Raw genomic sequence first — 57,120 nt, 5'->3', positions numbered from 1 at the left:
GAGCAAGTTTTGCGCAGGCTGCCCGGTGCATATACATCCGAATAGGCATGGCGCGAATATACACAAACCGCGGGTGCCGGACGCGGACCATGCTTTCTGCCTAGCCTTGGAGGGGTATAGCCCGGATTCTATTGCTCTGTCAGGCGCTGAATGTCGGCCGCATCGGGTACCTGTCCCACCCATTTCTCCACTACTACGCCATCCTTCAGCAGCAGGGCTCCCTTGTTGTTCCGAATAATGGTCTTGAGTACATCGCCGCCATTGCGTGCTATGCAGTAGGCAGGTTTGTGCTGTTCCTTCCAGGGTTTCAGCACGCTGCTCAGGCTGGCGGTGGTGAGGAAGAAGCTCACTTTCTGGCTGTCCAGGCTGGCATGGGTATCTTTCAGCTGGGCATACAGCCCCGGCTCTTCATCTTCCAGCTGCTTTACTACCACCAGCACGCTCCAGCCCTGCATGCCGTTCTGCGCACACTCGCTGTCCAGGGGTATCCATTCCTTGATGCCCTTGGGGCCGTTGGGGTTTTCTGTGTGCGCTTTGAAGTCGCAGCCCACACAGGCCCCCAGCAGGTCTACTACAGGCCCACTGTTCAGGGTGGATAGCACGATTATGGGGAAACTGGCACACAGCACCACACTCAGCAGGGCATTTGTTTTTTTATTGCCCAAAAGCGGACGTATGCGACTGGGATACAAGAACAGGTAGCTAATCAGCACCAGCAGCACTACGTCCTTGATAAAGGACTGATAGGGCGTGAGGTGCAGAAAATCGCCGAAGCAGCCACAGTCCTGTACCTTGTTGAAATACCAGCTGTAAAAGGTGAGGGCCGTAAAGAAAACAATCAGCCCGAAAATGGACAGTGTAGTGAAGCGCCGCAGCCAGCCTGTGAGCAGTAGCATACCCAGTACACACTCGAATACGGCTATAAGGGCGGCTAGCCCGAAGGCCGATTCAATGAAAAAGGCTGCCGGAAAGCTGAAATCCTGCTGAAAGACCTCGAAATACTCGATCAGCTTATAGGCAAAACCATGCGGGTCATTCACCTTGATTAGCCCGGAAAAAACAAAAAGCAGTCCAACGAGTATACGTATGGTTTGGGTAGTCCAATTGCGAAACATCTAAAGTGGGATTATGTGTACCAGTTTGTAGTGCAAAAATCGAAGAAAAACAATTGTCGCAAAAACTATATTTCCTGCGTATCCGGCGGACTGTGTTCCCAGCCGGCCGACGGGTTTTTTTCGCCGCTATGGCGCCGTATCGTGCCATTCAGATAAAATATCGTTTCTTCCGCAATACTCACTCCTAGCCGGGCCATGCGCCGCAGGTGCTGGATAATCAGCACGAGCTGCACCAGGCTTTCGGCTAGCTCCGGTTTTTCGCCTATGCGCTGCACCAGTCGTTTGAAGCACTTATCATACTGCTCCAGCACAGGTACTTCCCGATCGAATACGGCTTGACTTAGGGCTATATCTTCATTGAAATAGCTCATGAGCGCATCGGTTACTATTTCCTTGGTAGCATTTATCAGCCCTTCTAGGCCCAGGTTCTTCATCAGCTTCTGGTCGTGCAGCTCTTTCAGGGCCGGTACGGTACTGGCCATGCTGTAAATGCCGTCTCCTATCTGCTCCAGGTAGCCATTAATCTTCAGTACCGAAAACACGAAGCGCAGGTCATTCGCTACGGGCTGGTGCAGGGCTATTATTCGCTCGCAGCGCTTGTCTATCTTGGTGTCATACTGGTCTATCTTCTTTTCCTTTTTCCGTATTCTCCGTGCCAGGTCGTAGTCCAGATTTACCAGGGCCTGGGCAATATGGTCCAGCTGAAACTGCACCAGCTCGGCCATATCCAGGATTTTGAATTTAAGCTGCTGTATCTCCGCCTCTATCAGCCTCATCTCCGGTTTTGTGTTTTGTTTTGTTGTGTATGGGTTCGATCGTGCTTTCACATAGCCGTTCTCTCCGGGGGGGGGAGCGGCTATGTGCGGGGGCAGCTTAGCCAAAGCGGCCAGTTATGTAGTTCTGGGTTTGTGCCTGCTGGGGGTTTGTGAATATCTGCTTGGTGTTGCCAAACTCTACCACCCTGCCCAGGTTGAAGAAGGCTGTTTTATCACTTACGCGGGCGGCCTGCTGCATGTTGTGTGTAACGATCACAATGGTGAATTCATTCTTTAGTTGATCGATTAGTTGCTCAATCTTGGCAGTGCTGATGGGGTCTAGCGCACTAGTCGGTTCGTCCATTAGCAGCACCGATGGCTCTACGGCCAGGGCACGGGCTATGCAGAGGCGCTGCTGCTGCCCGCCCGATAGCTCGAGGGCGCTTTTTTTCAGGTTATCCTTTACCTCGTCCCACAGGGCTGCCAGGTGCAGCGCTTTTTCCACCTGTTCCTGGATGTAGTTCTTGTTCCGGATATCATTGATGCGCAGGCCATAGGCTACATTTTCGAAGATAGATTTCGGGAAGGGGTTTGGCTTCTGAAACACCATGCCTACCCGTTTGCGCAGCACCACGGGGTCTACCTCTTTGCCATAGATGCTCTGGCCATCCAGCAGGATGTCTCCCTCCATGCGGGCACCGTCTATCAGGTCGTTCATCCGGTTCAGTAGCCGGATGAAGGTGCTTTTTCCGCAGCCCGAGGGGCCTATGAGCGCGGTTACGCTATTGCGGTCTATCCCCATGTTCACGCCATACAGGGCTTGGGTCTCGCCATAGTAGGCGTTTACGCTTTTGGCTTCCAGCTTCAGCATTATTGTGGGCTTTACAGCTTGAATTTCTTTTTGTAGTGACTCCGGATGGCATTGGCCACCAGGTTTAGGCCCAGTACCAGCAGCAGCAGTACCAGCGCCGTGCCAAAGGCCATGGGCAGACTTTTATCGGGTTCCGGGCTACTCACACTCAGGATATACAGGTGGTAGGGCAGGGCCATCACCTGGTCTAGCAGGCTGTGGGGCAGGCGGGGCAGGTACAGGGCCGCTACGGTGAAGAGAATGGGTGCTGTTTCGCCCGCTACGCGCCCTACGCTGAGGATGATACCGGTAATGATGCGGGGCAAGGCTACGGGCAGGGTGATTTTATAGATCGTCTGGAAACGAGTGGCCCCCAGGGCAATGCTGGCCTGCCGCAGGTCGTGGGGCACGCCTACCACCGCCTGCTCGGTGGTGCGGATGATGACCGGCAGGGCCATAATAGCCAGGGTGAGGCTGCCGGCCAGCAACGAGTCGCCCATACCCAGGCCTACCACAAAGAACGTCATGCCAAACAGACCAAAAATGATGCTGGGGATCCCCGCCAGGTTGTTCGTCATGATGTCCACGCTGGACTTCAGCCAGCCCTTCGGCGCATACTCGGCCATGTAGATGCCTGCCGGGATGGCAATGAGGCAGGCAAATAGGATGCTGAGCAGTGTGAGCGCCAGGGTGCCCACAATGGCCGGGAAAATCCCCCCCTCGGTAAGGCCTTCGCGGGGTACATCGGCCCAGAAAGACCACGAAAGCACCGACCCAATGCCGCGTATAAGCACATAGAGCAGGATGAACGCAAGTATGCCCACCACGATCAGGGTAAGCACACGCATAACACCGAAGGCAATCTTCTGTTTCAGGTAGCTGGCTTTCACCGGGATTTACGACGCTTGAAGATGAGGAGTTGGCCGATCAGATTCAGCAGGAAGGTAAGCAGAAACAGCAGGCAGCCCACAGCAAACAGGCTTTTGTAATGCAGGCCCCCCTGTGGGGCCTCGCCCATTTCGGCAGCTATGGCCGCACTCATGGTGCGCACGCTGGCCAAAAAATCCAGCCCGGCCATTTGGGGCGTATTGCCTGTTACCATCAGCACAGCCATGGTTTCGCCCACTATGCGCCCTACGCCCAGCAGTACTGCTGCCAGTATGCCGGGCAGGCTGTGGGGCACCAGCACCCGCATCATCGTTTGCCAGTGGGTGGCCCCCATGCCCATGCTGGCTTCTTTCAGGCTACGCGGTACGGCACGCAGCGCGTCTTCGCTAACCGATATGATGGTGGGTAGTGCAATGACGGCCAGTAAAACACAGCCAGCCAGCACGGTGCTGCCGCTACTTAGGCCAAAGACCTCGCGTATGTTGGGCACCAGCACCACCAGGCCAATGAAGCCGAACACCACCGAGGGGATGCCCGCCAGCAGCTCGATGGCAGGCTTTAGCCAGCGGTATAGCGCTGCTGGGGCTAGCTCGGCCATGTAGAGGGCCACGGCCGGGCCCAGCAGCAGGGCCAGCAGCAGCGCCCCGAGTGTAACCAGTACCGTACCCCACAGCAGGGGTAGTGCCCCAAACAGCGGGGCCGGGCTGCGCGTGGGCTCCCAGCTGCGCCCCGCCAGAAAGCCCCCGAGGCTAAGGGTACCCACCTCCACACGCCTGGCACTACTGGGTATAAACCGTGGCTGAACGATGAGCAGCAGGCCTGGGTGCCGCTCCAGCAGGCTATCCAGCACAGGGGCCAGGCCCTCATAGCGCGCGCCCAGCACCGCCTCGGGTTTGGCCTTGGCGGGCAGCACCCCATACTGGGTTAGCTGCTTCTCCAGGTTGTTGATGTGCAGCAGCTCCACGGCTACATCGGGGCCCCCCAGCTCGCTCCAGCGGCTAATCTTCTGCTGGAGTAGGGCGTGCAGGTCCGCCTCTGATAGGCGTGAGACCGGATTGGACGGATGTACGGCTGCCACCAGGTTCTTCTCAATAGCCGGGCTGCTAAACAGGCCCGCTCCCTCGCGGAACAAAAAAATGACAATGATAAGCACCAGCACGCTGCTGGCGTAGCCACAGGCCTTGATAAACGCCTGCCAAAAAAGGGCCGCGGGTTTTTGTTCTGCGCGTTTTGCCATCAGGGTGCGGTGTAATACCTGGGGTTGGGCGGATAGCCTACGCTGAGCACCAGCTCTTGGCCCGCCTGGGTTTTCAGGAAAGCCAGCACCGGGCGCAGGCGCGCTTCGTCCTGCCGCAGGTAGTAGAAGTAGAGGGGGCGTACCAGCGGGTAGGTCTTGTCTAGCGAATGTGCTACCGTGGGGCTTACACTGCGGCCCAGTGCCGGCTGGTACAGCCGGATCGCCTTTACATTCGGGTTCAGGTAGGCTATGCCCACGTAGCCGATGGTCAGCACATTTTCGGCCACTTTTTCTATCAGCTCGCCATTGGCCCCTACGGTTTGCAGCGCACCGAAGTCTTCTTTCTCCAGCACCACTTTCTTGAAAAACTCATAGGTGCCCGAGCTGCTCTCGCGGTTGAAGGCCACGATGGGCGCATCCTGGCCCCCTAGCTCTTTCCAGTTGGTAATGCGGCCCTGATAGATGGCCTTTACCTGCTCCAGGCTCAGGCTGTCCAGGGGGTTTTCCTTGTGTACCACCAGCGCCAGGGCATCCAGCCCTACCACCAGTTCCTCAAAGGGCACCCCCCGCTCGGCAAAGCTCACCCGCTCCTCAAACTTGATGGCCCGGCTGGACATGGCAATGTCTGTATTCGCCTCCAGCAGGGCGGCTATGCCCACCCCGCTGCCCCCTGCCGTTACCGATACGTCGGGCAGGCCAGGGTCTGCCGTATACTTCTCGGCCAGCTTCAGCGCTATGGGTAGCACCGTCTCGCTCCCTTTTATCTTGATGTAGCCGGGCTGCTGTGCACAGCCTGCCAGCCCGGCAGCCAGCCCCGCTACCAGGCATATAGCCAGCCCCCACAGGGTGCCGGCCCACCGGTTTGCAAATACAGACCTAGGTGCCATAAGCCGCGCAAGTTAAGCCCCCGCTGCCTATGCAGCCCCGTGCCAGGGGTTACCAAATCATTAATAATGTATATCCCCCCCGCCCTGTTGGCTGGCAGCATGCAGCGTATGGCCCACACGGGGCCCCAACATCATTTTCGACTATTCGCCATTTCAGGCGTATCTGTCCACACGGGGCCGCTATCTTTGCTTTGCGTGGCTTTTCAACATTGTCTTTTTCTGATGAAAAGGCTATTTTACTTCTTGCTGCTCCTGCTGCTGTCGGCACAGCTGGCCGCCGCCCAGTGCGAGATCACCTTCTTTACCACAGAGCAAACGCTGTGTGCAGATGCGGCAAGCCAGGAAGCCGTCTTTGGTTTTTCTACCAGCGTGATCCCCAAGGTAGAATACCGGATTTCGGGCGAAAGCAGCTGGCAAACAGCCGCCGTTACCACCACGGGCACCCTGCAATACGCGTTCATCTTGCCTGTGCGTGCCGACCGCGTGGGCCTGCTTACCCAGTATGACGTGCGTATCAGCGATCAGAACATCAACAACTCGGGCTGTGGCCCGCAGGAGTTTGCGCAGAACTACACCATCAACTATGGCGCAGAAGGGCTCTACGACATTGCCTTCTTAGGCGCAGTGCGAAGGCTGTGTACAGATGCGGCCAGCCAGGTAGCCAACTTTAATTTCGTGACCTACGAGCACCTGAGTAAGGTAGAATACCGGATTTCGGGCGAAAGCAGCTGGCAAACGGCCACCTTTACGGCCAATGGGGCCACCATCAATAGAGCCCATCAATACGAGTTTATCTTGCCCGTGCGTGCCGACCGGGTGGGCCTGGTTACCCAGTATGATGCGCGTATCAGCCTTAACAACTGTAGCGCGGAGGAGTTTCCGCAGCAGTTTACCGTAGACTATGGCAACCTGAAGGTGCAAGAGCCTGGCGCGGCAACCACCTGTAGCGATGCTGCCACCTTTACCCTTATCGATCTCGGTGGCTTTGGCCCCAATCAGACACAAGTGGCCCAGGAGACCACGCCCGGCTCGGGCACGTACGGCGCTTACCAGCCCCTGACGGTAAGTGAGACCTCTGCCACCTTCAGCCTGGCCGCCGGCCAGCCCTACCAGGTAATCCGCTACCGCATCCGCGGCTTTAATCCGGGCGGCGATCCTGTTTTCCCAGATCTTTTCCCGCCCTGCACCGGTGGTGTGCTGGAGCTGAGCGTAACCAAATCGGACTAGGCCACTGCACAGGGCACCGCAGCGTTTGCCTACACCGGTGCTGACCTGGCAGACGGCCACCGCTGCTGCTGCGCCCGCAGCCAGCCTCGTCACCAGGCATATAGCCAGTCCCACAGGGTGTCGGCGCACCGGTTTGTAAATCCAGACCTCCGTGCCATAAGCCGCGCAGGTTAAGCCCCAGCCGCCTATGCAGCCCCGCGCCAGGGGTTACCAAATCATTAATATTCAGCCTAGCCCGCCACCGCCCCGTGTAATGTTGGATTGTATACAAGCCTGGCACCCGGCATTCGGATCCTTTTACGTAATTTGGCCCGGTAAAACCTTTGTCTCCGTACAAAACCATGGACTGGAAAAGCTATCAGAAGGTGCTGCTGCCGGACATACCGGACTACCACAAAATAGACGTGTACACCCGGCACGGGGGCTACACACAGCTGAAGCGCGTGGTAAAAGAGGAAAGCTGGGAGCCTAAAAAGCTGATAGACCTGGTAAAGGCCGCCAACATACGCGGCCGCGGCGGAGCCGGCTTCAACGCCGGCCTTAAGTGGAGCTTTATGCCCCCCAAGCAGGAGGGGGTGCCCCGCTACCTGGCCTGCAATGGCGACGAAAGTGAGCCCGGCACCTTCAAAGACCGCCGCCTCTTCGAGTTCAACCCCCACCTGTTCATAGAGGGCGCCATACTGGCCTGCTACGCCATGCAGATGGACGCGGCCTATGTGTACATCCGCGGTGAGTATGCCGACTGGATAGACATCCTGCAAACAGCAGTAGACGAGGCCTATGCCAAGGGCTATGCGGGCAAGAACCTGTTTGGCACCCAGTTTAGCTGCGACGTATTCGTGCACAAGGGTGCCGGTGCCTACATATGTGGCGAAGAGACCAGCCTGATGGAGAGCCTGGAGGGCAAGCGGGCCTACCCGCGCAGCAAGCCGCCGTTCCCGGCCCAGTACGGCCTGTGGGGCAAGCCTACCACCATCAACAACATAGAGACCCTGGCCAACGTACCCCTGGTGCTGAAAAACGGCGCCCAGTGGTTTAGCAGCCTGGGTGCGCCCGATCATCCCGGCCCCGTGCTCTACGGCATCAGCGGCCATGTAAACAAGCCCGGCGTGTACGAGTACCCCACCGGCATGCTGCTTACCGACCTGATCTACGATGTAGCTGGCGGCATCCGCGGCGGCAAAAAGATAAAGGCCGTGGTGCCCGGTGGTGTATCGGTACCCGTGCTGCGGGCCGACGGCAGCACACCCGGCTGGGTACCCACCGACCAGTACAAAGACATGATGGGCGGTCGCATCAACGTGGATGCCCACGGCAAACCCTTCAGCATAGAGGGCGTAACCATGAACGCTGACAGCCTGGGCAAGGCCGGATCGGCCATGGGTACGGCCGGCATCCTGGTGCTGGATGAAACGGTAGACATGGTGCGCTATGCCTACCGCGCCGCCGCCTTTTACGACCACGAGAGCTGTGGCCAGTGCACCCCCTGCCGCGAGGGCACCGGCTGGCTGAAGAGCCTGCTGGCCAAGTTTGTACACCGCCAGGCCGGCACCCGCGACCTGGACCTGCTGCTAGACCTGTGCTACAACATGGAGGGCCGCACCATCTGCGCCCTGGCCGATGCCGCCGCCTGGCCCGTACGCGGTGCTATCCTGCGCTTTCAGGACGAGTTTGAGGCCCGGGTGCAGGCTGCGCCAGCCGTGCTGGTGTAGTGGCAGTAGCCCTGCCTCCCCTCCCCGGTGTGTTTTGTCGGGGGTCGACAGGTGCCAGCTGGTGTGCCTGATCCCTGCCCCCGCTAGCCCTGTGCTATTAGTGCGATTTCATCTGTGCTAAGCCCGTACAGCTGGTATACGATAGCGTCTATCTGCGCCTCCAGGCTTTCGGTATTTTCGCCCTGCGCCTTGGCGGTCATTACCTGCTGGGCCAGCTTTTCCAGGTTCTTCTGCTGCGCCTTGGTGGCTTTGGGGATGGGGATAGTCTCAACATGTTGTGTTTTCATCTCAAATATCTGCCCCTAATTGAAGGGCATGTAGAGCTCAAATAGTATGTACAACTAATAGATTTAGGAGGACGAGATAATGACTGCCCTGCAATAGGCAATGCGATTCTACTATGGTGTCCCCCTTACTCAATTGCTGAAAAGTGCCTGGTGCTCTACCCAATGGTTATATGCTATTTGTACATACTCTTCCTTAAACAAGCGCTCTTTGCGCCGGTTCCACCGGCGTATAGCTTCCATTACCTGTTTTTGGTTGTATTCAGGGTTACGGGCCAGTATAAAGTCTACTGTAGCTAGAAGCTCAAGTGATAGTTCGCTCTCAAACCCGGTAAGCAATTGTATTAGTCGCTGAAGGCGGTCTTGCTCTGCCTCATTCAGCTGCTCTGCCACATAGGTGCTCACCTCTTTCCATTTGCTGTAGTCTAGTAGTAGGGGCTCAAAAGATTTGGCCTGTTTCTGCTCCAACCCCTTTAGATATTGCCCATTTAATGCATAAAGCACATGTGTTACTTTCTCATCGTAGGGGCCATAAATGTAAGGCTTGAACTCCAATTTCATAGGCTCTCCTAGTCTTTGCAGAAAGTAAGCCAGTTTATTGGCCGAAAAAGGGCTGCTCTGTTCACCCAGCTGCTCATAGTGAAACAAGGCATAGAGTAGCATAGCCCTGGCCCGGGTCAGCTTAACAGGCTTTTTATGCATAGGCTGGGCTTGTAATGTAGCCTTGATTTCGCTATTGGGTTCATATACGTCGATTACTGTTTCCAGGCCCTGCAGATGCTCTAGTATCATCAGCTTTACACGGGCCCAATCCAGCCCACCTTGGCCACAGCCCAGTGGCGGAATGGCAATGCTCTGTATCTCACCCTTTAGCAGTAGCTTACGTAGTGCTACCAGCCCGCTCTCTATATACTCATATTTGGAGGCACCTTTCCAGTGCGTTTTGGTAGGGAAGTTGATGATGATCTTCTCCCCATACTGTAGATTTTTATCGCGTAGTACTAGCAGTTTACCAGGCGCCAGCTCATTGTGCTTGCTGGCTTCGCGATAAGCCTTGAAGTTAGCAGGGAAGGCTTCCTTGAATTGCAAAGCAATACCTTTACCCATTACCCCGACAGTATTAACGGTGTTAACCAAGGCCTCAGCCTCAGACTGTAATAGATTGCCCTGTGTGAACCGTATAGCCATCAGAAGTAATACTTTGTGTCTTCCTGTACGGGAATGGAAAGCCCATTCTTATTTACTTCCCTCTCTACAAAAGTAGTGGTTTCTGTGTCGTAAGCAACGATCTTATGGATGCAGCTAACGGGTACGCACCCATGTACATGAAATTCGGCCTGGTATCTTCGGTGCTTATCCATGTCCTGCGGCTCGTTTTTAAAATCACGTTTACGTATCAACGGCCAATCGATTTTATCCAGATCCGTTGGGTTGGCTAAGTGTTTAGTGATGCGAGCATTGCCTTGGCCATCGGTGAAGAAGAAGCGCTGTCCACTCGCAATAACACACATAATAGAAGCCTGTAATATCACTATCTCATTCTGGGGCCGTTGCTCAACATTCCCATAGCCGGTTTTGATGTTGTACAACATTACCGAGTGTGGGGTAAAATAAAAGGACACATAGTCGTGCAATACACCATACCCATCTATTCTTACTGGCGTAGCATTCCGTTTTTCGATCACCTCCTTATGGCCAATATTCACATAACTTGGTGAAACATTAAGACTATTGGACGAACAAATACCTTTTTCCAGTAGATAGGGTATATTGTCCCTATGGGTAATACGGTAGATGAATAGCTGTGTGTAGTCTGTATTAGCTGTACTGCTAGCCATTGGCGGGTGTGTACGTTAGTGGGGCAGTCTTGTTTTTCTCGTCGGTAGCGCCTGTACCATGTGTGCTGCTAGCCCTGTTCTATTAGTGCGATTTCATCTGTGCTGAGGCTGTACAGCTCGTACACCAGGGTGTCTATCTGCGCCTCCAGGTTTGCGGTATCTGCGCCCTGCGCCTTGGCATCCATTACCTGCTGGGCCAGCTTTTCCAGGTTCTTCTGCTGCGCTTTGCTGGCTTTGGGGATGGGAATCCTGGCGAGATAGACGGGCTTGTACTCATAATAATCATTTTGGCGAGTAGGCGAGATACACTTCATAAAGAACTCTGCCGCCCTGCTGTTCAATAGGGGTAATACTAGCAATACTTTTTCACCCGTTATGATGGTGGTTTTGTCATTCGAAAAAGCCCCCTGTGTGTCTAGCGTACAGCTACTGCGCGAGACAATGGCGGGCACTTCAATTTTGGGCTTCAGAAATTCGGGATAATAGCTACAAGCTCCCAGTTCCCACCAGAAGTCGCCCTGGTTTGCGCGTGCTTCCGCCTTCTCCCTAAAGGGCAACAGCCATTTGTATATAGCGGGATAGCTTCCCTTTAGCCACTCCTCCGCTTCTTCGTAGGCGATGGTGCCATAGCGGGCGGGTGCCTCTTCCACCACCGTTCCCTGTAAAAAAGCAGGAAGGGGTTCGCCGTCGCGCGCGCTTTTGATGGTAATGCCTTTGGGTAGCAGGATCAGCCAGGTCTCTGCCACCGGCTTTTCGTACCGCTTGATGTCCCTACCCCGCAGGAAGGGCTTCAGCACCTCGATGCTGCGGGGGTCTTCGGCTATCAGACGGTCTTTGGTGGCGGCATCCACCACAAAGGCTTCGTTCAGGCCGGTCTTGATGCCGTAAAATATCTTGCCGCTCACATACTCGCCCAGGGGGGTGCCGGCACGGCGCATCTTGTCTAGCAGGCGGCTCACCTGCGGGTCTTCCAGCCGCCAGGCGGTGGGCTCCAGCTGCTGCTGGGCCAGCCGCAGGGCCTGGGTGTCGTACAGCTGGGCAAAGGTTTTCATCTCGGCCTTGTCTGTCACGGTGAGGGCCAGCAGGCCGCTGCCCTCGGGTTCGGGCTGTCGTTTTTCGCCTACGTAGATAGCGGGGTAGGCTATGGCCTCGTCAAACACTGGCAGGTCGCCAAAGTCGACCAGCGTGCGGATGGCCATGTGCTGCTGTAGGTAGGCGCGCAGCTTTTCGCCATAGCCCGCGCGCATAAACTTGTTGCTGGTAATGTAGGCCAGGGTGCCACCGGGCCGCAGCAGCTGGTAGCCCAGCTCGAAGAAGAAGACATATATATCAGCCCTGCCGGTGTAGGTGTCGTAGTTCTGCTCCAGCACACGCTTCAGGTGCTGTATCTGCTCCTGGCGTATGTAGGGCGGGTTGCCGATCACGAGGTCGAAGCCCGCAAAGTCGCCCCGCTCGTCCAGCACCTCCGGGTACTCGAACCGCCATTCAAAAGCATTTCTCCAGAGGATGCCCGTTTCCTTTTTCTTTATCTCCTGCTCTATCTCTTGGATTTGGCTGGTTATTTTTTCAATCTTCTTTTTTCTGGACTCATCGGACCATACTTCCATAATACTTAACAGAAGTCTTTCCATCCCCAGGCCTGTCAGTTCCATCAGCTGGGATTCAAGCTGAGTTCTCTTTACTTCAAGCGGGTCGTTTTTTTGTACCCGGAATGATTTTGTGAAGTGTTTTTTTACCTTATCGATATACGCAGTAAGCCGCCCTTTTTCTTCTATATCTTTTTCGTGCTTATAGGCATGCACACTGCTTAAGTACAGTGCCAGCGAGATTTCTTCGTTTCGGGTTTCAACAAACGGTAGGTGCAATCGGAACTTGCTGGCCAGGCTGTTTCCCGGCTTGATGTTGATATCCAGGTTGGGCAGGGTTTCCATATGCCGATAGTGGGGCGCGGCATAGTAGGCGTGCTTCAGCAGCTCTATCCACAGGCGCAGGCGGCAGATGTATACAGATGCGGGGTTGAGGTCCACGCCAAATAGGCAGTTCTCTATCAGCTCCTGCTTCAGGTGGAAGAGGGTTTCTTGCAGGGCCTGCACCTCGGCGTTGGGCTTTCCGTCTCGGCCCAGGTGGTAGCGCAGGCGGTCTCCATTTTGGTCTGCCAGCAGTAGCTCGTCCTCCACGATGCTGAAGGTGTAGCGTGCGGGCAGCACCAGCTTGTCGCTGTCTTTGCCCCTGGCACTGTCGTGGTAGTACAGCAGCTCCAGCTCCCACAGGGTGTATATCAGCTGGTTCAGCACCGATACCAGGAAGTGGCCGCTGCCCACGGCGGGGTCTACCACCCGCAGCTGGCGGATGAGGCCCGACACCCGGGGTCGTTCCTCCTTCTTCAGGCACTCCACACGGTCGCGCAGGGCGGCATAGTCCGGGCAGTCCCACTTCAGCTCGCGGTTCAGGCTGTTCACCACAGCGCGCTGCACCGCCTCGCGGGCCATAAACATGGTAACAAAGCTGGGGGTGTAGAAGGAGCCGTCTTTGTAGCCATTCAGCTTCTCAAATACCAGGCCCAGCACCCGTGCGTCTATCAGGCCACGGTTGCCCGCCCGCACCTCGCGTACCTCCACGGTGCTAAAGTCGTAGGCATCCAGAAAGTCGAACAGGTAGGGCAGAAAGTCTAGGGGTGTGTCGGGTTTTACCCGCAGCACCGTTTTGCGGTAGGGCAGCAGCCTGCGGTGGGGGTACAGGCTGCTGATTTCTATGCCCGTGGCCTCCTCCAGCGCTGTGCGCTCAAAGAGCGAACTGTTTAGGTACGGCACATGGCCAAAGAGCTCCTTCAGCTCCTGCTCGCGCTGTTCGGGCCGCTCGGCTAGCACCTGGAAGAAGAGATCGCGCAGGGCAAAGAAGTCGGGTATCTTTTTGGTATGGAGAAAAGCCTGCCGGGCATCGCCGGGTTCGCCCTTGTTGTTCACATGGTAGCTTACCAGCTGGCCCTCCAGCAGCTTGAGGAAGAGGATGCGGTTCAGCCAGGTGCTCACCAGCTCAAAGGCCATATTGAACACCTGCTCGTCATAGGTGGTGCCATAGGTGGGCACCATCGACATCAGGGGCTCGCGCTCCAGCAGCTTTTTGCCTTTGGCCACCATGGTGGCCACCACATTCTCCATCAGCGCGCCGGGCTGCCGCTCAGCTTCGGGCAGGCGGGTGATGGGCTTGGGGTTTTTGGTGCCCTCCTCCTGCAGGCCCAGCACATGTAGCAGCTCCTCGTAGAAGGGGCGGTTCAGCGTATTGCCTCGGTTGGGCAGCGGCTTTTTCAGCAGGTGGTGGGGGTGCAGCACCCGGAAGGCCTGTAGCCAGGTGCTATGGTTGCGCAGCTGTGCCAGGCTTTCGGGCAGGGTGCCCAGCTCGCGCAGGTTCAGGTACAGGTAGGGCAGCTCGGCCTCCAGCTGCGCTATGTGGGGGCGGGCTATTTCTTTGTAGAAGTGGTCCGTCTTCTGGCTGGTCAGGTCGCCCTTGGCCCAGCTCTGGTAGGCTTTGCGAAAGGCTGTGTGCTCGTAGAAGTGGCGCTCCACGTCTTGCGCTTGCAGGATATACCACTCCAGCCCGTTGGTGATGATCAGCTGGGTGATGCGGTTGTTGGCGTGCTCTAGGCGTTCGGCCATGTAGTAGCGCACCAGCTCGTGCAGCGCCTTGGTGTTCAGGTCGCCGGGCGTAGGGAAGTCCGCATGCTTGCCGGGTGCCTTGGCCTCTATCAGCACCACGGGCATCCCGTCCTGGTACACGGCCAGGTCTACCCGGCCCTTGGTGTTGGTATCGGCATAGTCGGCAGCAAAGGCTGCCTTCAGGAAGTCGCGCACCAGGTTTTTGTTGTGCTCTTCGGTCTCCTTGTCATTCAGGCCCGCCAGCAGCTGCTGCAGTGCCGCTACAAAGGTTTCCAGCTCACCCAGCTCTACCGTACGGGCGCGCCATTCCAGGGGCAGTGTTTGCAGCAGGGGCTGTTCGGTAAAAAGCATGGCTTAAAAGTACGCACAAAACAGTGGGTGCGTACCCCGTGCTGCTGAGTAGGTACTGGTCCCCTGGCCCTAAGGCTAGCCGAGGAGCAAAAGAAAAGTAGCAAAGGCACTGTGGCCTTGCCCCGCCTGCTGCCCCGCCAGGGCAGGCTGCCAGGGCCGTACCGCGAGAGGCATCTGTTGCTCTCTAAATATACTTATTCGCGAAAATCCCCGCAGGGGTAGTGCCTAGCGGCTGAGGTAGAGGTTGCGTTCGCTGTACACCTGCAGGAAGTATTCGTCCATCAGGTCATCTATGTAGCGGATTTCCTCGCCCGTGCTTTTCATTTCTGGCCCCAGCTCCTTGTTCACGTTGGGAAACTTGCTGAAGCTAAAGACCGGCACCTTGATGGCGTAGCCGGTACGGATGGGGGTTAGGTCAAAGTCGGATACCCGGTGGGTGCCCATCATTACTTTGGTGGCATAGTTCAGGTAGGGCTTCTGGTAGGCCTTGCAGATAAAGGGCATACTACGGCTGGCACGCGGGTTTGCCTCTATCACATACACCTTACCCTTGTGGATGGCAAATTGCACATTGATGAGGCCCTTCACGTTCAGTGCCTTGGCAATCCGTATGGTATAGTCTTCTATTGTTTTCAGGGTCAGGTCGCCCAGGTCGAAGGGGGGCAGCACGGCGGTGCTGTCTCCGCTGTGTATGCCGGCGGGCTCTATGTGCTGCATGATGCCCATTACGTGCACCTGTTCCCCGTCGGCCAGGGCATCGGCCTCGGCCTCGGCAGCGCCTTCCAGAAATCGGTCTATCAGCACCTGGTTTCCGGGCATTTCGCGCAGCACCTTTATTACATGGCTTTCCAGCTCCTCGTCGTTGATGACGATGCGCATGCGCTGGCCTCCCAGCACGTAGCTGGGGCGCACCAGCACGGGGTAGCCAATGTCTTTCACCAGGTCCAGGGCCTCTTGTGCGCTGCGTGCCACGCCAAACACGGGGTAGGGTATCTCCAGGTCGCGCAGCAGGGTGCTGAAGCGGCCACGGTCCTCGGCCAGGTCTATGCTGTCAAAGCTGCTGCCTATGATGGGTATGCCGTATTTGGTCAGTTTTTCGGCCAGCTTCAGGGCTGTTTGGCCGCCCAGTTGTACGATCACGCCCTCGGGCTTTTCGTGCTGGATGATGTCGTACACATGCTCCCAGAATACAGGCTCGAAGTACAGCTTGTCGGCTATGTCAAAGTCGGTACTTACGGTTTCGGGGTTGCAGTTTACCATAATGGCCTCGTAGCCGGCCTCCTTTACGGCCTGGAGGCCATGCACACAGCAGTAGTCAAACTCAATGCCCTGGCCTATCCGGTTGGGCCCGCTACCCAGGATTACGATTTTCTTTTTGTTTGATACCCGGCTTTCGTTTTCGCCCTCGAAGGTGCTGTAGTAGTAGGGCGTCTGGGCTTCAAACTCGGCGGCACAGGTATCCACCATTTTGTACACGCGGTTTATGCCCATCTCGGTGCGCAGCTTGTACACCTGGCTTTCCAGGCAGTCTATCAGGTGGGCTATCTGGCGGTCGGCAAAGCCCATCTGCTTAGCCCGCCGCAGCAGTTCGGTGGGGATGTTGTTCAGCCGGTGCTGGCGCAGCTCCTCCTCCATCCGTACAATGCTGTTTACCTGATCCAGAAACCAGGGGTCTATCCGGGTAGTTTTCTGTATCGTATCTCGGCTGATGCCGGCCTGCATGGCATCGTGCACGTGGAATAAGCGATTGGCGCTGGGGTTGGCCAGGCTCTCCATCAGGCGCTCGGTTTTCCGCAGTTCGCGTCCATCTGCCCCCAGTCCGTTGCGCTTTATCTCCAGGCTCTGGGCGGCTTTTTGTATGCTTTCGGCAAAGGTTCGGCCAATGCCCATCACCTCGCCCACGCTTTTCATGGTGAGGCCCAGGGCCCGGCTGGCACCCTGAAATTTCTCGAAGTTCCAGCGTGGAATTTTGGTTACCACATAGTCTATGCTGGGCTCAAAGCAGGCCGAGGTGGTTTTGGTAATCTGGTTGTGCAGTTCGTCCAGGTTGTAGCCAATGGCTAGCTTGGCAGCAATTTTGGCAATTGGGTAGCCCGTGGCCTTGCTGGCCAGGGCCGAGCTGCGGCTTACACGGGGGTTGATTTCGATCACAATAATGCGGCCAGACTCTGGGTCGAGGGCAAACTGGATGTTGCAGCCGCCGGCAAAGGTGCCTATGCTGTTCATTACCCGTATGGCCTGGTCTCGCATGGCCTGATACTGGGTGTCGGGTAGGGTAAGGGCCGGTGCCACGGTTACCGAGTCGCCCGTGTGGATGCCACAGGGGTCAAAATTCTCGATGGTGCAGATGACAATAAAGTTGCCCGTGCCATCGCGCAGCAATTCCAGCTCGTACTCCTTCCATCCAAAAATGCTTTCTTCCAGCAGTACCTCGTGCACAGGGCTGCTCTCCAGGCCATAGCGTAGGGCTTTGTCCAGGTCCTCCTTTCGGTGCACAAAGCCGCCGCCAGTTCCACCCAGGGTGTAGGAGCTGCGGATAACCAGTGGGAAGCCGATTTCCTGTGCGGCCTCCTTGCCCTCCAGGAAGCTGCGCGCCACGCGGCTTTTGGGTGTTTCCACACCAATATCGGCCATCAGTCGCCGAAACACATCCCGGTCTTCGGCCCGGTGGATGGCATCCAGGTCTACGCCGATGATGCGCACGCCGTATTTGTCCCAAATTCCAGCCTTGCTGCATTCTATGCACAGGTTCAGGGCTGTTTGGCCACCCATGGTGGGCAGTACGGCATCTATCTTGCGCTCCTCCAGTATCCGCACAATGCTCTTGCGGGTGAGTGGCCACAGATACACCTGGTCTGCCATCATGGGGTCGGTCATGATGGTGGCGGGGTTGCTGTTGATCAGGCTAACTGCTATGCCTTCCTCGCGCAGGGCACGCGCGGCCTGTGTGCCGGAATAGTCGAACTCGCACGCCTGACCGATGATGATGGGGCCACTGCCGATGATCAGGACCGATTGGATGGAGGTGTCTCTGGGCATAACAGGGGACAAAGGTAATAGCCTGGCGGCAATGTTAGGGGCTAATCTTGCTTTTGCCGATCTTGCTGCTGCTGTTCTTCCCGGCTTTCGTTCTATCTTACACACGATAAGCGCTTGTTTCCATTGGCTTTGTTTCCTAGCATTTCCTATCCAGCCGCCCGCCTCATCATTGGGGTTACGTATGTGGTGGGTACAGCCGGCATGCTGTGGCCCTACAGCCGCCCCCTGTTTGTGTGGATGACGCCCTACCATCTGCTGCTGGTATCCGCTCTTTTTTTCTTGCAGCACCCGGGCAGGGCCTGGCTGCCAGTGGCGCTGGCTGTGTATGGCCTGGGCTTTGGGGTGGAGGTATTGGGCGTGCAGACGCATTTTCCTTTTGGTGCCTATGCCTATGGCCCGGTGCTGGGCATACAGCTGTGGGGCACGCCCCTGCTTATTGGCCTAAACTGGCTGCTGCTGGTGGCGGCAGCCAATAGCCTGCCTAGGCTGCACCGGCTGGTGCCCCCCCCCTGGCGTGCCCTGCTAGCGGCCCTGCTACTGCTGCTGCTGGATGTGTGTATGGAGCCGGTAGCCATTGCCCTGGATATGTGGCGCTGGCAGGCACCCACCCCCCCGCTACAGAACTACCTGGCCTGGTTTGTGCTGGCCCTGCTCTTCAGCCTACTGTGGCAATACAAGGCGCCCACACGCACAAACCCGCTGGCCCCCTGGGTGCTGGGCATGCAGTTTCTCTTTTTTGCCACGCTGGCACTGTTCCTGGCCTAGCCTGTGGCAGGGTGGGCGCTAGCCTACCTCTGCAGTAAAGTAGGTGTGGCCTTCCGCATCCTGCAGGCTATCTCCTGTAGGTAGCAGTGCGCTCAGGGCTATTTCCCCCTTGCGCTGCAGGGTGTTGCTAAACACAAGTGCATCCCCCACCGTTAGGCGTTGTGTTTCCTGACCGTGGTAGTTTCCTATACTGTAGCGTATGGTATAGGTGCCGGTTTCTTCCACATAAGCTTTCAGGATAATGGGCTCCCACTGTCTATACTTGCCTAGGCTTTTGATTTTGGGTTTAGAGTTCATGTCGCTTGTTATCAAATGAATCATAGTAGTGTTGAGAAAGAAAGAAAGAAAACGGCCCTGCGCGTCAGCCCGGACTTTTGTTCCGAAACCCCCGATTTTCATCCCGAATGCTGCTGCTCGTGTTGTCCCGGTTTTTCAGTTCAGGCCGGGATCGGCAGGAAAGTGTGCCATTAGCCGACTAGGGCCCCCCATCTGCTGCACCACCTGTACCCAGCAGTTGGCTGGTTCCAGCCAGGCTAGCTCGCGGGTGGCGGGTGTAACCAGCCAGCTGCGGTGGCCCTGCTCCTGCTGCAGCTGCCCGGGTGCCCAGCCAGAATAGCCCAAGTAAAAGTGAAAATCCTCTGCCAGCAGCCTGCCGCCCCGGGCCATCTGCACAAGCTGATCGAAGCTGCCCGACCACCACAGCCCCGGGCATATGGTTTCACTCCCGTTAATGCCTGGGCTATAGCGATGCAGAAAGTGCAGCGTATCTGGGGCCACTGGCCCACCCCATAGCAGCGGTGCACGAAAGCCATCCAACTGATCTACCAGCTGGGGTATGTAGGCATCCAGCGGACGGTTGAGCACATAGCCCAAGCTTCCATCCGGCCCATGTTCCACCAGCAGCACCACCATTCGCCGGAAGTTTGGGTCCTGCATAAAGGGGTTGGCCACCAGCAGCATGCCCGCTGCAGGCTCCGGCATGTTTTGCCAGATTTTTCGCTCCCATTGCTCCAGTAGGTTGCTGTGTTCCATTAGGCTCGGGTGGTTTTTACTGCACGAATAAACCAGCCAACCCGGTTGGATCAGAATATACCTGTCAGAAGGTAAAGTTCAGGCTAAAGCGCAACCCCCAGTTCAGGTTGAAGTTTTCCAAACTTTTGGGGGTATCCGGGTTTAGATAGTTTAGTCTACGAACGTAGTCTACGCGCAGTAGTTTGAAAATGTTTTCAATTCCTACGCCGTACTCTATGTACGGCACTTTGTCCGGGGCTTTTATGGTAATCTGCTCGGGGTCCTCTTTGGCTCCGGGCGGGCTGTTCAGCTGGCGGTTTTCCTTGCTTATGCTGCCACTGGCCAGGCGCAGGGTTATCACCTCTTTCCAGTCCAGCTTGTTCAGCACCCAGCGCAGCAGAGGCAGTTTGTTGAAGAGATAGCCCTCCAGGTGGTAGTCAAAACCGGCTACCGTATACTGGTCTGCCACAAACTCGTAGAAGTACATGAGGTTGAAGTTCACACTCTGGTAGAAGGCTGTGCGGTTGGTAACCCCCAGGAAGGAGCGCAGCACATCCTGCTGGCCCCCCAGTACATACATGGCCAGGCTCTGGCTACCCTGGTATACATACAGGCTGGGGTAGGGCAGGTTGCCATAAATGCGTCCGGCAGATAGGGTGTAGCTCAGCCAGCCAAAGCGGCCCATTTCCAGCTTGTCGCTTACTGTTATCTGTGCCTTCTGGTAGTCCCATTCTCCGCCCGCCAGGCCACGGAAGCCCTGGTAGTACTCCAGGTACGTGATGGGATACTTGGATTTTGTGTACACCTTACCCGTTTTCTTTATCACAAAATCTTCTTTGATGCTGATGCGGAAGATGGTGCCCACCTCTGCCACCTGGTAGTCGCTGCGGATAGGTTTTCCTGCTTCCTGGAAAAAAATCGGGAAGGCGGGCTCAATGAACTTCTGCCGGTATTGTAGCTTGGCATTCAGCCCATTGGACACATCGGCCTGGAAGAAGCCCTTGAATTCTCGGTAATAGTTTAGCTGTGTAAGGGGCCGGTACTGCAGCACACTATTCAGCAGGCCGGTGCCATCCAGTTCGTAGTTGGCTATGCCAATCTGTTCGATGTCGTTGTAGTACGAGATGCCCGCCCGGATGTCTGGCAGTCGCTTGAAGCGATACATGACCTCGCCACCGTATTTCCAGCGCTGGTCGTCAAAGCCGTATGCCCCCCGGGTACCAAAGCTGAAGCGATCGCTCAGCCGGTCGTTGCTATACACCCCTAGCTGGGTACGCAGGCCCTCTACCTGGTTGAAGCCCACTACCTTGCTGTAGGGCCCGATGTTTACCACACCCACCCGTTTTTTGCCGGTGGCAAAAAACTCTTGGGTAATCTTGATTATTTTCCAGATGGGCAGGGCCTGGATGTGGTCTACCAGTCCGTAGGCCAGTTGGTCGCTGCGCTCCAGGGGGCTCTGCCGGCTATCTACCCAGTAGGTGGAGTCGCGCGTGGTAGCGCTGTCGGATAGAACGAGCGTAACCCCCTCATAAAAAGCATCTTCCTTGGGCTGGTTCAGCACAAAGTCCTTGTTGAAGGTGATGCTGCGGCCCAGAAAGCCCACTCTGTCTTCGTTGTTCTTAAAGTCTATCTGTATGTCCTTTAGGGTGGGTACCCAGCGGCCGTTTATCTCGGCAAACTCTTGCTTGATGCGGATGTCTTCGATAAAGTTGATGTTCGGGTCTGCGTTCATGCTTACATCTATCCTGCGGATGGCCCAGCTGCCTCCCTGTATGTAGATCCAGCCTTTGAATACCCGGTCATATGGCCGCTTGGGCACAATCTGTATGCCGTACAGGGTATCGGGGCTGTTGGCTTCCACCACCGTATCTGTCCAGTAGAAGCGGTAGTTCATGAAGGCACCGGGTGCAATGGGGCTGAGAAACTCGCGCTCCAGGATGGTAACATAGCTGTTGTAGAAGTCGGCATTTACCAGCAGGGCATTTACCAGGCCGGTTTCAGCACTTTCAAAGCCACTGCCCTTGGTGGCAATGATGTATTCCTTGCGTGGGCGGCCTGCTCGCTCGTATACCCGGCTGATGGTTTCGTTTACGAATACCCCTACCTTGAACCTGCCTGTGGTGTCCAGCATGGCCGTATCCCGCGCGTGTTCGCGTATATATCCCCGCGCCGGGCGCAGTAGCAGGCTGTTCTCAGCCTTTTCCCGGCTTATGTTGTCCAGCGTGAGGGTGGTTTTATTGTAGCTCTCATACTCATACGCCTGCATGCCCTCCAGCCGGTTTTCGTCTCGGTTGCGGGTGGCGTTCTTGATGATTCGGTTGGCCGGGCTTTCCTTGCCCGATACGGTAATGGTCTCCAGGTCCAGTTGGTCTCGGGGTGCCATCCGGATTTCCAGGCCGTTCACGTCTGCAACCTGCACCACTACGGTGATGCTGGCATCCAGGTAGCCCAGCTGTAGGGCCCGCACCTGCCACTGGCCGGGTGGCAGCAGCAGGCTCCATTCGCCGTCCAGGTTGCTGTTTCCGCCTATGCGCAGGCTGTCTACCTGCACAGTGGCCAGCTCCAGCGGGTTGCCAAAGGCGGCATCTACCACCCGGCCTGTAACCCGGTAGCGCGGCTGCGCATCCTGGCCCAGCACGGGCAGGTGGCACAGCAGGGCTGGTGCCAGCAGGAGGTAGTATATGCTTCTACGGAGTTTCAGGGCGGAAATTTGGCAAAAAAGACGTTGCCGCCTTATTGGCGCCGGAAGGAAAAACGCATTATGGGCGCATTAATTGTTTGTAGCCTGCTTCATTTATGCCCACCACCACCAGGCCCAGGCTGGGTTGGGCCTCGCCCACTAGTTCAAAGTGGCTTTGCCAGCCGCACACCAGGTTGCGCTCATCCTGGGCCAGGTAGCGGGCTGCCAGGCCCTTGTTGCAGTATACATCGTGCCGGTAGCTTATCCGCCCCGCATCGTCAGCAAACAGGAGCTTACTCTGTATATAAAAATCGTTTCGACCCGCATAGTGGGCTATGTGAGCTCGCAGTACGTCTTGTATGCTGTCCAGCTTTTCGTCCCAGGTATGGCGGGTGGTTTTCAGCACAAAGCAGCCATCGTAGTGGTAGGGGGTGGTTTCGCTGTAGAAATAATAGTTGGGCTGGGCGGCTATTTTGTCTATCGCCTTGCGCATCAGCTTCAGGTCTGTAAAGCGAATATGGCTCCAGGGTACCCGCACAAAGTGTGCCCGGAACCGCACCAACTGCTCGGGCGCGAAACGGTAACTTAACTGCCCATCGGTTATGTACCCGCAGTCCAGGTTCAGCAGCAGGGTTTTCACCAGCTGCCGGTCTCGGTAAAACTTCAGGGCGTAGTGGTAGTCGCAGTAGTCTTCGTAAAAGGGCTGCTGCTTCCAGGCCACCTGCATCTGGGCCAGCACCTGCGGGTCCTGTACCAGAAAAGTGCCTAGCTCTTCCTGCAGGGGCAGCTGTTTGTAGTTGTGCAGGCGCACCGCTGCCATCTCCCAGTGGCCCTGCGCCAGGTCCAGTGCATTTAGCACACCAGGCTGGCACCAGGCAGGCATGCTTGGCAGCAGTACGCATAGGTATACAGCTATCCACTTCAGCTTCGCACGCATGGCACTAAAGTTAGGGTGCTTTGTGGGTGGGCGGGGTGTTTTTTCGTCGAAATAGTTTTACACAGCACGCCCCGGCAGGTTTTGCACTATGTGCGCTACTACCTCCGCTGCCGACTTGCCCGCTACGGGCACAATCACGTGCGCCTTTTTGTAGTACGGTGCCCGCTTGTGTAGCGTATGCGCCAGGTAGCTTAGCAGGCTTTGTGGGGTCTGTTCGCGCAGCAGCGGGCGTTTGCCGGCGTCATCCTTAAGTCTTTCGGCCAATAGCTCTTCGTTCGCCTGTAGGTAGATCACCGTACCGGCTGCCAACATCTCTGCCGCGTTGCTATAGTAGCAGGGTGTACCCCCTCCACAGCTGATCACCCCCTGGCCCTGCAGCCCTAGTACCCGCCTCAGCTGCGCCTGCTCTATCCTGCGAAAACCCTCCTGGCCCTCAGCATCAAAGATCTCCGCTATGGTTTGCCCTGTTTCTTGCTCTATCTCTGCATCCAGGTCTACAAAGGGCAGGTTTAGCGCACGCGCCAGCAATAAACCCAGCGTGCTCTTCCCGCTGCCCATCATGCCCCAGAGGAATATCTTCATTAAGTAGAAAAAAACAAGTGTCTATCCGGTTCTCGGTTCGTTCTTCCAGGCCAGCCTGATACGCTTGGGTGAAATACCTGGCCACGCTTGGAACCAAGGTAGCATATATACAAAAAAAAGATAGGTTCGGCCCTGGCTGTACGGCTTCAGATGACCGTATTCAGTTTTCGCCCGTCCGTATCCCAAGGCCTTCGCTTTTGCATAGCGGGCTTTCGTAGTTTTGTAGCTGCTAGCCTGTGGCAGGCCAGCCCCAATAAACTAAACTACCCCCTGAACGTAAACGACATGACCCTTTTCAATCGGTCTTTCCGTCTTTATCGCATCGTGCTACTTTCGGCATTTGGCTTGGCTTTTCTGTTGGTCAGCCTCTTTATCGCCAGTGTGCTGGATGAGATGCCAGGCCTGGAGGATCTGGAAAACCCGGATACCAACCTGGCTACCCAGGTTTACGCTGCCGACGGGAAGATGATCGGCTCATACTACCGCCACGAAAATCGCGTATATGCTCGGCTCAGCCAGCTGCCGGGCCACCTGCGCGAGGCACTGGTAGCCACCGAGGACCTGCGCTTCTACAGCCACAGTGGCATCGATTTCATCGGCCTGCTAAGAGCCTTTGGCGTTCAGCTGAGCGGGGGCAGGCAGGGGGGTAGCACCATCACCATGCAGCTGGCCCGAAACCTGTACAACGAACAGGTGGGCCTGGACCGTAGCATGGCGCGCAAGATCAAGGAGATGATTGTAGCTGCCTACCTGGAGCGGCGCTACACAAAGGATGAAATCATCCTGCACTACCTGAACACGGTGCCTTTTGGCAGTGTGCTGTATGGTATCCAGAGTGCCTCCAATGCCTACTTTGCCAAAAGCTGTACAGAGCTGAAACCCGAGGAGAGTGCCCTGCTGGTGGGTATGCTGAAGGGGCCCACGGCCTACGACCCCCTGCGCCACCCCGAGCGGGCCAAGGAGCGCAGAAACACCGTGCTGGCCCTGATGCGAAACCAGGACAACCTGACCGACGAAGAAGCCGAGCGCCTAATGGCCAAGCCCCTGGGCGTGAAGAAAAATGTGCGCTGGGCCCACAATAGCGGCCTGGCTCCCTATTTCCGGGAGTTTATCCGCAAGGAGCTGAAGACCTGGTGCGAAAAATGCGAGGTAACCATTAACCACAATGGCCGAAAGCGATGCCCCAACATGTACACCGATGGACTGCGGGTATACACCACCCTGGATACCCGCCTGCAGGCCCATGCCGAGGCGGCCATGCGCGCCCACATGCGCGCAGAGCAGGAGCGCTTTAACAAGCTGATGAAAGGACAAGAGCAGTGGAAAAAGGACCCGGAAATCATACGCCGGGCCGTGCTGCAGAGTGCACGCTACAATGTGCTGAAAACAAGCGGCCTGGGTCACGATCAGATTATGGCCAGCTTTGCTGAAAAACGGCCTATGCGCGTGTTTGCCTACAATGAAAAAGGGTACATGGATGTGGAATGGACGCCGATGGACAGCATCCGCTACTACAAGCAGTTTCTGGAAACGGGCATGCTGGCCATTAACCCAGAAAACGGCCATGTAAAAGCCTGGGTGGGCGGCCTGGATGCCGAATACTTCAAGGTAGACCACATTGCGCAAACCAAGCGACAGGTAGGCTCTACCTTCAAGCCCTTTGTATACACCGCCGCCTTCGACAACGGCTACACACCCTGCACACGTGTAGACGGCGGGCCGCTAGAGTGGGTAGACCCCAACACCGGAAAAGTGTGGCGGCCCAAGAATGCCGACGGCAAGTACCCCCGCGGCAAGCTCGCCCTGCGCAAGGCCCTGGCCTACTCCGTAAACACCGTTACCGCACGCCTCATCACCGAGAAGGTGAGCCCCGGCGAGGTGGTGCGCTATGCCCAGAAGATGGGCATACAATCTGAAATACAAGCTGTGCCTTCGCTCGCCCTCGGCACCTTCGAGCTGAATATTATGGAGCTGGTAAATGCCTATGCCACCATTGCCAACCAGGGCGTGTGGGTAGCGCCGGTGTACATTACCCGGATAGAAGATAAGTTTGGCAATGTGCTGAAGCGCTTCGTGCCCGAAACGGCCGAAGCCCTGAAACCCGAAGTGGCCTACCAGGTGGTAGAAGCCCTGCGTGCAGTAGTGGACTATGGCACAGCCGGAAACATGAAACCCCAGTACAAAGTACCCTACGAGCTGGACGTGGCGGGCAAAACCGGTACGACCAACAATAATACCGATGCCTGGTTTATGTGCATCACGCCCGACCTGGCAGTGGGTGCCTGGGTGGGCAATGCAGACCAGGCCATACACTACCCCACCTGGAGTGTATACGGCCAGGGTGGGCAGCTGGCTATGCCCGAGGTAGCTACTTTTCTGAAGGCCACCTATGAGGATAAAGTGCTGGCCTATGAAAAACGCCCCTTTCTGCGCCCGAAGGGGCTGGAAACAGACCCAAACTGTACCCAAACAGTGGACCCCGACAGCCAGGTTCGTTTCTTTGAGGAGGAGGGTGGTAGCCGCATGGGCGACGTGTTTGAAGACGAGAAGGAACCGGCCAAAGCACCCTGATGCTGCGTACCCTGCATCTTCTTATCCGGCTAGAGTGGATGCTGGAGCGCCGGAGCCCTACGGCTGTGTACAGCCTGCTTTTCTATGGGCTGCTCCTTGCCTTTACCATTGGGCTGGCCTACCACCAGCCCCTGCCGGCTAATACTTGGGCCGTACTTTACATGATCGCCCAGGCCTTTGTGGCCATTACTGCTGTGGGCAAGAGTTTTTTGGCCGAACCGGCAGGCATAGCCTACTACCGGCACCAGCTGGCCCGGCCCGCCCAGCAGATGCTGGCCCGCCTGCTATACAATGCGCTGCTTATGCTGCTCCTTCAGCTGTTGCTAACCCTGGCATTTCTGCTATTTGTGCCGCGCCAGGGGGGCGTGCCAGCAGCCGTGTGGGCCCTGGCTGGGCTTACGGCCCTGGCATACGCCGCCGCCCTTACGCTGAATGCCGCCCTGGCCAGCGCAGGTAGCCAGAAGAGTATGCTGATGGCTATCCTGAGCCTGCCGGTTCAGCTACCTATCCTGCTAACTGGTATAGGTGCCCTGCAGAAGCTGTTTGTGGCACTACCCTATGGTCGAGACCTACAGGCACTGGCCGCCATGGCCTTGGGTTTCGGCCTGCTAAGCTATATTTTGTATCCCTTTATTGCCCGGGATTAGGAACCCAAATGCGCAAAGGGGCGTATAGCCGGTATATGGCAGAGTTGGCCCATCGTATTCCGCTCGATATTAAGCTTTGGCATACAACCGAGCCACTCGATTTCTTTCTGGATCAGTGCCCGGCACAGGTGCGTGCACAGTTTGACCCAGGCTGGCACCCGCGCAGGCAGTATGAGTATGCTGCGTCGCGCTTTCTGCTTTACCGCATGGTGGATCCCGCCCTGGTGCTCCATAGCACCCCCCGTGGTGCCCCCTTTTTTGCGGATACAGACCTGGCCGTATCCATTAGCCATTGCCAGGGCTATGTAGGGGTGCTCCTGGGCCAGACTGCGGTGGGGCTGGACCTGGAGCAGACCCTGGTGCCGCGTAACTGGAACACGGCCCGTGTGTTTATGAACGAGGAGGAGCTGAGGCACTACGAGTCAGACCGATCTCCGGCTACCTTTCTGGAGGTATGGTGTGCCAAGGAGTGCCTGTACAAGGTACTAAATACAGACTGGCCGGATCTCTCCTTCAAGCGGCAACTGTGGGTACAGCCAAGTCCAACCCCAGGCGCGGTTTTTCCGCGGCAGCTACCAGGCGGCCTAAGGCGGCAGGAAATAGAGCGCAGCTATCTGGTGCACATAGACCAGCCCGTGCCCGATCTTATTGTGGCAGCTACCACCGGCGAGCCCATCCCAACCCCAGTACCTTGATGCAGCCTGTGCAGCGATTCCGCTATCGCGTAGTGGGCCGCGTCCAGCGGGTTTACTTCCGCGCCAGTGCACAGGCCGTAGCCCGAGAGCTGGGCCTGACAGGCTGGGTGCGCAACGAGCCAGACGGCAGCGTGCTGGCCGAGGCAGAGGGCCCAGCGCCAGCCCTCCGGCAGTTTGCACACTGGCTAGCCCAGGGCCCACCCCAGGCGCTTGTGCAGCAGCTACAGCAAACAGAAGTGCCCCCCCTGGCAGATACCGAGGGCGACTTTCTGGTTATTGCCTAGCGCACGGGATTCTACTTGGGTGCGTGGCATCTGTGTGGCATAAGCCCTACCTTTGCGCCATGTCTTCCTTCTCTATCCAGGGCCAGATACACGCCCTAATGCCTACCCAGCAGGTGAGCGCCAGCTTCCGCAAGCGAGAGCTGGTGGTGAGCTATGCCGAAAATCCTCAGTACCCCCAGCTCATCAAGTTTGAGACCATACAAGAGCGCTGCGATCAGCTGGACGCTTTTCAGCCGGGTGATACCGTGCAGGTGCACTTCAACCTGCGCGGGCGCGAGTGGACAAACCCCAAGGGAGAAAAGGTTTATTTCACCACACTGGAGGCCTGGCGGGTAGAGGCCGCCATGGCTGGTGGCCGCTCCACAATGCCCCCCCCGGCCGATCCGGCCCATTTTGCCGATCTGGCCCATCAGGAAGAAGAATCCGACTTACCCTTTTAGCCCCGCAGGAATGAAGCAGATCCTTGCTGTGCTAGCACTAGCCATCCCGGCCCTGGTGGGCTGTGGCCCCGATGCTTATAGAGAAGGGGTGGCCGCAGCCCGGCAGCGCTGCGGCTGTATGCAGCAGTATAAGCAGATAACCCCCCAGGTATATGAGCAGTGCCGGCAGGATGCCGCTCCGTTCTTTCAAGAAAAGGCCACCCCTTTCAAGGAAGACAAAGACGCGCTTATGCAGTTCAACGAGGGCTATGCCGCTACCCTGAAGGAATGCGGTGGCGACCAGCGGCCCGAGTAAATCTCCTACCTCAGGTTTAGGGATAGTCCCAGCCCCGGCACGGGCATGCGTGCGCTAGGCAGAATGCTTGGGTACACGGCCAGGCTCAGGTCGTCTGACACATCGAAGTAGTACATGTGGGCATCCACGTATGCCTCTACGGCCACGAGCGCATAGCCGAGGCCAGTCAGCAGGATGCTCAGATCCCGGTTTCGCCGGAAGAAGTCTCGCTGCTCGCGGTACTGTACCCGCAGTGCGTCCTGCTGGTCTTCCGCCAGGGCGCGGTAGCGGATAAACTGATTGTGGTTAAAAGCAATGGCATAGGCCCCAGCTGCTGCTGCCCCCCAGATGATGGGTAGTTTCCAGTAGTCGCGGTTGTAGAGCTGGCCCAGGCCCGGCAGGATGAGGCTGTACAGAGCTGCCCGGTTGGGCCTGGGCCATTCCAGGCTGTAGGCGCGCTTTTTGTGTTTGTTCCCTTGGCCGGTCGTGTCGGCCTGTGGGAGTGCGTCTGCCGGGTTTGTAGCCTGGCTGTCGGGCAGGTAGGCATCCTTGCTCCGTGGCCGGTCTGTTCTTGCACCGGTGGTGTCGGCCTGCGCCCAGCCCGTGCCGGGCATCAGCAGCAGGCCCAGCAGTATGCAGGCAGCCGCCAGTGGCAGCCTCCGGGGGGTAGCCCTGCTTGCTGCTGTGCATTGGCCACTCATGCCATCAGCTCCAGGAGGCGATTCAGATCGTCCCCGTTGTAAAACTTGATTTTGATTTCGCCGCTCCCATCTTGGCCGGTTTGTATCCGCACCTTGGCATCCAGCTTGCGGCTCAGGTTGCGCTCTACCTCCAGGGCCTGCAGGGCATAGGCAGTGCGTTCCGTTTTGCTGGGTTCTTCGGTTTCTTTTGTGGCCTTGGGGCTGCCTATCTGGCGTACACGCTCTTCGGTGGTGCGTACACTCAGGTCCTTATCCATCACCTCTCGGAAGATCTCCAGCTGGTACACCGGATTGTCTACCGACACCAGGGCGCGTGCGTGGCCCATGCTCAGGCGTTTGTCTCGCAGGGCGGCCTGTATCTCGGGGGGTAGCTTCAGCAGGCGCAGGTAGTTGTTTATGGTAGGTCGCTTTTTACCCACCTTCATGCCCACCTGCTCCAGGGTCAGCTCGCATTCATCCATCAGGCGCTTGTAGCCCAGGGCCTCTTCTATGGGGTTCAGGTTTTCGCGCTGGATGTTTTCGATGAGGGCCATTTCTAGCATCTGCTCATCGTTGGCCGTGCGTATGTAGGCCGGTATCCGGCTCAGGCCAGCCCGCTTACTGGCTTGGTAGCGGCGCTCGCCACTTATCAGCTGGTAGCTATCCTGGCCCATACGCCGTACGGTAATGGGCTGTATAATGCCCTGCTCGCGTATGCTGGCGGCCAGTTCTTCCAGCGCATCTTCATCAAAGTGTGTGCGGGGCTGGTAGGGGTTAGTCTCTATGTGCTCCAGGGCTACTTCGTGAATGGAGCCGGTCTCGCCATAGCCGTGGTTTGCCACGCTACCTGCCACATTGTACTCCGCTTGGGGGATGAGTGCATCCAGCCCACGGCCTAGTACTCGTTTTGTTGGTTTTTTTTCCGCCACTTTTTTCTGTTGCTCTGCCGGCTGTTTGGCCGGTTCGTTTTTTTAGTCTCTGCCTATTGCTGTTTGTTCTCGGGTGGTCATTCGCTTTGTTCCTGCATCAGGGCTGGCTTACAGCCTCGGGTAGCTCGGTACGCATGGGGATGTTGTTTTTCCGCAGAATCTCGGCGGCGAGCGACAGGTAGTTGAGCGAGCCTTTGCTGTTTGCGTCGTGCATAATAACGGGTACGCCAAAGCTGGGCGCCTCGCTCAGCCGGGTGTTGCGCTGTATCACGCTCTCGAACACGATGTCCTGGAAGTGCATCTTTACCTCATCCACCACCTGGTTGCTCAGGCGCAGGCGCTGGTCGTACATGGTTAGCAGGATGCCCTCTATATCCAGGTCGGGGTTCAGGCGCTGCTGCACAATCTTGATGGTATTCAGCAGTTTGCCCAGCCCCTCCAGGGCAAAGTATTCGCATTGTACGGGCACAATCACGCTATCTGCCGCGGTCAGGGCATTCACTGTGATGAGGCCTAGTGAGGGTGAGCAGTCTATGATCACAAAGTCGTAGTCGCCCTTCACCTTGTCTATCACGGCCCGCATCTTCTTTTCCCGGTTGTTCAGGTTGATCATTTCAATCTCGGCCCCCACCAGGTCAATGTGACTGGGCAGGATGCTCAGATTGTTTACGAGCGTCTGCAGGATGATGCCGCGCGGGTCTACGTCGTCGTTTGTAATGCACTCATAGATGGAGGCCTTGATGTTTCGTGGGTCGAAGCCTACCCCGGAGGTGGCATTGGCCTGTGGATCTGTATCTACCATCAATACCTTAAACTCCAGCACCGCCAGGCTGGCAGACAGGTTGATGGCTGTGGTAGTTTTACCCACTCCCCCTTTTTGGTTTGCAATCGAGATAACCTTGCCCATTATAAGCTCCTTATACGTACATTATTTCTTTCCTGGGTTGGCGTGCAGCCGATTAGCCCGCTTATTGCGTGCATTTTGCTAGCTTGTCAGCCCTTGCAGCCAGGTGCAAAGGTAAGCGAAAAAACAGCTTATGTTGATAAGCTCGGCCAAAATTCCACATAGGTTCGACAAGCGGTTGATTCTGCTTGCTCTATGGTTTTTCTGTGGTTGCAGCAGCCCACAGCGTACCGATCGTCAGGTCTTGCGGCTGAATCTGCATGCCGGCCTTACCAGTCTGGATCCTGCTTTTGCCAGCAACCAGAGCAATGTGTGGATGTGTCAGCAGCTATTCAGCACCCTGGTGGGGGTGGATAGCAGTGGCGCCCTGGTGCCGGATGCAGCCCGCAGATGGGCGCGTAGTGCCGACGGGCTGTCCTATCGTTTTGAGCTGCGCACTGATTTGTACTTTCATCCACACCCAATCTTTGGGCTTAGCCGCACCCGCAGGCTTACGGCCCGCGATGTTTCCTACACCCTGCACCGCCTATGCCAGCCCGAAACCGGTAGCCCGGGCCTGTGGATCCTGAATGGCAAGCTGAGGGGCGTAGCAGCCTACCGCACTGGCCAGGCCGATACCCTGGCAGGCGTGGCGGTGGTGAATGACAGCACCCTGGTGCTACACCTGGAGCAGCCCTTCCCGCCCTTTCTGCAGCTGCTCTCCATGCCCTATGCGGGCATTGTGCCACAGGAGGTAGTGGCACACTACGGAAAGGATTTTCGCCAGCACCCCATTGGCACCGGGCCTTTTCGGTTCTACCGCTGGGAGGAGGGGCGGCTGCTGGTGCTACACCGCAATCCACACTACTACCAGCGCGGCCTGCCGCGCCTGGATGCTGTGGCGGTGCATTTCATCCCCTCCAAGCTGGGCGCCTTCAATGCCTTTCTGGAGGGGCGTATAGACCTGATCGATGCCCTGGATCCCAGCTATCAGGACGAGCTGCTGACTGCCACTGGCCAGCTGCGGCCCAGGTATCGTCCTCTCACCTTCTACGCCGGCCCCCAGCTCAGCACCGAGTACCTGGGCATCCGCCTGGACCCCACCAGCCGCCACCCCCTGCAGGATGTGCGGGTGCGGCAGGCCCTCAGCCTGGGTATAGATCGTGCGGGCCTATGCCGCTACCTGCTGCACGGCACAGCCCTGCCGGCCGCGCAGGGCCTGGTGCCCCCGGGCATGCCGGGCTACGCAGGTCCGCCCGCACAGGCATCGGGCTACGACCCTGCCCGTGCGCAGGCCCTGCTGGCTGCAGCGGGCTACCCCGGTGGCACGGGCCTGCCCGTGCTGCAGCTGTACACCAACCCTGGCTATGCCCATGTGGCCCAGTATCTGCAGAAAAACCTGGCTGCCCTGGGCATCCGGCTGCAGCTGGCGCTGGAGGAGGGCAGCACCCTGCGCGAGCGCATCCGTAAGGGCGAGGCCCTGCTGTGGCGTGCCAGCTGGGTGGCAGATTATGCCGATCCCGAGAACTTTCTCTCCCTCCTCTACAGCCCCAATCACCCACCGCAGGGCAGTGCCACCACCCGCTACCGCAGCCCCGCTGCAGATGCAGCCTATGAGGCGGCCCTGCGGGCGCCCGATAGCCTGCGCATGCGCTACTATAGGCAGATGGAGGAACAGATGCTGCAGGATGTGCCCCTCATCCCGCTCTACTACTATAAGACCTTCCGGCTGGCACAGCCCTGGGTGCAGGGTATGCCCACCCAGGCCATGAACCTCTACTTCCCACTCAAGTATACCGCCATCCGGCCTAGGCCTGTGGCCGCCGGTGCAGCCGCAGGGCGGTGAGCAGCAGCAGCAGCCAGCCCAGCATCAGGCACAGGCCGCCTGCAGGTGTTACATACACCAGCCACCGTGGGCCACCAGCCAGGTAGAGATACAGGCTGCCGCTAAACAGCAGCACACCGGCCACCAGCAGCCGGGCTGCCCAGCTGCGCTGGGCCATGCCTGTGGGTATAAGCGAAACACCCACCAGCACCAGGGCGTGGTACAGCTGGTAGCGCACGGCCGTATCAAAAGTAGCCAGCTGGGCCTGGTTCAGCACCCCCTTTAGCCCATGGGCCCCAAAGGCCCCGAGTGCCACCCCACTGAGGCCCAGGGCCGCAGCGATGGCGAGTATCCATGGTTTCATGCCCGCAAAGCTAGCACGAAGCGGCACGCACGGCTAGCCCTGTCGCCACAGCCACTTGCGGAATACGCGTGTTACCGTAGGAATACCCACAAACACCATATAGGGCACCAGGATAAGCGAGAGTACTAGCGAGCGCAGCGGCAGTGGCAGCCCGGCCAGTGCCGGCCCCAGCACCGCCAGCAGTAGGGTAATCATGGGATAAATGGCTAGCCAGATCAGCACAGCCATTTTGTGCTTGGGTGGTTGCATAGGCAGCAAATGGAGTTGATTATTCCCCTACAAGTGGCTGGCCCGAAAGGTTCAACTCGCTGCTGGCGGGGTCGAGCCCCTACGCGCTGGCCTTTCAGCCAGCCATTGCGTACCTTTGCGTTATGAAGAGAGGGCTGATAGCTTTTCTACTCCTTGCCCTGTGTGCGGCCTTTGCCCCTGCGGGGAATGAGGCCATAGGCTGGTATGACCTGGATACCGCCGTGGCAAAGGCCAAGCGGGAGGGCAAAAAGGTATGGATTTATGTGTATACCGATTGGTGCGCCTGGTGCAAGATTATGGAAAAGCAGTCTTTTCAAGATCCCAAGATCATCCGCTACCTGGAGCAGCATTTCGTACCTGTCAAGCTGAATGCCTGGAGCAAGGAGACCGCTAGTTTTCAGGGCAAGCGCTACGGCTGGATGCAAACCGAGAACTGCCATGGCCTGGCCTACCAGCTGCTGGAGGGCAAAATGGAGTATCCCACTACAGTCATTTTGTCAGAAAAGCAGGAAATCCTGTCGCCCGTACGCGGTTATCTGGACCCGGGGATGATGAAAAAACTCCTCGTCTACTTTGGCGAAAATGCCCACACCTATCTGGAATGGGCCTATTTCAAGGAGAAATACAATTACTAGATACCCCCAGGGACCCCGGATGTCGGATTGCGCAGCTGGCTTCGGCAAGGTGTTTGATGGGGAACAAGAGTCGATGAACGTCCTTTATCTGAATTAACGACATCCCGATGAGCGAGAAAGAACTGGAAAAGCAGGCCGAGCAAGAGCCAAATGAGAAGCCCGAGCCCGAAGCCGGGCACGGCCGGGGCGAAGAAGCCACCGACTGGCAAGACCGCTATGTACGCCTGGCTGCCGAGTTTGACAACTTCCGGCGCCGCACCAACCGTGAGAAGGAGGACCTGCTGAAGTATGGAAACACCCAGCTGCTGAAGGCCCTGCTCCCCCTGCTGGACGACCTGGACCGTACCCTGGCCGTGGCCGAAACCAGCGAGCCCGAGGCCCTGATAAAAAGCCTGAAACTGGTGCACAAAAACCTGAACAGCACCCTGGAAAAACAAGGCGTGCAGACCATAGATGCCATGGGCCAAGTGTTTGACACAGAGCTACACGAGGCCATTGCCAGCCTGCCCGCCCAAGAGGCAGAGAAAAAGGGAAAGGTGATAGAGGTAATAGAAAAAGGCTACCGATACCAGGAGCGGGTGATCCGCTACGCCAAGGTGATAACCGGAGAGTAGTAAGCGCCCACCAGCAGGCTCCCTGCAGATCAGTTTAAGGAAAAGACATGACCCGAAGAGATTACTACGAAGTGCTGGGGGTGGCCCGCACAGCCCAGGGCGATGAGATAAAGCGTGCCTACCGCAGGCTGGCTATCCAGTACCACCCGGACAAAAACCCCGGGAATAAGGAGGCGGAAGAAAAATTTAAGGAAGCGAGCCAGGCCTACGAGGTGCTGAGCGATGCCAACAAGAAAGCCCGATACGACCAGTATGGCCATGCCGGCGTAAATGAACAGGGCTCCGCAGGCGGTGCCGCGGACTTTTCCGACATTTTCAACCGATTCTCCGACATATTCGAAGGTACGGGCTTCGAGGGCTTCTTCGGCGGCAACCGCAGTGGCCGCGGCCGCCGCAGACAGGGCCAGCGGGGCAGCGACCTGCGCATAAAGCTACGCCTTAGCCTGGAGGAGATAGCCAAGGGCGTGGAGAAAAAGATCAAGATCCGGCGGCATGTGGGCTGCCCCACCTGCACGGGCACCGGTGCCTATGACAATGGCAGCTTCCAGACCTGCAGTACCTGTAGTGGTGTGGGCGAGGTACGCCAGCAGGTAGGCGGAGGCTTCTTCAGCCAGATTGTTGTATCGGCCTGCCCCGCCTGTGGCGGCGAGGGCAAGATCATTACCAAAGCCTGCATGAACTGTGCGGGCGAGGGCCGCATAGAGCGCGAAGACAGCCTAACTGTAAAGATACCCGCTGGGGTGAGCGATGGCATGCAGCTGAGCATGCGGGGCCAGGGTAATGTGGGCAAGCGCGGCGGAGAGGCAGGAGACTTGCTCGTCCAGTTTGAGGAGATCCCGCACGAAACGCTGGTACGCGATGGCGAAAACGTGATCTACGACCTCTACCTCAACTTTGCCGATGCCGCCCTGGGTACCAGCGTAGAGGTGCCCACCCTGGATGGCAAGGCCCGGTTCCGCGTAGAGGCTGGCACCCAGAGTGGTGAGATCAAACGCCTGAAGGGTAAGGGCATACCCAACATCAATGGCTATGGGGCGGGCGACCAGCTGGTCCACATCAATGTATGGACCCCCCGCAGCCTGAGCTCGGAAGAAAGGAAGCTGCTGGACAAGCTACGGCAGAGCGAAAACTTTGTACCCAACCCGGGCAAGCAAGAAAAAGGCTTCTTCGCCAAGATGAAGGAGTTTTTCGGGGCCGAATAGCTGGCTGCCTGCTGTACGGAGCTACAGAGGTTTCCGTTGCATTTTCGGGCGTGTCTTGCCCGACTCCTGTGCTGTGCGCATCTGTGCTTGCCGATGAACTTTTCTATACGTTTCTGGTTTTGAGCAGGCACATCCTTGTTTCCGCTGGCTACTAACAAGAATAAGAAAGTGCGCTCGCTTACCTCTGTTTTCATTCTGGTCTTTCTTTTTGTGCTGATCGACCTGTACTTCTACCAATCGGTGCGTGCCCTGCTGCCTGCTGCCGGTCGTACCCGCACGGTGGTCCAGTATGGCTACTGGCTATTTAGTACCCTGGTGCTGCTGTGGTTTGTGGGCATCGCGCTCAGCAGTGGCCCCGGCCCCAGTGCCCTGCGTGGGGGCAGCCTGGCTGTGTATGCTTTTTCTTCCATCATCGGCATCTACCTTGCCAAGCTGATAGGCACCCTGCCCCTGCTGCTGGACGATACCCGCCGGCTGATGCTGTGGGGCTACCAGGCCGTGGCTGCTGCCCCGGCACCCGGCGTGCCCATCTCTCGTTCCACCTTTCTCAGCTGGCTGGGCCTGGGCCTGGCCGGCACCCTGTATGGGGTAATGCTGCTGGGCTACCGGAACGCCTATGCCTACCAAACCCGCCGCCATACCCTGCGCCTGCCCGGGCTGCCCCTTGCCTTTGACGGGCTGCGGGTGGTGCAGCTGAGCGACATCCACGCCGGCAGCCTGGGCAACCACCAGGCCGTGAATGCCGGCATAGACCGTGTGCTGGCCGAGCAGCCCGACCTCATCCTGTTTACGGGCGACCTGGTGAATGACCGAGCCGTGGAGATGGGCCCCTGGAAAGATAGCTTTGCCCGCCTGCGGGCACCCTTGGGTGTATACAGCATACTGGGCAACCACGACTATGGCGACTACAGCGAGTGGCCCAGTGCCCAGGCTAAGGCCGAAAACCTGCAGGCCCTGAAAGACCTGCATGCCAGCATGGGCTGGCGCCTGCTGCTGAATGAGCATGTGCGCCTGAAGCGGGGCGAAGATGAAATAGCCCTGGTGGGGGTGGAAAACTGGAGCGCCAGCACCCGCTTCCCTAGCCATGGGCGCCTGGCCCAGGCCATGCAGGGCAGCGAGGACCTGCCCTGCCACCTGCTGATGAGCCACGACCCCAGCCACTGGGATGCCGAGGTGCGGCCCGCCTTTCCACACATAGCCCTCACCCTCAGTGGGCACACACACGGTATGCAGTTCGGTACCGAGAACCCCTGGTTCCGCTTCAGCCCTGTGCAGTGGCTATACAGGCAGTGGGCGGGCCTGTACCAGGCGGATGCCCAGCAGCTGTATGTAAACCGGGGCTTTGGCTTCATTGGCTACCAGGGCCGTGTGGGCATCCTGCCCGAGATAACCGTCCTTACCCTGAAGCGTGCCTAGCCGCGTGCCCACCGGAGGATTTCGCGCAGGCTGGGTTTCTTGCCATACATCAGCATCCCCACGCGGTAAACGCGGGCCGATAGCCAGACGGACCCCCATACACTGGCTAGCATCAGCCCCATGCTGAGCAGTAGCTGCCAGGCAGGTACGTCTGCACCGGCATAGCGCGCCATCATGGCCACAGGCGCAAAGAGCGGAATCAGGCTCATGCTGACTGCCAGTGTGCCATGAGGGTCGTTTATGATAGCCCCCAGGAACAGTAGTGGGAGCATGATGGGCAGCATCACAAAGCCGCTGAGGTTCTGGCTATCGCTCTCCTGATCAGCAGCGCTGCCCAGGGCGGCAAACAGGCTGCCGTACAGCAGGAAGCCGGTCAGGAAAAAGAAGCCGAAGAGCAGCAGCAGTTTTGCATCTATAAGCGCTAGCATCTGCCGCACTACCTGTGCCTCCCTGCCATCTGGTGCCGCTGCCAGCTGTGTGGCCAGCTCGGGTGTGCCCGGCATGCCGCCCCCCACTGCCAGCATGCCCCCGCCAATTATCAGCAGGCAGGCTAGCAGCACACCCCAGATGGCAAACTGCGTAAGCCCTACCGCGCCTATGCCTAGCAGCTTGCCCAGCATCAGCTGGAAGGGCCGCACCGAGCTGATCACCACTTCCACAATCCGGTTTATCTTCTCCTCCATCACCCCCCGCATGACCATAAGGCCATAGATGATGAGCAGGATATAGTTGAGTAGGGCCATGGCGTAGCCCACGGCATAGCCCAGACCCTGGTTTCCGGCCTCTTCGCCCGCCTCGGATAGGCGGGTGCCGCCAAAGCTCAGGTCCAGCTCGGTCTGTGCCAGCTGGCTGCGTGGCACCCCGGCAGCCACCAGTTTTTCCTCCTTGTACAGTTCGTTCAGGGTCTGCTTCAGCTCGCCCAGGGTGGCAGCCCCTGGTTGGCCGTGCGTGTAGTAGGCCACATGGGGGTGCTTCAGGTTGGGCGCGCCCATGGCATAGATGCCTATGCTGTTCGGCAAGGCCCGAATGCGCCGGGCCAGGGCCCGCTGATCATCTGGTACGGAGATGAACGTAAAGCGTTCATGCCCGTGCTCGGCCAGCAAGTGGGCCAGGGGCAGCTCCTGCCGTACGAATACGGTGTAGGCACCATCATCGCTTTTTTCGGTAACCAGTATGGGCAGGAAAACAAGCCCTGCCAGCAGCACGGGCATACCCAGGGTGCTAAACAAAAATACGCGTGTGAATACCCGCGTGCGGTATTCGCGCCCAATAATCAGCCATAGTTTACGCATGCTGCTGTACAGTTTGGATGAAAAGACTATGCAGGCTGGGCACCAGCTGCTGGTAAGACAGTAGTGTATAGCGCTGGTTCAGCCAGGCTATCAGCGCCATTCGGTCGCCCTGCACCTCCAGGGTATGCTCATTCAGCAGGATCCAGCTGCCGGGCAGTTCCGCCAGCAGTTCGGGTGTCAGCTCCTCTTCCAGCCCGAAGCGGTATCGGTCTTGCCGGTGCTGCCGCTGTAGCTCCCGCAGGCTACCCTCGTACAGCACCTTTCCCTGGTGGATAAGGGCCAGCCGGTCGCACAGCTGCTCGGCCTGCTCCATGCGGTGCGTACTCAGGATGAGTGTTCGGCCTGTACTCCGGCATTCTTCTATCACCTCTTGCAGCACCTGGCTGTTGATGGGGTCTAGCCCGCTAAAGGGTTCATCCAGGATCAGGATTTCGGGCTCGTGTGCCACGGTGGCTATGAATTGCACCTTCTGCTGCATGCCCTTGCTCAGGCTCTGCACTGGGCTGTGGGCACGGTCTGCTAGTTCAAATCGCTCCAGCCACTGCCGGGTGCGGCTTCGGGCCTCATCACGGTCTAGCCCTTTCAGCTGTAGCAGGTAGTGCAGGTGCTCGTCCACCCGCATCTTGCGGTATAGGCCCCGCTCCTCGGGCAGGTAGCCCATGCGCTGCTGATGGTGCTCGGCCAGCGGTTCGCCCTGTATCCATATGCGCCCCGAGTCGGGGTACAGGATGCGCGTAAGCATGCGGATCAGCGTGGTTTTGCCGGCCCCGTTAGGGCCCAGCAGGCCTAGTATCTGCCCGGCCTGTGCGCTTAGGCTGATACCATCTACGGCGCGCTTTTCGCGGTAGGCCTTGGTTACCGATTCTACCTGGATCATCTACGAAGCTAGAAATTTCTGCATAGATGGTGGCACAGGGTAGCGTATGCCGCACCCTACTGGCTCACTTATCGCTCCAGCCATTGTTTGAATTCGGCGGCATTTTCCTGGCTCACCACCACCTGCCCGTTGGGTTTCGGTAGCAGTTCCAGGTTCAGCTTGCCCTTTTCCAGGCTACAGATGCGGCCGATAGCCGAGAAGTTGATCAGAAACTGCCGGTTGGCGCGGTAGAACTGATCGGGGTCCAACTCGGCCTGCAGTTCACTCAGCGTCCTTTCGCAGATGTAGTTGTTCCCGGCCGTGTCTCGGACGAATACGATCTTCTGCTCCGTAAACAGGTAGGCAATCTGTGGGGTCTCCAGGGCTACAAAATCTCGCCCCTTGCGCACCACCACCCGTTTCTTATAGGCAGCCTGCTTTTCCAGCCTCTGTAGCAGGCTGTCCATTCGTGCACCTGTGTAGTGCTGCTCGGTTTTGCGCACCTTGGCCAGTGCCTGCTGTAGCTGTGCCTCGGTATAGGGCTTCAGCAGATAGGCCGCGCTGTTGTAGGCATAGGCCTCCAGGGCATGGCCGGCATGGGCGGTGGTAAAGATGATGGGGAAATCAGGTTTCAGGCTCTCGAGCAGCTCGAAGCTGGAGCCATCTCCCAGCTCTATATCCAGAAACACCAGGTCGGGGGCCGCATTCAGTTCGAACCAGGTGTGTGCCGCAGCTATGCTGTCCAGGCAGCCCAGTACCTCCACATTGGGCTGCTTGCGTAGCAGCCGGGCCAGCCGCTCGCGGGCCCTGGGTTCATCTTCTACAATCAGTACTTTCATCATCGGTATACCTCAACCAGTGGGAGCCGAACCAGAAAGTGTGTGGCACTGGCCCGCACCTCTATCAGCTGCCGAGTGGCCAGCAGGTAGCGCCCCCGCAGGTTTTCCAGCCCCAGGCGCGTAGAATAGTCGGGCTGATTTTTGGTCCGGATCTCATTCTCTACCTCCAGCCATCGCTGCTGCCCGCTGTGGCTTTCGCGCACCTGCACACATAGGGCCGATTCGCTAGACAGCCGGTTGTGCTTGAGCGCATTTTCGGCCAGGGTAAGCAGGCTGGTTGGCGGAATCAGATACCCGTTTGGGTTGAGCTGCAGGGTATACTCCAGCCGAAAGCTATGGCCAAAGCGTAGCTGCATCAGGGCCTCGTAGTGTGCCAGGATGCCCAGCTCCTCCTCCAGCAGCACCAGGGGCTGCTTGCCATGCTCCAGCACGTAGCGATACAGCTGGCTCAGGTGCTGCACAAAGTCTTCGGCTCGTGCTACATCTTCCTCCATCAGCTGTAGCAGCACATTCAGGCTATTGAACAGAAAATGAGGGTCTACCTGCTGCATCAGAGCCTGAAGCCGGGCCTCGCTGCTGGCCTGGGCTAGCTGGGCCTGTTTCAGGGCCAGCTCCTGGGTTTTGCTTAGGTGAAAAGCTGTTTCGTAGTAATGCCCCACCACCAGCACACTGGGGATTAGGAACAGCAGGTTTCGCTGTTGAATGTCCCACACGTAGGGGATGGTGAATAGCCAGCAGGTAAGCGCAACGCCGCCAACGCTGAGGGCGGCGGTCAGCACGCTGTGCGCTAGCAGCCAGCGCACCATACGCCAGGTGCGCTGCTCGCTCCGGGGTTCGTGCGCCAGCAGCCAGCGCAATAGGCGCAGGTTCAGTTCCCACACAAAGGCCGCGTACAGAAAACACCACCCATACAGGAGCACGTACCCCTGAGCGGAAAAAATGCCGTAGGCGATAAAACCACTCAGGCTGGGCACCAGCAGGGCAAAGATCAGCAGGCTCAACCAACGGATCCAGCTAATGTGCCTTTGGGGTTTCAGCCAGTCTATATTCCAGTTTGGCATCATGTTTTCCGGCTTGGGTGCTTTTTTGTGGCACGCTTCTTACGGCCCCCTTACCTTCGTGCTTTATCCGACCAATGACCAAAGTACGGATAAAACAGATTCTTCTATTATCTTCTATAAATCAAAATAATGATGAAAAACACCCTAACCTGGTTTGAAATTCCGGCAGCCGACCTGGATAGAGCCATGAGCTACTATGGAACCCTGCTAAACGCGAAGCTGGAGGCCACCACCATGGCCGGAGAAAAAAGCAACATGAAAATGGCCATGCTACCCTACCAGCAGCAGGAAGGCGGTGTGGGCGGCGCGCTGGTAAAGAGCGATATGCACAAGCCGGCCACTACGGGCACCGTGGTGTATCTGGACGTTACCGGCAGGCTGGATCAGGTTCTCTCTGCCGTACCGCAGCAGGGGGGCATGGTGCTAATGCCCAAGACCTCGCTGGGCGAGCACCTGGGGCACATTGCCCTGATGAAGGACACTGAAGGCAATGTGGTGGGCCTGCATGACCTGAGCTAGCGTACACGCCTGTACCGCAGCCCGGTTTCCACCCCATCCGGGGCAGGGGCGCACTCTCTCCCCGGATGCTTTTTTGTGTACCTTTGCAGCTAATTACCTCTACGCTTACATAACATGAAAAAACTCAATTACCTCCTATTTGCACTGCTGGCTGTAGCAGCCGTGGCCTGTGCAGGCGAAAAACCGAAAGAACAGGCAGAAAAAGCCCCCGAAGAGAAACCCGCCCCGCCGATGCCTGATATGGCCTGGTTTGAAATACCAGCAACCAACCTGCAGCGTGCCGTAAAATTCTACAACACCATCCTGGGTGTAGAGCTGAAAGTGGAGAAGCAGAAGCAGGGAGCGGGCGAGTCGGAGATGGCCTTCTTCCCGGCCCGCGAGCAGCACGGCCTGTCTGGCCACATTTCCGTCCACCCCAAGATGAAACCGGGTGCAGGGGGTACCCTGATTTACCTGAAGGGCGGCAAGGATGTGCAGCCCATTCTGGACCGAGTAGAGAAAGCAGGGGGTAAAATATTGGTTCCCAAAACCGATATTACACCCGAGCTTGGCCACTTTGCCATTATACAGGATACCGAGGGTAACGTGATAGGACTGCATGCACCCGAGCTTACCAATGCGGGGCCGTATGATATGGGCTGGTTTGAACTGGCCACCGCAGACCTGGCCCGTGCCAAGACCTTTTACACCCAACTGTGGGCGGTAGATTCACTGGTGCAAGAGAAGAATTGCACCCAGCCCCTGGTGTACTTCCCACAGGCAAAAAAGACTTTTAGCGGCGCCCTGGTAAAGGATGCCAAGGCGAAACCCGGTATGGCTGGCCCGCTGGTATACCTGAACTGTGGCAATGACCTGGCCCCCATGCTGGCCCGTGCCGAAAAGGCCGGTGCCAAGGTACTGCTGCCCAAAACGGATCTGCCCGAAAACATGGGTAGTATTGCCGTCTTTATGGACAGCGAGGGCAACCAGGTAGGCCTGTATGCCATGCCCGCCGTGGCTGCCGAGGCCGAAGGTGCCGAGGCAAAAGCCCAGAAATAGCCCTTTCTAGCTAATTAGAAACCAAGCGACCTCATGAACGGGGGTCGCTTTTTTTATCTTTCACGCTATGTCTTTTTTTACACAGGCCTACCTCGATTTCTTTCTTGAGCTGAGCGCAAACAACCACAAGGAATGGTTTGATGCCAACCGGCAGCGCTACGAACAGCATGTGAAAAAACCGTTCGAGCTTTTTGTGGCGCGGCTGATAGCGGGCACTCAGGCAATCGATCCCCGCATACAGATCCAGCCCAGGGATGCGATCTTCCGCATCAACCGCGACATCCGCTTTAGTGCGGACAAAACACCCTACAAGACCAACCGCTCCGCCGTTATCGGGCTGGGGGGCCGCCGCCAGTATGACATACCCGGCTACTACATCCAGCTGGGCCCCGATTATCTATGGATAGGCGGCGGGCTGTATGGCATGGATAAGGCCCTGCTGGGCCGTGCCCGCAGCAATATGGCTGCCGAGCCTGGCGCGATAGATGCCCTGCTGGCACAGCCGGCATTCAAAAAATACTACGGTGGCCAGCTGCTGGGCGAGAAGAGCAAGGTGCTGCCCCGTGCGTACAAAGAGCTGGCCGATCGGCAGCCCCTGCTGTACCACAAGTACTGGTACTACATGGCCGAGCTGAAGGATACAAGCCCTATGCTGGCCCCAGATTTCGATCAGCTTGTGCTGGCCCACTTTGCAGCAGGCCGGGAGGTGAACGCCTACCTGGAGTCGCTGGTTGCTGCCGAATAGCTGGAGGGGCTGTGGCGTGGAGAGGGAGATGCTCCGCTGCTCCTGGTGGTGGTTACAGCAACGTATTGAAGGCTATGCTCCGCTTGCTGGGGTAGTCCAGCGTATAGTGCAGGCCGCGAGACTCGTGCCGCACCTTGGCACTCTTGATGATCAGGTAGGCAATGGCTATCAGGTTTCGCAGCTCGCACAGCTCCGGGCTCAGCACCGTACGCTGATAGAAGGCCTCGGTTTCCTGGTATATCAGGTGTATGCGTCGCTCGGCCCGCTCTAGCCGCAGCTGGCTGCGCACAATGCCTACATAGTCGCTCATAATGTTCTGCACCTCGGCCAGGTTGTGGCTCACCAGCACCCACTCATCGGTATTGCGCATATTCTGGGCATTCCAGTCGGGCACCTGCTCTTCATGCAGGTAGGCGTCTACCAGCCCCTGTGCATGCAGCGCTGCTCGGTGGGCATACACCACGGCCTCTAGCAGGCTATTGCTGGCCAGGCGGTTGGCCCCGTGCAGGCCGGTGTGGCTACACTCGCCTATGGCATACAGCCGCCCTATGCTGCTCTGCCCATGCGTGTTTACATCTATTCCCCCGCACTGGTAGTGGGCGGCAGGCCGTACGGGTATCAGCTCGCGCGTTAGGTCCAGGCCCTTGCCCAGGCAGGTTTCGTAGATGGTGGGGAACTCTGCCTTCAGCTCATCGGCAGGCAGGTGGGTGGCATCCAGGTACACGTAGCTCAGGCCGCTGTGCTTCATCTCACTGTCTATGCTGCGGGCTACTATGTCTCTGGGAGCCAGCTCCAGCCGGGGGTCATATTTGTGCATAAAGCGCTGCCGACTGTGTCCGCCCCGCAGGTAGGCCCCCTTGCCCCGCAGCGCCTCGGTGAGCAGAAATGCCGGGCGCACCCCGGGGTCGTACAGGGCAGTGGGGTGGAATTGGTAGAACTCCATATTGCAGATGCGGGCCTTGGCCCGCAGGGCCATGGCTACGCCATCTCCGGTGGCCACCTCGGGGTTGGTGGTGGCGGCATACACATTGCCGGCCCCGCCGCTGGCCAGCACCGTTATGCGGCTCAGGATGGTTACCACCTGGTTTTGCGCCACATCCAGGGCATACACGCCATAGCACTGGATGTGTGGGTACCCCCGGTTGATGTACAGCCCCAGGTGGTGCTGCGTGAGGAGGTCCAGGGCAAAATACTGTTCCGTAAGCCGGATGTTTGGGTGCTGCTCCACGGCTCTTAGCAGGGCTCGGGCTATCTCTGCCCCCGTGGCATCCTGGTGGTGCAGGATGCGGTGGGCGCTGTGCCCCCCCTCGCGGCCCAGCATCAGGCTGCCGTCCTGGTTCCGGTCAAACTCGGCTCCCCAGTCCATCAGCTCCTGTATGCGCCTCGGCCCCTCGGTTACCACCATGCGTACTACGGCCTCATCACACAGGCCGTCTCCGGCTATCAGGGTGTCTTGCACATGCTGCTCCAGGCTATCCTCGCTGCCGAATACGCCGGCTATTCCGCCCTGTGCCCACCAGGTGTTGCTCTGTTGTTTTTGTTTTTTGGTAATAATCAGCACCTGTTTGCCTGTTTCGGCAGCCTTTAGCGCAAAGCTTAGGCCGGCTACACCGCTGCCGATCACCAGATAGTCGGTATGAATACGCATCCTGCAAGATACGCGCAAAGCCGATGTGCTAACAGCGGCATCGCTTGTCCGCCGGTGGCTTAGATCGCGGTACTCTCCAGGCTGCCATCTGCCAGCAGTGTCTGCAGCCGGTCTCCGGGCTGCACCTCGTGGGCGTGTGTTACCCGCTTTCCGTTTTTGAGCGTCAGGCTGAAGCCCCGTGCCAGGGTACCCGCCAGGTCGTATGCTGCCAGCTGCCAGGCCTGGGCTTGCAGTTGTGTTTTTTCGCGTTGCAGGCGCAGGTTCATGGCTGTGTCTAGCCGGTGTGTGTGTGCCTGCAGCTGGCCTATAGCCAGCTGCAGGGGGCTACGCAGGGCCCAGCCCAGCTGCTGCCGCTGCTGCTGTAGCATGGCGCGGGCATCGTCCAGTTTTTCCTGCATGCTGTACTGCAGGGCCTGGTCCAGTTCGTCCAGCCGCTGGTACAGTAGCTGTGCTTCGGGCACACATATCTCTGCGGCGGCAGTGGGCGTAGGAGCCCGCACATCGGCCACAAAGTCGGCTATGGTGAAATCTGTTTCGTGCCCCACTGCCGATATCACCGGTATAGGGCTCTGATAAATGGCGTGTGCCAGGGCCTCCTCATTAAAGCACCACAGGTCTTCCATACTGCCGCCGCCCCGTGCCAGGATAACCAGCTCCGGCCCGGCCAGGCTGTCCAGCGCATCAAAGGCGGCCAGCAGGCTGGGCAGGGCAGCTGTGCCCTGCACCTGTGCCGGGATGAGTGTAAGCTGCACATGCGGGTAGCGACGGCCCAGGGTGTGCAGGATGTCGCGAATAACGGCCCCTGTGGGGCTGGTGATAACAGCAATATGCCGTGGCAGGTAGGGTAGCCCTCGTTTGTGCTCCGTATCGAATAACCCGGCCAGCTGCAGCTTTTCCTTCAGTGCCACAAACTGCTGAAACAGATTGCCCTGGCCCACCCCCTGCATCCGCCGCACCTGTAGCTGGTATACCCCCCGTGGCGGATAAAGGGTAAGTGCCCCACTGGCTACTACCTGCGCCCCTTCCTCGAAGGTGAAACCACCCGGCGTAGCCGAGCGGAACATGACACAGCTGATGCTGGCTTCTTCATCCTTCAGGCTAAAATAGGCGTGCCCCGAGCGGTGTACGGTCAGGTTGCCGATCTCGCCCTCCACCTGTAGCCGCTGAAAGCCAGGATCGCCCTCCAGGGTGTTCTTTATCCGCCGCGTCAGCTGGCTTACGCTTAGTGCCTGTGCCACGCGCAAAGATACAAAGCAGGGTCGCTCTTTTTATTGATCAAAACAATCATTCGTTTTCAGCCGAAACAGTGCCCATTGTAGCAAAGGAAAGACGCAAAAAAATACTAATGCACGAAATAAAAAATGTGGTGTAAATTTTAGAGATTTGCGGCCTGATTATAAAAAGAGATGCAGGTATTCAAGTTTGGCGGGGCCTCGGTAAAGGATGCCGCAGGCGTGCGCAATGTGGCGGAAATTATCCGGCAGCATGACAATCAGCCCACCCTGGTGGTTGTTTCGGCCATGGATAAGATAACCAATGCCCTGGAGCTGCTGGCCAACCTGGCCACCCAGCGGCAGCGCGCGCAGGCCCAGGCTCAATTGGACCACATCCGCCAGTTTCACCACCAGATGATAGACGAGCTGCTGCCAACGCAGCAGGCCGAGGTGCAGGCTGCTATACGTGTGTACCTGGAGGAGCTGGCCGAGATTGTGGAGGGCATCTTGCTGCTGCGCGACTTTCCCGACCGGGTGTACGATCGGATTATGGCCTATGGAGAACTGATCAGTAGCACCATCCTGCACCGCTACCTACAGCAGCAGGGCATCCCCACCCACTGGGTAGATAGCCGCAGTATCATCGTTACGGATGATACATACCGCTCTGCCCGCGTGCTGTGGGGCCCCACGCAGGCCCAGATAGACCGGCAGGTGCGGCCCTGGGTGCGGCATCACGCAGTAGTGGTTACGCAGGGCTTCATTGGCAGTAGCTCCGACGGGCACACTACTACCCTGGGCCGCGAGGGGTCGGACTATACAGCCTCCATATACGGCAGCTGCCTGGATGCGCAGGCTGTAGTGATCTGGAAGGATGTGCCCGGAGTAATGACCGGCGACCCAAAAACCCTACCCGATGCCGAAATACTGCGCAAGCTAAGCTATGAACAGGCCGTGGAGATGACCTTCTATGGTGCCTCGGTTATACACCCCAATACCATCAAGCCACTCCATAACAAGGGCATACCGCTGTATGTACGCTGCTTCCTGGACCCCCAGGCGGCGGGTACCGTCATCTCTACCTTCAAACCCCAGGAGGTAGACCGTAAGCCTACCACCATCCTTAAAAAGAACCAGCTTCTGCTCCACCTGCGTCCGCGCGATTTTTCATTCATGAATGAGCGGATGATGAGTCGAATTTTTCACGAAACACGAAATTTTCCTATCCAGATTAACCTGGTGCAAAGCACCGCTATTAGCCTTACCCTCTGTGTGGATCATCGCACCGATACGGTGCAGCAATTGGTGTCAAATTTAAGTGAGCAGTTTCTGGTAGAAATAGAGAAAGACCTGATACTCAAGACAATTCTGAATGTAGATGTGCGTAAAATACAATCGCCCATAGATGCTCGTTTTGTACAGCGAGATCGGAATAACATTCACCTGGTGGTACAGGCCGAGGATCAGGTGTAGGCCTTTTTGCTAACTTGCGGGGGTGAAATTGACTACCCAGGAGATTGCCACCCAGCTGGGTGGCACCGCAGAGGGACCGGATGTAGCCATCCGGGGCCTCTGCAAGATTGAAGAGGGCGCCCCCGGCCTGCTCAGTTTTCTTCATGCCGAGAAGTACTTCCCCTACCTGTACACCACGCAGGCCAGTGCCGTGCTGGTGCCGGCAGATTTCCGGCCCGAGCAGCCCCTGGCTGTAACCCTGATCCGCGTATCCAACCCCTACTTTGCCTTCAGCCAGCTGCTACACACGCTGTATGAGCAGCAGCTGGCCCCCCCGCAAATGGAGCACCCGCACTACGTGGATGCTACTGCGCGGCTGGGCAGAAATCTCTATCTGGGTGCCTACTGCTACATAGGCCGTGGGGCCGAGATCGGGGATGACTGTAGAATATACCCCAATGTGTACATTGGCGACGGGGTGAAGATAGGGGCCAACACCATCCTGTACCCGAATACGGTGGTGTACCATGCGTGCGAGATAGGGGCCAACTGCATCCTGCACAGCGGTGTGGTGGTAGGCTCAGACGGTTTCGGCTTTTTGCAGAATGAGCAGGGCACCAGCATAAAGGTGCCCCAGATAGGCAATGTGGTGATAGAAGACGACGTAGAGATAGGTGCAAACACCGTGGTAGACCGTGCCACGCTGGGTAGTACCCGCATTCAAAAGGGCGTGAAGCTGGATAACCTGATCCAGATTGCGCACAACACAGACATAGGTGCCCACACCGTAATAGCCGCCCAGGCAGGTGTAAGCGGTAGCAGCAAGGTGGGCAAGTACTGCATGATAGGGGGCCAAACAGGCATGGTGGGTCACATCCACATAGCCGATCGTACCCAGGTGGGTGCCAAGAGCGGCCTGAGTAAAAATATTGATACACCCGGTACTGCCTGGCGGGGAGCACCTGCACACCCGCTGCGCGAACAGATGAAGATGGAAGCAGCCCTGCGGCAGCTACCCGACCTGCTGAAGCGCGTAAACGAGCTGGAAGCACAGCTTGCAGCAAAAAAATCTTAGATTTGCCGGCTCATGAGTACGATGTACGAAAAACAGCATACCCTGAAGCAAGCCATAAGCCTGGATGGCGTGGGCCTGCACACGGGTATACCCTGTACGCTCAGCTTTCTGCCAGCGGCAGAAAACACGGGCATCTCCTTTCGGCGCACCGACCTGCCGGGTAACCCCGAAGTGCCCGCTAACCTGGACTACGTAGTAGACCTGCAGCGGAGCACCACCATCCAGCGGGGCGAGGCAAAGGTCATTACCGTAGAGCATGTGCTGGCCGCCCTGGCGGGCATGCAGGTGGATAATTGTATTGTAGAGCTTAGTGGCCCAGAACCCCCGGCCATGGATGGCAGTAGCCTGCCCTTTGTGCAGGCCCTGAAGCAGGCTGGCTTCCAGGAGCAACAGGCCGATCGGGAGTTCTATGTCATAGATGAGCCCGTGCACTACTATGACCACAACAAAAAGATAGACCTGGCGGCACTGAAGTTTGACGACTTTCGCATCACGGTCATGGTAGACTATAACAGCCAGCAGCTGGGAATCCAGCACGCCACCATGGTGGGGCTGCCAGACTTTGAGCAGGAGATTGCCTCCAACCGCACCTTCTGCTTCCTGCACGAGCTACAGTACCTGATGAAAGAGGGCCTTATCCGAGGCGGAAACCTGAAGAACAGCGTGGTGTTTGTGGAGAAGGCGGTGCCGGCAGCGGAGCTCAACACCCTGAAAGAAATGATGGATGTAGAGCTGAACGGCGAGGTAAAGCCCGGCATACTTGGGGGCGTAAGCCTGCGGTATGACAATGAGCCTGCCCGCCACAAGCTGCTAGACCTGCTGGGCGACCTGACCCTGCTGGGCAACCCCCTGAGGGCCCAGATTGTGGCCATGCGCCCCGGCCACGCCAGCAACATTGCCTTTGCCCGCCAGATACAGGAAAAGCTTAAAAAGAAAAAGCGGATCAAGCAGTATCAAAATGGCAGCAGTGCTAGCAATGTGGTTTTCGATATCAACGCCATCCAGCGCATCCTGCCCCACCGCTACCCCTTCCTGCTGGTAGATAGGATTACCGAGTTTACCGAAAACAGCATAACCGGCATAAAAAACGTAACTATCAACGAGCCCTTTTTCGTGGGCCACTTTGATGGCGGGCCTATTATGCCCGGTGTGCTACAGGTAGAAGCCATGGGCCAGGTGGGCGGCATCCTGCTGCTAAACATAATAGACGGGCAGCCAGAGGAGTATTGGGTGTATTTCCTGGCTATAGACAAGGTGCGCTTCAAAAAACCCGTGGTGCCCGGAGATCAACTCGTATTCAAATTGACACTCGACTCCCTAAAGAGAGGCATATGCAAGATGACCGGCAAAGCCTATGTAGATGGCCAGCTGGCAAGTGAGGCAGAGCTGGTAGCAAGTTTGGTCAAAAAAAATAAAGCATGACACAAGTATCTAATCTTGCCCATGTGCATCCTGGTGCCCGCATTGGCCAGGATGTAACCATAGAACCCTTTGTAACCATACAGGAGGATGTAGAGATCGGGGATGGCTGCTGGATAGCCAGCCATGCCATGGTCTGTAACGGTGCCCGCATTGGCAAAAATTGCCAGATTTATCCGGGTGCTATCATTGCCTCGGTGCCACAGGATCTCAAGTTTCAGAACGAATACAGCACTGTAGAGCTGGGCGATAACGTAAGCGTGCGCGAATATGCCACCATACACCGTGGCACAGCCTACAGCCACAAAACACAGATAGGCAGCCATGTGCTGATCATGGCCTACAGCCACGTGGCGCACGACTGTATTATACACGACCATGCCATTGTGGCCAATGGCACCAACATTGCCGGCCACGTAGTGGTGGGTGAGTATGCTGTGATAGGCGGCATGGTGGCCGTGCATCAGTTTAGCCGCATAGGCAAGCACAGCATGATAGCCGGCGGTGCCATGGTGCGCAAGGACGTGCCCCCATTCGTAATGGCAGGCCGAGACCCCATCAGCTACGTGGGGGTGAACCACCGCGGCATACGCCGCCGGGGCTACAGCGACGAAAGCATCCGGGAGATCCAGGAGGTTTACCGCACCCTCTTCCTCTCTGGCCACAACTTCAGCCAGGCGCTGGACATCATTGAGGAAAAGTTTCCGGCCTCTACCGAGCGCGACGAGATCCTGGACTTTGTGCGCAATAGCGAGCGCGGCATTATGCGCGGCTACAACTTTATGTAAGCCACCTGCCACGTTGCTCGGAATCTCGGCACAGGGGCTACTACAGCGCTATGGCAGCCAGCTATTGTTTGGCGGGCTTGGTTTTTCTATCGCCCCGGGTGCGGCTTGTGTGCTTACGGGCCCCAATGGATCCGGAAAGTCAACGCTGATAAAGCTACTCGCGGGTTTCGAAACCCCCACCCGGGGCCACATAGCCTACACGGACGAGGTAGGAAAACCCTTTCCTGCCGAGCAGCTGCCACTACAGCTTGGCTGGTATGGGCCCTATATGGGCAGCTATCGCCAGCTGGGGCTAGGCGAGTGGCTCCGGCTTCACTTTCGCCTCCGGGCCTGCATACTGCCTACTGCAGATGCTGTGCTGGCAGCCCTGGACCTTACGGAGCATGCGCACAAGCCCCTGGCCGCCCTCAGCAGCGGCATGCAGCAGCGTGCCGCTGTAGGTGCAGCACTCTTTACTGCCGGCCGGCTGCTGCTGCTAGACGAGCCCACTAGCAACCTGGATGAGGCCCGCGCGGCCCAGATGCTGGCCCTCATACAGGCCTACCAGGGTGCACGCACACTGGTGCTGGCCAGCAACCTGCCCAGAGAAATGGGCATCTGTACCCAGCAGGTCAGCCTCGGATAAGGGTGTAATTCGCTTGTAAATCGCTTTCTACGATTTTGTACCCCGCATGTAGTAGGGGCTTCAGGAGCGCCCTCACTTGGCTCGCATCTTTTTTAAGGTCTTTCCCATGGGCCTCCAGGCGCATATACGGCGGGTATACTCCTAGCTCAAGCATCTGGGGAATCACCTTGTATTCGGCGCCTTCTACATCCATTTTCAGCAGATCTATGTGTGTGTGTCCCAGTGCTCTCATAATGCTACTCAGGCTTTTTACGGGCAGCTGAATGGCATCTTTTTCTTGCCAAGGTCCCACTCCCGGCAGGGCTGAGTGAGACACATGTGCAGGATTTTCTGGCCGATAAAACGAAAGGATCGTGTCGGTATCCCAAATGCCGTAGGGATGCATGTTTAGGGCATGCGCCAGCCGGCTGCTTAACTCATAGCAAGGTCCGTCCGCTCCGTCTTGCCATCGGTTTTTGCCTTCGGCAGCGGCTTTTCGCAGCGCGCCTACATGCTGTATCGATGCCTGAACGGGGTCGAATATATGCACCGTAACCGGGTGACGTAGCGCCAGGTCTACATCAAAGCTTATATCATACCCTGCCCCGAACGAATACACCACGCTATCCGGGCCTAGCATTAGGCTGTCTGGCAGGCTACAGCCCCCATACAGGCTGCCATATCGCCGGGGGGTCTTCAGGGGGGTTTTTGGTAGGCCAGTCAGTGCATCTCTGCCAGTTAGCAGCCGGTGGCTTATCTGCAGCCACGCACGCCTAAGAATGGAAGCCTGTGTCATTATCTGCGGTAGTCAAACTCTTCGATGCGGAAGTGGGCCGGGATGCGAAAATCATCTTTGGGCAGCCTCCGGGGCACCACCTTGGTAGCCGTGGCAATAGACGTGTACTCCGGGGTGTGGCGCTCTATCCGCAGGGGGATGCAGCCATCTAGCCCCTCGGTCAGGAATGCGATCTTTGCTTCCGTCTTTCCCTTGAAAAGGGCGGTATTCATCCGGTATTTTGGCGATATATAAAAGACAATCCTTTCGTTCGGTTTTACCACCTGGTAGGCGTAGCACCGGGTGCCGGCTATTACCATGCTGTCGGGCTGGGCTGTGGCCGGGGGCCCGGGGGCCTCTCGCTCGGCCACAGGCTCGCGGCGGAACGCCCGCTGGTTGGCCATGTCCATGCTATACATCTCGTTGCTATCGGCTATGTACAGGCGTGTGCTGGCAAAGGCTGCCCGGCCTGGCTCCTGCTGGCTCTTGATGCTGGGGCTTAGCTGGATGATATAGTCCGCGTCCTTCAAGTGCCAGGTCATGCGGTCCAGATCGTTCATTTCTGCTATAAGTGGGGCAGCATCCCCCGTTAGCCGGATAGAAAAATACACCGAACCTTCAAAAAATTTATCTGCTTTCAGGCTTCCTCCGGTTTGTGCTTTTAGTGGCAGCATGCTACAGCACAAGGCCACGAGCGCAAGCTTCAGTACACAGTGCATCCGGTTCGCTTTCATGCAGGTGGGGGAGATTTGAAGATACTAAACTACCTGACAGGCGGGACTATGGCCGCCCACAGCCGGTGTGCGTGCCTCTGGGGGCTGGCTGCGTCCACCTGCAGCTTGGGTACCCCTGTCCGGGCAGCTGGTTCAGTGTGCCGAGTGCCCGGGGTTTCAAAGCCCCGCCTATTGGCTGCAAAGGTATCCAATTTGCGCGTTTCTCCTGCACGCACCTGCTGGGCAAGGACCCTACTCCGGAGCCCCCATTTTTCTACAAAAAACCGCGCGCTGCCCGCCGTGCCCCACCCGAGGATTTTCAAGCTGTGCTAGGCAATTTCATTCAACTGAGCCAAGTGTTCACCCCCCTAAACTTTGTACCTTTGCACGGATAACCCGCTACTACCTAACCTTACCCACCCCATTGTATGAACTGGCTATTGGCTCTACTTTTTGCTTGCACTTGTGGCACTGCGCAGGCTGCGCACCCAGACAGTGCGGCGGCCCGGCAGCCCTGGCCGCTGCCCCCCCTGTATAGCAAGCATATCCGCATAGCCGCTGTTTTTGTGGACGATGCGAAGAAAAACTGGCAGTTTCTGGATGATATGACGGAGGCGGATTTCAACCGTCGCCGCACCGAAATGCAGGAGGAGGGATATACACTTCAAGACTTTGAAAGCTATCCGGATGGTGATGAACTGAAGATATCGGCCGTATGGGTGAAGGGCAAGGGCAAGCCTGCCCAAGTGACAGACAAGCTGGATAGAGACAGCCTGTTGGCCCGCTTTGGCAGCCTGCGCAGCGAGGAGAGCATTGTGGGCCTGGAGGTAAACACCCACCCAAAGCGCAACAAGCTAGAGTATATGGTGGCTTATGTGGAAGGGCGTGAGAAGTACAAGTGGATGCTGGACGTAGATGCCCTGGAGCTACTGAACAAGCTGAGCGCGGTGGATGCAGAGAAGGAATACCTGGAGAGTATGTCGGCCTACAATACACCAAAGGGTGTGCGATTCTCGGCCCGGATTGCCAAAAACGACGAAAGCTATAGTTGGAAGTATTTCTTTGACCTGGAGAAAGAGGCGCTGAACAACAAGGTGCTCGAGCTAATAAACCAGGACTACATGCTATACAACATAGAGGTATACCCCCTGGCCGATAAACCCGTGTATGCGGCCCTATTCCGCAAGCAGAAGAATGAAGAAAAAAAGTGGCTCGTGTTCTACGACCTCTCCCCCGACGAGTTCAAGCAAAAGATGATAGAGTACCGTACGGCGGGTAAATACCTCCACGATTTCGAACTCTTCGGCTATAACAACCTGCCCGACCTGGATGCGCCTGTAGTCAGCGTGCTAGTGCCCGAAGACCCGACCAAGACCATACGGCACACCAATAGCGCCTTTACCCTGAAGCTTTCTCTTACAGATCGATCGGGGGTAGATACCGTATTTGTGAATGACAAGCAGATACCACCCGCCCAAGACGGCACCTATGCCTACAGTACCCGGCTGGCAGAGGGCGAAAACACCCTGAACCTAAGGGCGGTAGACCACCGTGGAAATGTGCTGACCAAGCAATATATGCTGACCTACACCTCAGACGTGGTGCCGCCGGCAGTGGGTGTGCTGGAGCCACGCATGACCGAGCAACAGAAGGGATATACCAATACCCAGTACGTAACCGTAAAATTTGAGGTAACGGACAGCAAGGGCATCAGCGCGGTTACCCTGAACGAGGCATTGCCCGCTGCAGTGGATGGCGATCAGTACATCTTCAACCTGCAGCTAGAGCTAGGCGACAATAAGCTGGTACTGGCAGCCCAAGACTCGAGCGGAAACCAAACCTACCGCACCTACTTCCTGCAGTACCTGGATGATGCTGAGCCCCCCGTGCTGACGGCCCTGGAGCCCGCCATCACCCGGGGCATGACCATAGATCATCCCCTGGAGACCTTTGCCCTGAAGATAAAGGCTGGAGACAAAAATGGTGTGCGCACCGTGCTGGTAAATGGCAGCCCCGCCCAGGCCCTGGGCAATGGCGAGTACCTGGGCCGCCTGCAGCTGCTGCAGGGGCTAAACACGGTGCTGGTAGAGGCCCAGGACAGTGTAGGAAACCGATCGGACGAGCTTTTTTATGTAACCTATGGTGACATAGAGGGCGGTGGTTCGGCCGAGATTGGCGGCAAGTACTACGCCCTGTGCATTGGCATAGACAAATATACCGGCGGGTGGAACCGCCTGGAGAACGCGGTAAACGATGCGAAGGCCCTGGCCGAGCTATTGCAGTCCGATTATCAGTTTGATACGGTACTCACCGTCTTTGACAAAGCAGCTACCCGCACCGAGATACTGGCCAGGCTAGACTGGCTGAGCAAGCGGGTAACCCCCAGTGACAATGTGCTGATCTACTACAGCGGCCATGGCGAGCTGAAGCGGGAGATAAACAAGGGCTACTGGGTGCCCGTGGAGAGCACCAGTGGCAGCTATATAAGCAACAGCGAGGTGAAGGACTATGTGAATGGCATACGCAGCAAGCACACCCTGCTGATAGCCGATGCCTGCTTTAGCGGCGACCTGTTCCGTGGGCAGGCAGCCCCCCCTGCCGAAGAAGAGAGCTACCGCTACTTCCGCCAGGTATTTAGCAAGGTAAGCAAGCAGGTAATGACCAGCGGCGGGGTAGAGCCCGTGATGGATGGTGGCCAAGATGGACACTCCGTTTTTGCCTACTACCTGCTAAAAACCCTGCGCGAAAATGAGGCACTGTACATAGATGCCGAAAGCGTGTATAACCGGCTGAAGCTACCCGTAACCAACAACAGCCGACAGACCCCCCTGATACAGCGCCTGCGCGATAGTGGAGACGAAGGCGGCCAGTTTGTATTCATCCACAAGCCCCAGAAGCCGGCAGCGGGCAGCGAGCAGCCCGAGCAGAAATGACGAATATGTGTTTTCTTTCATTTCATTGTTTCCCTGTTTTTTTGCGTTTATGAAGTGAAATTCTTTTTTTCTTAAAGAAAAATTCAAAACAGGGCGGGTACATTCGGGCACCAATTAATGTGCCTATATGCATAGATTTTCTACGCTCTTGTTTCTTTTGCTCGCCTATGCCGTGGCCCAGCCGGTGCGCCACTCCTGCCCGGTAGATAAGCCCACCCACGTAGGTACAGACCCAGACCTGGCCTGGCAGCAGCACCTGTCTGTCGCCCCACTACACAAGGCACAGGCGGATGCCGACCAGGTGTATGTTATCCCCACCGTGGTACACGTGATACACAACGGTGGAACCGATAGTATAGACGCAGCCACCATACAGGCCCAGTTTAGGCTCCTCCACGCCCAGTTTCGAAACTTGCCTGGCAGCCCGCTGGAAAGCGCCGCCGCCGCCGACATGCAGCTGGACTTTCAGCTGGCTACCCGCGACCCCAGCGGAAACCCCACCACGGGTATTGTGTATGTACGGAACACCCAGTACCTGGACATGGGCGGGATAACCCTGGCCAGCAATGCAGGCCTGAAGGCCCTGAGCCTGTGGGACCCCAACCGGTACTGCAATATCTGGATCGTGCG

At 57.5% G+C, this 57,120-nt stretch carries 53 protein-coding genes; 24 read left to right on the top strand and 29 right to left on the bottom strand.

All coding sequences use genetic code 11. From position 1 onward, the window contains the following. Positions 1-128: 128 nt before the first annotated feature. The 6 genes from LW884_04510 to LW884_04485 all read right to left on the bottom strand — a co-directional run bounded on the left by LW884_04510 (position 129) and on the right by LW884_04485 (position 5,732). Positions 129-1,115 carry a DoxX family protein gene (locus LW884_04510; protein MCE3007598.1) on the bottom strand — a complete coding sequence of 329 codons (987 nt, stop codon included), beginning with the start codon at positions 1,113-1,115 and terminating at the stop codon, positions 129-131. 65 nt (positions 1,116-1,180) lie between these two features. Further along, a complete protein-coding gene (gene phoU / locus LW884_04505; GenBank protein ID MCE3007597.1) occupies positions 1,181-1,891 on the bottom strand; it encodes a phosphate signaling complex protein PhoU in 711 nt (236 codons plus the stop codon). 97 nt (positions 1,892-1,988) lie between these two features. Continuing rightward, positions 1,989-2,741 (bottom strand): phosphate ABC transporter ATP-binding protein PstB, encoded by a 753-nt coding sequence (gene pstB, locus LW884_04500; protein ID MCE3007596.1) that lies wholly within the window; start codon positions 2,739-2,741, stop codon positions 1,989-1,991. A gap of 11 nt (positions 2,742-2,752) precedes the next feature. Beyond that, a complete protein-coding gene (pstA, locus tag LW884_04495) occupies positions 2,753-3,568 on the bottom strand; it encodes a phosphate ABC transporter permease PstA (protein ID MCE3007595.1) in 816 nt (271 codons plus the stop codon). Between the two features lie 38 nt (positions 3,569-3,606). Beyond that, positions 3,607-4,845, bottom strand: coding sequence for a phosphate ABC transporter permease subunit PstC (pstC, locus tag LW884_04490; GenBank protein MCE3007594.1), 1,239 nt, complete (start codon positions 4,843-4,845; stop codon positions 3,607-3,609). Beyond that, positions 4,845-5,732 (bottom strand): PstS family phosphate ABC transporter substrate-binding protein, encoded by an 888-nt coding sequence (locus LW884_04485; GenBank protein ID MCE3007593.1) that lies wholly within the window; start codon positions 5,730-5,732, stop codon positions 4,845-4,847. The genes pstC and LW884_04485 overlap by 1 nt, the downstream gene beginning before the upstream one ends. Positions 5,733-5,954: 222 nt before the next feature. On the opposite strand from LW884_04485, the gene LW884_04480 reads away from it, so the two are divergent. After that, positions 5,955-6,959: a hypothetical protein gene (locus LW884_04480; GenBank protein ID MCE3007592.1), complete on the top strand. Its 1,005-nt coding sequence runs from the start codon at positions 5,955-5,957 to the stop codon at positions 6,957-6,959. A gap of 341 nt (positions 6,960-7,300) precedes the next feature. Then, positions 7,301-8,671: an SLBB domain-containing protein gene (locus tag LW884_04475; GenBank protein ID MCE3007591.1), complete on the top strand. Its 1,371-nt coding sequence runs from the start codon at positions 7,301-7,303 to the stop codon at positions 8,669-8,671. Between the two features lie 83 nt (positions 8,672-8,754). On the opposite strand, the gene LW884_04470 is transcribed toward LW884_04475, so the two are convergent. From LW884_04470 to carB, 5 genes are all read right to left on the bottom strand, one after another. After that, complete coding sequence (locus LW884_04470) at positions 8,755-8,958, bottom strand: class I SAM-dependent DNA methyltransferase (GenBank protein MCE3007590.1); 204 nt, start codon at positions 8,956-8,958, stop codon at positions 8,755-8,757. Positions 8,959-9,087: 129 nt separating this feature from the next. Further along, entirely contained in the window at positions 9,088-10,062 is a 975-nt protein-coding gene (locus LW884_04465; GenBank protein MCE3007589.1) for a macro domain-containing protein, read from the bottom strand. A gap of 80 nt (positions 10,063-10,142) precedes the next feature. Then, entirely contained in the window at positions 10,143-10,793 is a 651-nt protein-coding gene (locus LW884_04460; protein ID MCE3007588.1) for a DUF4433 domain-containing protein, read from the bottom strand. 68 nt (positions 10,794-10,861) lie between these two features. Beyond that, the gene (locus tag LW884_04455) at positions 10,862-14,797 is read right to left on the bottom strand and encodes an Eco57I restriction-modification methylase domain-containing protein (protein ID MCE3007587.1); all 3,936 of its coding nucleotides are present in this window, start codon (positions 14,795-14,797) and stop codon (positions 10,862-10,864) included. A 225-nt stretch (positions 14,798-15,022) separates the two neighbouring features. Then, positions 15,023-17,836 carry a carbamoyl-phosphate synthase large subunit gene (gene carB / locus LW884_04450; GenBank protein MCE3007586.1) on the bottom strand — a complete coding sequence of 938 codons (2,814 nt, stop codon included), beginning with the start codon at positions 17,834-17,836 and terminating at the stop codon, positions 15,023-15,025. Between the two features lie 129 nt (positions 17,837-17,965). On the opposite strand from carB, the gene LW884_04445 reads away from it, so the two are divergent. Next, positions 17,966-18,601 (top strand): carotenoid biosynthesis protein, encoded by a 636-nt coding sequence (locus LW884_04445; protein ID MCE3007585.1) that lies wholly within the window; start codon positions 17,966-17,968, stop codon positions 18,599-18,601. 18 nt (positions 18,602-18,619) lie between these two features. Here LW884_04445 and LW884_04440 read toward each other — a convergent pair whose 3' ends face one another. The 5 genes from LW884_04440 to LW884_04420 all read right to left on the bottom strand — a co-directional run bounded on the left by LW884_04440 (position 18,620) and on the right by LW884_04420 (position 23,811). Beyond that, the gene (locus LW884_04440) at positions 18,620-18,898 is read right to left on the bottom strand and encodes a hypothetical protein (protein ID MCE3007584.1); all 279 of its coding nucleotides are present in this window, start codon (positions 18,896-18,898) and stop codon (positions 18,620-18,622) included. A gap of 135 nt (positions 18,899-19,033) precedes the next feature. Next, a complete protein-coding gene (locus LW884_04435; protein ID MCE3007583.1) occupies positions 19,034-19,633 on the bottom strand; it encodes a YqgE/AlgH family protein in 600 nt (199 codons plus the stop codon). Between the two features lie 64 nt (positions 19,634-19,697). Further along, positions 19,698-22,250: a DUF5686 and carboxypeptidase regulatory-like domain-containing protein gene (locus LW884_04430; protein ID MCE3007582.1), complete on the bottom strand. Its 2,553-nt coding sequence runs from the start codon at positions 22,248-22,250 to the stop codon at positions 19,698-19,700. 121 nt (positions 22,251-22,371) lie between these two features. Beyond that, positions 22,372-23,229, bottom strand: coding sequence for a hypothetical protein (locus LW884_04425; GenBank protein MCE3007581.1), 858 nt, complete (start codon positions 23,227-23,229; stop codon positions 22,372-22,374). Positions 23,230-23,286: 57 nt separating this feature from the next. Beyond that, complete coding sequence (locus tag LW884_04420; GenBank protein MCE3007580.1) at positions 23,287-23,811, bottom strand: shikimate kinase; 525 nt, start codon at positions 23,809-23,811, stop codon at positions 23,287-23,289. Positions 23,812-23,961: 150 nt separating this feature from the next. On the opposite strand from LW884_04420, the gene LW884_04415 reads away from it, so the two are divergent. Genes LW884_04415 through LW884_04390 form a run of 6 tightly spaced genes read left to right on the top strand, consistent with a single transcriptional unit; the run spans position 23,962 to position 28,743 of the window. Then, positions 23,962-26,382 carry a transglycosylase domain-containing protein gene (locus LW884_04415; protein ID MCE3007579.1) on the top strand — a complete coding sequence of 807 codons (2,421 nt, stop codon included), beginning with the start codon at positions 23,962-23,964 and terminating at the stop codon, positions 26,380-26,382. Continuing rightward, positions 26,382-27,029 (top strand): hypothetical protein, encoded by a 648-nt coding sequence (locus LW884_04410; protein MCE3007578.1) that lies wholly within the window; start codon positions 26,382-26,384, stop codon positions 27,027-27,029. The genes LW884_04415 and LW884_04410 overlap by 1 nt, the downstream gene beginning before the upstream one ends. 35 nt (positions 27,030-27,064) lie before the next feature. After that, on the top strand, positions 27,065-27,724 hold the full coding sequence (locus LW884_04405; GenBank protein MCE3007577.1) for a 4'-phosphopantetheinyl transferase superfamily protein: 660 nt from the start codon (positions 27,065-27,067) through the stop codon (positions 27,722-27,724). A gap of 8 nt (positions 27,725-27,732) precedes the next feature. Further along, the gene (locus LW884_04400; protein MCE3007576.1) at positions 27,733-28,008 is read left to right on the top strand and encodes an acylphosphatase; all 276 of its coding nucleotides are present in this window, start codon (positions 27,733-27,735) and stop codon (positions 28,006-28,008) included. 59 nt (positions 28,009-28,067) lie between these two features. Further along, positions 28,068-28,448, top strand: a complete 381-nt coding sequence (locus tag LW884_04395; protein MCE3007575.1) for a DUF3127 domain-containing protein — start codon at positions 28,068-28,070, stop codon at positions 28,446-28,448. Between the two features lie 10 nt (positions 28,449-28,458). Beyond that, positions 28,459-28,743 carry a hypothetical protein gene (locus LW884_04390; protein MCE3007574.1) on the top strand — a complete coding sequence of 95 codons (285 nt, stop codon included), beginning with the start codon at positions 28,459-28,461 and terminating at the stop codon, positions 28,741-28,743. 5 nt (positions 28,744-28,748) lie between these two features. On the opposite strand, the gene LW884_04385 is transcribed toward LW884_04390, so the two are convergent. The 3 genes from LW884_04385 to LW884_04375 all read right to left on the bottom strand — a co-directional run bounded on the left by LW884_04385 (position 28,749) and on the right by LW884_04375 (position 31,238). Further along, entirely contained in the window at positions 28,749-29,423 is a 675-nt protein-coding gene (locus LW884_04385; protein MCE3007573.1) for a DUF5683 domain-containing protein, read from the bottom strand. Then, positions 29,420-30,331: a ParB/RepB/Spo0J family partition protein gene (locus LW884_04380; GenBank protein ID MCE3007572.1), complete on the bottom strand. Its 912-nt coding sequence runs from the start codon at positions 30,329-30,331 to the stop codon at positions 29,420-29,422. The genes LW884_04385 and LW884_04380 overlap by 4 nt, the downstream gene beginning before the upstream one ends. A 97-nt stretch (positions 30,332-30,428) precedes the next feature. Next, positions 30,429-31,238: an AAA family ATPase gene (locus tag LW884_04375; protein MCE3007571.1), complete on the bottom strand. Its 810-nt coding sequence runs from the start codon at positions 31,236-31,238 to the stop codon at positions 30,429-30,431. A gap of 241 nt (positions 31,239-31,479) precedes the next feature. Between LW884_04375 and LW884_04370 the strand changes: the two genes are divergently transcribed. Further along, positions 31,480-33,060, top strand: coding sequence for an ABC transporter substrate-binding protein (locus tag LW884_04370; protein MCE3007570.1), 1,581 nt, complete (start codon positions 31,480-31,482; stop codon positions 33,058-33,060). Here LW884_04370 and LW884_04365 read toward each other — a convergent pair. Together LW884_04365 and LW884_04360 are read right to left on the bottom strand one after the other, a co-directional pair. Continuing rightward, a complete protein-coding gene (locus LW884_04365) occupies positions 33,023-33,403 on the bottom strand; it encodes a DUF423 domain-containing protein (GenBank protein ID MCE3007569.1) in 381 nt (126 codons plus the stop codon). The genes LW884_04370 and LW884_04365 overlap by 38 nt on opposite strands. A gap of 33 nt (positions 33,404-33,436) precedes the next feature. Continuing rightward, positions 33,437-33,652 carry a hypothetical protein gene (locus tag LW884_04360; protein MCE3007568.1) on the bottom strand — a complete coding sequence of 72 codons (216 nt, stop codon included), beginning with the start codon at positions 33,650-33,652 and terminating at the stop codon, positions 33,437-33,439. Positions 33,653-33,774: 122 nt separating this feature from the next. Between LW884_04360 and LW884_04355 the strand changes: the two genes are divergently transcribed. From LW884_04355 to LW884_04340, 4 genes are all read left to right on the top strand, one after another. Further along, positions 33,775-34,287, top strand: coding sequence for a DUF255 domain-containing protein (locus tag LW884_04355; GenBank protein ID MCE3007567.1), 513 nt, complete (start codon positions 33,775-33,777; stop codon positions 34,285-34,287). Between the two features lie 107 nt (positions 34,288-34,394). Beyond that, positions 34,395-34,901: a nucleotide exchange factor GrpE gene (grpE, locus tag LW884_04350; protein MCE3007566.1), complete on the top strand. Its 507-nt coding sequence runs from the start codon at positions 34,395-34,397 to the stop codon at positions 34,899-34,901. Between the two features lie 47 nt (positions 34,902-34,948). Next, positions 34,949-36,103, top strand: a complete 1,155-nt coding sequence (gene dnaJ, locus LW884_04345) for a molecular chaperone DnaJ (GenBank protein MCE3007565.1) — start codon at positions 34,949-34,951, stop codon at positions 36,101-36,103. Between the two features lie 168 nt (positions 36,104-36,271). After that, positions 36,272-37,519 (top strand): metallophosphoesterase, encoded by a 1,248-nt coding sequence (locus tag LW884_04340; protein ID MCE3007564.1) that lies wholly within the window; start codon positions 36,272-36,274, stop codon positions 37,517-37,519. On the opposite strand, the gene LW884_04335 is transcribed toward LW884_04340, so the two are convergent. The 4 genes from LW884_04335 to LW884_04320 all read right to left on the bottom strand — a co-directional run bounded on the left by LW884_04335 (position 37,516) and on the right by LW884_04320 (position 41,570). Next, a complete protein-coding gene (locus tag LW884_04335; protein ID MCE3007563.1) occupies positions 37,516-38,811 on the bottom strand; it encodes an ABC transporter permease in 1,296 nt (431 codons plus the stop codon). The two genes, LW884_04340 and LW884_04335, sit on opposite strands and share 4 nt — an antisense overlap. Further along, positions 38,804-39,688, bottom strand: coding sequence for an ATP-binding cassette domain-containing protein (locus tag LW884_04330; protein MCE3007562.1), 885 nt, complete (start codon positions 39,686-39,688; stop codon positions 38,804-38,806). The genes LW884_04335 and LW884_04330 overlap by 8 nt, the downstream gene beginning before the upstream one ends. A gap of 68 nt (positions 39,689-39,756) precedes the next feature. Beyond that, positions 39,757-40,509, bottom strand: a complete 753-nt coding sequence (locus LW884_04325) for a LytTR family DNA-binding domain-containing protein (protein MCE3007561.1) — start codon at positions 40,507-40,509, stop codon at positions 39,757-39,759. Continuing rightward, a complete protein-coding gene (locus LW884_04320; protein ID MCE3007560.1) occupies positions 40,506-41,570 on the bottom strand; it encodes a histidine kinase in 1,065 nt (354 codons plus the stop codon). The genes LW884_04325 and LW884_04320 overlap by 4 nt, the downstream gene beginning before the upstream one ends. Positions 41,571-41,696: 126 nt before the next feature. On the opposite strand from LW884_04320, the gene LW884_04315 reads away from it, so the two are divergent. The 3 genes from LW884_04315 (at position 41,697) to LW884_04305 (ending at position 43,869) form a co-directional block, all read left to right on the top strand. After that, positions 41,697-42,086: a VOC family protein gene (locus tag LW884_04315; GenBank protein ID MCE3007559.1), complete on the top strand. Its 390-nt coding sequence runs from the start codon at positions 41,697-41,699 to the stop codon at positions 42,084-42,086. Positions 42,087-42,200: 114 nt separating this feature from the next. Further along, positions 42,201-43,124: a VOC family protein gene (locus LW884_04310; GenBank protein MCE3007558.1), complete on the top strand. Its 924-nt coding sequence runs from the start codon at positions 42,201-42,203 to the stop codon at positions 43,122-43,124. A 67-nt stretch (positions 43,125-43,191) separates the two neighbouring features. Then, positions 43,192-43,869 (top strand): DUF2461 domain-containing protein, encoded by a 678-nt coding sequence (locus LW884_04305; GenBank protein ID MCE3007557.1) that lies wholly within the window; start codon positions 43,192-43,194, stop codon positions 43,867-43,869. A gap of 52 nt (positions 43,870-43,921) precedes the next feature. On the opposite strand, the gene nadB is transcribed toward LW884_04305, so the two are convergent. Both nadB and xseA read right to left on the bottom strand, forming a co-directional pair. Further along, the gene (nadB, locus tag LW884_04300) at positions 43,922-45,517 is read right to left on the bottom strand and encodes an L-aspartate oxidase (GenBank protein MCE3007556.1); all 1,596 of its coding nucleotides are present in this window, start codon (positions 45,515-45,517) and stop codon (positions 43,922-43,924) included. 59 nt (positions 45,518-45,576) lie between these two features. Then, positions 45,577-46,755 (bottom strand): exodeoxyribonuclease VII large subunit, encoded by a 1,179-nt coding sequence (gene xseA, locus LW884_04295; protein MCE3007555.1) that lies wholly within the window; start codon positions 46,753-46,755, stop codon positions 45,577-45,579. 168 nt (positions 46,756-46,923) lie between these two features. Here xseA and LW884_04290 point away from each other — a divergent pair, with 168 nt between their 5' ends. The 5 genes from LW884_04290 to LW884_04270 are packed head-to-tail and all read left to right on the top strand — an operon-like array spanning position 46,924 to position 52,090. Next, a complete protein-coding gene (locus LW884_04290) occupies positions 46,924-48,204 on the top strand; it encodes an aspartate kinase (GenBank protein ID MCE3007554.1) in 1,281 nt (426 codons plus the stop codon). Between the two features lie 22 nt (positions 48,205-48,226). After that, positions 48,227-49,258 (top strand): UDP-3-O-(3-hydroxymyristoyl)glucosamine N-acyltransferase, encoded by a 1,032-nt coding sequence (gene lpxD, locus LW884_04285; GenBank protein ID MCE3007553.1) that lies wholly within the window; start codon positions 48,227-48,229, stop codon positions 49,256-49,258. A 21-nt stretch (positions 49,259-49,279) separates the two neighbouring features. Beyond that, positions 49,280-50,680, top strand: a complete 1,401-nt coding sequence (locus tag LW884_04280; GenBank protein ID MCE3007552.1) for a bifunctional UDP-3-O-[3-hydroxymyristoyl] N-acetylglucosamine deacetylase/3-hydroxyacyl-ACP dehydratase — start codon at positions 49,280-49,282, stop codon at positions 50,678-50,680. Then, positions 50,677-51,465, top strand: coding sequence for an acyl-ACP--UDP-N-acetylglucosamine O-acyltransferase (lpxA, locus tag LW884_04275; protein MCE3007551.1), 789 nt, complete (start codon positions 50,677-50,679; stop codon positions 51,463-51,465). Before LW884_04280 ends, lpxA begins: the two co-directional genes overlap by 4 nt. Positions 51,466-51,478: 13 nt before the next feature. Continuing rightward, positions 51,479-52,090, top strand: coding sequence for an ATP-binding cassette domain-containing protein (locus LW884_04270; protein ID MCE3007550.1), 612 nt, complete (start codon positions 51,479-51,481; stop codon positions 52,088-52,090). Here LW884_04270 and LW884_04265 read toward each other — a convergent pair. Continuing rightward, positions 52,077-52,865, bottom strand: a complete 789-nt coding sequence (locus LW884_04265) for an FkbM family methyltransferase (GenBank protein ID MCE3007549.1) — start codon at positions 52,863-52,865, stop codon at positions 52,077-52,079. The two genes, LW884_04270 and LW884_04265, sit on opposite strands and share 14 nt — an antisense overlap. Next, positions 52,865-53,578: a hypothetical protein gene (locus tag LW884_04260; protein ID MCE3007548.1), complete on the bottom strand. Its 714-nt coding sequence runs from the start codon at positions 53,576-53,578 to the stop codon at positions 52,865-52,867. Before LW884_04260 ends, LW884_04265 begins: the two co-directional genes overlap by 1 nt. A 407-nt stretch (positions 53,579-53,985) precedes the next feature. Between LW884_04260 and LW884_04255 the strand changes: the two genes are divergently transcribed. Both LW884_04255 and LW884_04250 read left to right on the top strand, forming a co-directional pair. After that, entirely contained in the window at positions 53,986-56,490 is a 2,505-nt protein-coding gene (locus LW884_04255) for a caspase family protein (GenBank protein MCE3007547.1), read from the top strand. Between the two features lie 127 nt (positions 56,491-56,617). Next, the coding region (locus tag LW884_04250; GenBank protein MCE3007546.1) for a hypothetical protein at positions 56,618-57,120 on the top strand (503 nt) is incomplete at its 3' end.

Source organism: Bacteroidota bacterium (assembly GCA_021300195.1).
Lineage (GTDB): Bacteria > Bacteroidota > Bacteroidia > J057 > JAJTIE01 > JAJTIE01.
This window is presented reverse-complemented; position numbering and strand designations above follow the sequence as displayed.

Excerpts from the sequence above, each read along its gene's own strand:
- dnaJ (MCE3007565.1), top strand. The coding sequence starts at position 34,949 with ATGACCCGAAGAGATTACTACGAAGTGCTGGGGGTGGCCCGCACAGCC.
- LW884_04420 (MCE3007580.1), bottom strand. The coding sequence starts at position 23,811 with ATGAAGATATTCCTCTGGGGCATGATGGGCAGCGGGAAGAGCACGCTG.
- LW884_04465 (MCE3007589.1), bottom strand. The coding sequence starts at position 10,062 with ATGGGTAAAGGTATTGCTTTGCAATTCAAGGAAGCCTTCCCTGCTAAC.
- grpE (MCE3007566.1), top strand. The coding sequence starts at position 34,395 with ATGAGCGAGAAAGAACTGGAAAAGCAGGCCGAGCAAGAGCCAAATGAG.
- LW884_04385 (MCE3007573.1), bottom strand. The coding sequence starts at position 29,423 with ATGAGTGGCCAATGCACAGCAGCAAGCAGGGCTACCCCCCGGAGGCTG.
- LW884_04365 (MCE3007569.1), bottom strand. The coding sequence starts at position 33,403 with ATGAAACCATGGATACTCGCCATCGCTGCGGCCCTGGGCCTCAGTGGG.
- LW884_04260 (MCE3007548.1), bottom strand. The coding sequence starts at position 53,578 with ATGAAAGCGAACCGGATGCACTGTGTACTGAAGCTTGCGCTCGTGGCC.
- LW884_04375 (MCE3007571.1), bottom strand. The coding sequence starts at position 31,238 with ATGGGCAAGGTTATCTCGATTGCAAACCAAAAAGGGGGAGTGGGTAAA.
- LW884_04485 (MCE3007593.1), bottom strand. The coding sequence starts at position 5,732 with ATGGCACCTAGGTCTGTATTTGCAAACCGGTGGGCCGGCACCCTGTGG.
- LW884_04335 (MCE3007563.1), bottom strand. The coding sequence starts at position 38,811 with ATGCGTAAACTATGGCTGATTATTGGGCGCGAATACCGCACGCGGGTA.
- pstA (MCE3007595.1), bottom strand. The coding sequence starts at position 3,568 with ATGCGTGTGCTTACCCTGATCGTGGTGGGCATACTTGCGTTCATCCTG.
- carB (MCE3007586.1), bottom strand. The coding sequence starts at position 17,836 with ATGCCCAGAGACACCTCCATCCAATCGGTCCTGATCATCGGCAGTGGC.
- LW884_04440 (MCE3007584.1), bottom strand. The coding sequence starts at position 18,898 with ATGAACTCTAAACCCAAAATCAAAAGCCTAGGCAAGTATAGACAGTGG.
- LW884_04435 (MCE3007583.1), bottom strand. The coding sequence starts at position 19,633 with ATGGAACACAGCAACCTACTGGAGCAATGGGAGCGAAAAATCTGGCAA.
- LW884_04395 (MCE3007575.1), top strand. The coding sequence starts at position 28,068 with ATGTCTTCCTTCTCTATCCAGGGCCAGATACACGCCCTAATGCCTACC.
- LW884_04455 (MCE3007587.1), bottom strand. The coding sequence starts at position 14,797 with ATGCTTTTTACCGAACAGCCCCTGCTGCAAACACTGCCCCTGGAATGG.
- LW884_04480 (MCE3007592.1), top strand. The coding sequence starts at position 5,955 with ATGAAAAGGCTATTTTACTTCTTGCTGCTCCTGCTGCTGTCGGCACAG.
- LW884_04280 (MCE3007552.1), top strand. The coding sequence starts at position 49,280 with ATGTACGAAAAACAGCATACCCTGAAGCAAGCCATAAGCCTGGATGGC.
- LW884_04405 (MCE3007577.1), top strand. The coding sequence starts at position 27,065 with ATGGCAGAGTTGGCCCATCGTATTCCGCTCGATATTAAGCTTTGGCAT.
- LW884_04355 (MCE3007567.1), top strand. The coding sequence starts at position 33,775 with ATGAAGAGAGGGCTGATAGCTTTTCTACTCCTTGCCCTGTGTGCGGCC.
- LW884_04410 (MCE3007578.1), top strand. The coding sequence starts at position 26,382 with ATGCTGCGTACCCTGCATCTTCTTATCCGGCTAGAGTGGATGCTGGAG.
- LW884_04330 (MCE3007562.1), bottom strand. The coding sequence starts at position 39,688 with ATGATCCAGGTAGAATCGGTAACCAAGGCCTACCGCGAAAAGCGCGCC.
- LW884_04290 (MCE3007554.1), top strand. The coding sequence starts at position 46,924 with ATGCAGGTATTCAAGTTTGGCGGGGCCTCGGTAAAGGATGCCGCAGGC.
- LW884_04325 (MCE3007561.1), bottom strand. The coding sequence starts at position 40,509 with ATGATGAAAGTACTGATTGTAGAAGATGAACCCAGGGCCCGCGAGCGG.
- pstB (MCE3007596.1), bottom strand. The coding sequence starts at position 2,741 with ATGCTGAAGCTGGAAGCCAAAAGCGTAAACGCCTACTATGGCGAGACC.
- LW884_04320 (MCE3007560.1), bottom strand. The coding sequence starts at position 41,570 with ATGATGCCAAACTGGAATATAGACTGGCTGAAACCCCAAAGGCACATT.
- phoU (MCE3007597.1), bottom strand. The coding sequence starts at position 1,891 with ATGAGGCTGATAGAGGCGGAGATACAGCAGCTTAAATTCAAAATCCTG.
- LW884_04470 (MCE3007590.1), bottom strand. The coding sequence starts at position 8,958 with ATGAAAACACAACATGTTGAGACTATCCCCATCCCCAAAGCCACCAAG.
- LW884_04475 (MCE3007591.1), top strand. The coding sequence starts at position 7,301 with ATGGACTGGAAAAGCTATCAGAAGGTGCTGCTGCCGGACATACCGGAC.
- LW884_04315 (MCE3007559.1), top strand. The coding sequence starts at position 41,697 with ATGATGAAAAACACCCTAACCTGGTTTGAAATTCCGGCAGCCGACCTG.
- LW884_04265 (MCE3007549.1), bottom strand. The coding sequence starts at position 52,865 with ATGACACAGGCTTCCATTCTTAGGCGTGCGTGGCTGCAGATAAGCCAC.
- lpxA (MCE3007551.1), top strand. The coding sequence starts at position 50,677 with ATGACACAAGTATCTAATCTTGCCCATGTGCATCCTGGTGCCCGCATT.
- LW884_04425 (MCE3007581.1), bottom strand. The coding sequence starts at position 23,229 with ATGCGTGCGAAGCTGAAGTGGATAGCTGTATACCTATGCGTACTGCTG.
- LW884_04460 (MCE3007588.1), bottom strand. The coding sequence starts at position 10,793 with ATGGCTAGCAGTACAGCTAATACAGACTACACACAGCTATTCATCTAC.
- LW884_04255 (MCE3007547.1), top strand. The coding sequence starts at position 53,986 with ATGAACTGGCTATTGGCTCTACTTTTTGCTTGCACTTGTGGCACTGCG.
- LW884_04305 (MCE3007557.1), top strand. The coding sequence starts at position 43,192 with ATGTCTTTTTTTACACAGGCCTACCTCGATTTCTTTCTTGAGCTGAGC.
- pstC (MCE3007594.1), bottom strand. The coding sequence starts at position 4,845 with ATGGCAAAACGCGCAGAACAAAAACCCGCGGCCCTTTTTTGGCAGGCG.
- LW884_04310 (MCE3007558.1), top strand. The coding sequence starts at position 42,201 with ATGAAAAAACTCAATTACCTCCTATTTGCACTGCTGGCTGTAGCAGCC.
- LW884_04415 (MCE3007579.1), top strand. The coding sequence starts at position 23,962 with ATGACCGTATTCAGTTTTCGCCCGTCCGTATCCCAAGGCCTTCGCTTT.
- LW884_04390 (MCE3007574.1), top strand. The coding sequence starts at position 28,459 with ATGAAGCAGATCCTTGCTGTGCTAGCACTAGCCATCCCGGCCCTGGTG.
- LW884_04510 (MCE3007598.1), bottom strand. The coding sequence starts at position 1,115 with ATGTTTCGCAATTGGACTACCCAAACCATACGTATACTCGTTGGACTG.
- nadB (MCE3007556.1), bottom strand. The coding sequence starts at position 45,517 with ATGCGTATTCATACCGACTATCTGGTGATCGGCAGCGGTGTAGCCGGC.
- LW884_04360 (MCE3007568.1), bottom strand. The coding sequence starts at position 33,652 with ATGCAACCACCCAAGCACAAAATGGCTGTGCTGATCTGGCTAGCCATT.